Raw genomic sequence first — 57,671 nt, forward strand, 5'->3', positions numbered from 1 at the left:
CCATTGCCGCCTTGAGAGCCATTGCCGCCTTGAGAGCCATTGCCGCCTTGAGAGCCATTGCCGCCTTGAGAGCCATTACCGCCAGAACCGTTACCACCAGAACCGTTACCGCCAGAACCATTGCCACCAGAGCCATTGCCGCCAGAACCGTTACCGCCAGAACCATTACCGCCAGAACCGTTGTCACCAGAGCCACTGCCGCCAGAACCGTCGCCACCAGAACCATTGCCACCGGAACCGCTGCCGTCAGAGCCACTACCACCAGAACCGTTACCGCCAGAACCATTGCCACCAGAACCGTTACCGCCGGAACCGTTGTCACCAGAGCCACTGCCGCCAGAGCCGTTGCCACCAGAACCATTGCCACCGGAACCGCTGCCGTCAGAGCCACTACCACCAGAACCGTTACCGCCGGAACCATTGCCACCAGAGCCACTGCCACCAGAACCGTTACCGCCAGAACCATTGTCACCAGAACCGTTACCGCCGGAACCATTGCCACCAGAACCGTTACCGCCAGAACCATTGTCACCAGAACCAGCATCGTCCTGAGAACCGTTATTTCCTGGAGGTATATTATTATCCTTTGAGTTTCCTTCTGCAAAATGATCGCTATTTTGTACAATAGCGTTTGTTAATGGTTGGAAGTTTTCAGTTGCAGCATTACCGATATTTAAACCGCTAAAAAAAGATAAAGAGAGTGTTGATGCTAAAATGAAGATTTTCGTCATGGTTTTCCTCCTAAGAGATTAATGTTCCATCTAAAATACATCCCTTTGTAATATTTCTTAGGAAAAAGAGTTTTATGCAAAAAAAACTATATATAGAAAAAGGTGGTGTATTTGTCAAAGCAGAAAAGAGTTAATGTAGATTTCCTACAAATAGTAGAGGGGGAGAATTTACATTCATAACGGTAGAGGAAGTGGCAGCAGATGAAAGAGTATATAGCGTTTGATATTGGCGGTACGCAAATTAAGTATGGTATTGTTTCAGAAATAGGGAGAGTATTAAAGCGTCAAACAGTTGCAACAGAAATTCATTTAGGCGGAGAACAAATTATTCAAAAACTTATATATGTATCCAAAAAAATAATGAATGAACATACTATTACCGGAATCGGTATTAGCACTGCGGGAATTGTTGATATTAATAAAGGAATTGTGACGGGAGGTGCGGATCATATTCCGGGATATAGTACTATTCCTATTATTGATAGATTGCAAGAGATATTAAAAGTTCCAGTATCGATTGACAATGATGTGAATTGTGCAGCGTTTGGAGAAAAGTGGAATGGTAGTGGAAGAGAGAAAGATAACTTTATTATGCTCACCCTTGGAACAGGGGTTGGGGGAGCAATTTTTATAGATGGAAAATTGTACCGAGGACATTCATTTAGTGCTGGTGAATGGGGGAATATGTTAATAGAAGGAAAAACGTTTGAAGAGGTTGCTTCGATTTCAGGATTAATTCGACTTGTAAGCAAATATAAAGGCAAAGGCAAGTGGAATGGGAAAAGAATTTTCGAGTTGTATGATAAAGGAGATCGGGAAGTTGCTCAAGCAGTTGGGATTTTCTTTAAACATTTGGCAATCGGAATTAGTAATCTTGCTTATATTTTTAATCCAGAAACGATTATTATTGGTGGAGGAATTACCGATAGAGGAAATGAGTTTTTAAAAGAAGTAAAAGAAGAGGTCAGTAAATACTTAAATCAAGAGATTTATAATAATTGTGAGATTGAACTTGCGCAAAACGGTAATTGTGCAGGAATGATTGGTGCTATTTACCACTTCTTACATCATCATAAGTAAATTATATGAATGTTTTCATATAACTGAGAATTTATCCTTTTTATCGCTAGGTAAATAATGCTACAATATAAGAGAAGAATACAATATTTTCCGATTCGGAAAATGCTTTGTAGAAAGGGAGAAACTTCATGCCTATTATTTTAGAAAAAGGTCAAAAGATCGATTTAACGAAAGGACAACCAAAAGTAGCAAAACTACAGGTTGGCTTAGGCTGGGATCCAATTGGGCAATCAGGTGGATTTCTGTCTTCATTATTTGGAAGTAAACCAAATGTAGATTGTGATGCATCTGTTGTTATGTTAGAAGGAGATCGTTTTTTAAACAAAAATGATTTAGTTTACTTCGGAAATAAACTTTCTACTTGTGGTAGTATTATTCATTCAGGAGATAATTTAACAGGTGAAGGCGCTGGTGATGACGAAACAATTTTCGTAGAATTACATAAAGTTCCAAGCCGTATTAATCGTTTAGTATTCGTTGTAAATATTTATGACTGTGTAAATCGTCGTCAAGATTTCGGGATGATTCGTAATGCATATATTCGTATTCAAAACCCGCAAACTGGTGAAGAATTAGCACGCTATAATTTATCGGATAATTATGCTGGCAAAACAACTCTAATTGCAGGTGAAATGTATCGTCACGGAAGTGAATGGAAGTTTTCAGCAGTTGGAGAAGGCACGCAAGATAAAAACTTAAGTGAGATTGTATCACGTTATCAATAAAATAACCGAGGAGGAATTGTATATGGCATCAATTTCATTGAAAAAGGGACAAAAGGTAGACTTAACAAAAACGAATCCAGGTCTTTCGAAAGTTCTTGTAGGACTTGGTTGGGACACGAATCGTTATGACGGACAAAACGATTTTGACTTAGATGTTAGTATTTTCTTAGTAGGCGCGAATGGTAAAGTTTCAGGAGCTGAAGATTTCGTTTTCTATAATAATCCAAAAGGTGCGAATGGTGCTGTAGAGCATTTAGGAGATAACCGCACTGGTGAAGGTGAAGGCGATGACGAAGCGATTAAAGTAGATTTGAAAAATGTTCCTGCTCACATCGAACGTATTTGTTTCACAATTACAATTTATGATGGAGAAGGCCGTAGCCAAAACTTCGGACAAGTCTCTAATTCTTTCGTACGTATTCTTGATGAAGAAAAGAATGCAGAATTAATTCGTTACGATTTAGGAGAAGATTTCTCTATTGAAACAGCCGTAGTAGTAGGTGAATTATATCGTCATGCAGGTGATTGGAAATTCAATGCAATCGGAAGTGGATTCCAAGGTGGATTAGCGTCTCTATGTAATAACTTTGGTTTAGATGTAGAGTAATAGATTTGATTTATATATCCATCGGTGAAATGTATGTTTACTGATGGATATATTTTTAAAGATAAAAATATAGAGGTGAATATAGATGGTTATTCAATTACAAAAAGGCCAGAAAATCGATTTAGGTAAGACAAGCCCTGGTTTAACAAAAGCAGTAATTGGTCTTGGATGGGATATTAAATCTTATGACGGCGGAGCCGATTTCGATTTAGATGCATCTGCCTTTTTATTAGATGCAAACGGAAAATGTACGAAGGAAACTGATTTTATCTTCTATAATAATTTACAGTCTCCTTGTGGATCTGTTTTACATACAGGAGATAACCGTACAGGTGAAGGTGAAGGTGACGATGAGCAACTTGTTGTGGATTTGAAGAAAGTTCCAGCAGATGTGCACAGAATTGCTATTACAGTTACGATTTATGATGCAGAAGGCCGTAGTCAAAACTTTGGGCAAGTAGGAAATGCGTTTGTTCGTTTAGCGAATGAAGAAACGAGTGAAGAAGTTCTTCGTTTTGATTTAGGGGAAGATTTCTCCATCGAAACAGCAGTTGTCTTTTGTGAATTATACCGTCATAATGGACAGTGGAAGTTTAATGCAGTAGGAAGTGGATTCCAAGGTGGTTTAGGTGCGCTTGTAAGAGCGTATGGCTTGGATGCATAGAAAGGAAACGATATTCGTTTCCTTTTTTTGACCTTTCTATAAATCTAGCAAAGAATAGGGGATAAAGGTAAGATGAGTATTTTGCAAGGAATCCTTGATACGTATGCTCAGTTTTTCGACTTGGACATGTGGATTAAAGTGTTGCAGGATCCAGTATCTTGGGGATTAATTGGTACACTTGTTGTACTTGAAGGATTATTATCTGCTGATAACGCACTTGTGTTAGCGGTAATGGTAAAACATCTTCCGGAAGAAAAACGTAAAAAAGCATTATTCTATGGACTTATTGGAGCTTATGTGTTCCGCTTTATTGCGATTGGAATCGGAATGTTCTTAATTAAATTATGGTGGGTAAAACTTCTTGGTGCACTTTACCTTGCTTGGTTATCAGTAAAATACTTTATTGATAAGCGTAAAGATGCAAGTGAAGAAGACGAAGCTCACGGTATGAATCAAAATAGTATTCTCTTTAGAATGTTTGGTGTCTTCTGGGGAACAGTTGCGATGGTTGAATTAATGGATATCGCATTCTCTGTAGATAGCGTACTTGCTGCATTTGGTGTATCTAATGAAGTTTGGATTTTACTATTAGGCGGAATGCTAGGTATTTTAATGATGCGTGGTATTGCTGGTGTATTCTTAAAATTGTTAGAGCGTATTCCAGAGCTTGAAACGACAGCATACATTTTAATCTTAATTATTGCAGCAAAAATGTTACTGTCTTTAATCGAGATTGAGATTAGTCATACACTATTCTTTATTATTTTAGTTGTAGCATTTGGAGCAACATTTATACTTCACTACATGAAGAATTCTGGACAAGCTAGAGAAGAAGTTGCAGCTACTAAAGAAGACAATAAATAATTGAAATGGGTTTGCTCGTTTTGCGAGCGCCCATTTTTTATAACCAAAAATAGTTTATAATAGAAGAAGGACTTAGAAAAAACGTAAATGTTTTTGGAGGTGAACTGTTGTGTTTTCACGTTTTACACTTCAACCATATGCATTAAAAGATGAATCAGATTTAAAGCAATTTGAAACGCTTTTAGAAAAACGCCCACAATATGAGCTGACAGAGAATGAGATGAAATTTAGTTATATAGCATGTCGAATCCTTGGTGTTCCTAATGATGTAGATGAATATTTTAATGAACTGTTTGATTATAGTGAAGCGAAAGGAATCGAAGTTTTACACGAACAAAATTTAAACAAAGTGATTGATTCGGAAAAGCTTCGTCATATTCAAGAAGTGTTCGGATTACATCAAGAAGCACCAAATGGTCTGACAGTAAATAGGCTAGTTGCACACTTATCTGGGAAACAACTTTTACCGAAAGTAGACAATCCTGATTTACAGCATTACATACATACGACGTTTATTTCACTATTGAAATTATATGAGAAGCAACATAATCAGTCGTTAAAGACAGAAGGCTTCCGTCGTTTCTTAATCGACATAATTAAACTAAGCGAAAATTACGTAGCGAAGTGGTTCTCTACGATTAATTATAAGAAACAAATGCCGCGTATCATTTGGTACGGTGATGCACAGGAAAGCCGTATATATTTCTTATACTTTCTTATTATGCTCGGTTGTGATGTGCTTTATTATCACCCAGAAGGAAAAGATGGATTTGAAAATATTGATGAAGAGGGAAGAACTTTTGTTGTATCTCATTCAAGTCGCATTTCGCTTGAACCATTCCCTGATCGTCGCCGTGAGCGTGTTGCAACAGTAGCGTATCAAGCTTCGAAAGAAATTGAACAAGTACTTCACCACGATAATTCACTGCTGTACAAGCCGTGGCAATTCCGTTCCTATACACCTGTAGCACGTACGTTAAAAACGACATATGATGAACTCTTTTTAATTACGAAAGAAAAGGCATTTGTACGCCCAACATTCTTTGTTGAAAATAAACATATTTATATTCCTTCTTTATTTGCGAAAATATCAGGCGTTTCAAAGAATGATAAAGAATATTTTCAACGATTAAAGGCTGTTACATCATTTGATAACAGTTTACTAATTAATACATTCCCATTTACGAAAGAGCAAAAAGCAAACTTCCAATATCATTATCGAGATGCATTGGACCGAGCTGGAAAATTGCATCCTGATCTAATTATGAATAGCCATTGGTGGCCGCATAAGCGTTTACCGGAAGGTTTACAGCATGGGATTGCAGAGGCGATTATCCATACGTGCGAAAGTGAAATGTGCAAACCAATTGCGAAAGAGACGAAACAAGATGTAGCGCTATATGTTTTCGCACAACTTTCTCAAATACCACCGAATATTTTAGAACAGCTTGAGAAATTTGATTATTCACAAGATGTACCGAAAATTGTTATATTTAATAATGAGAAGAGCGGAGAATTAACTCGTTCTGACGCTGTTTTATTACTATTTTTGAATCAAATTGGAGTAGATGTATTCCATTTCAATCCAACGGGAAGAAACGATATTGAACCGTATATTGAAGCGGGGGCATTTGATTTACATTGGCTTGAAGAGGTTAATTTCGATCTTGAGTTTCATGGTTCATCAGCCTATAAAAATTTATCACAAACAATAAAAGGACTATTTCGTCCATTTTTATAAGGAAAGGGAGAATACCATATGAATAACCCAGTCGTACTAGATCCGAAAACAGAATTAAATGAACAAACAGCACAAGATGTTCGCTTACAACTTAGACAAGATGCGGATGTACAACGTATTTATAATGCGGTAGATATTAAAGATCAATTAGAATTAATTGAACTTGGAAAAGAACCTTCTATGGAAATTTCACGTTTTGCTGATCAAATTTTACATACAATGTCATTATCAAAGATAGAAGATTCTGGTGAATTATTAAAACAGCTTGGTAAAATTATGGACCGATTTGATAGTAAAGACTTTGCGGAAGAAAAAAGTGGTTTCTTCTCACGTATGTTCAAAAAAGCGGATAAAATGATAGAACAAATCTTTAGTAAATATCAAACGATGGGCCGCGAAATTGATAAAGTTTATGTGGAAATTACGAAGTACCAAGATGAGATGAAAAAATCAATTGGTACGTTAGATGGCTTGTATGAGCAAAACTTAAAATATTATTTAGACTTAGAGAAGTACGTAGTAGCAGGAGAAATGTTATTAGAGCGTTTAAATACAGAGTTAGTTCCGATGTATGAAGAGCGTGTACGTAATAATGATCAATTAGCAGGTATTGAATTAGAGTCGCTTAAAAACTCTGTTGAAATTTTAGAACAGCGTATTGACGATTTAGAAAAAGCACGTATGGTTGCGTTACTTACAGCACCACAAATTCGTATGATTCAACGTGGTAATAATAAATTAATTGGTAAAATCAATACAGCATTTATTACAACGATTCCTATCTTTAAAAATGGTATCATTCAAGCGGTAAATGCCAAGCGCCAAAAGCTTGTTGCAGATTCTATGGCTGAACTGGATCGCCGTACAAATGAATTACTTAAGAAAAATGCACAAAATATCGCAACGCAAAGTGTAGAAGTAGCGAGATTATCAGGTTCTTCTAGTATTAAGATGGAAACACTTGAGGAAACTTGGAACATTATTTCAAGAGGTATGCAAGAAACACAACAAATTGAAGAACAAAATAAACGTGAGCGTGAAGAAAGTCGCAAGCGTATGGCTACATTAACAGAGAATATCAAAAAAGAATTACAAGGATAAAGTGAAACTTTAATCAGTGGGGTTTTGTTCATCACCACCGATTATTAGCCTTCACCAATTGGACATTTATGGGCAGTTAATCCATCACCTAACTTCTTTGCTCAAACTGAATTTTGAGGTGGGAGTTTTAATGCACGGAAAATAGCAGGATAAATGAAAAGGCAATGAGGAATATTCCTCATTGCCTTTTAGTTTTTCTTCACTAATTTAATGATTTCATTCACAACAAGCGGAATGATACTTAATAAGAGAACAAATCCCCAATCTCGCATCGTTAATGCATGTACACCGAATATATTTGCAAGGGGCGGGATGGAGATGATACAAACTTGCATAAGAACACCGATAAGGAGGGAGAAGACTAAATATTTATTTGTAAAGATCCCAATTGAAAAAATCGATTTCGTTCTTGAACGCAAGTTAAATGAATGAACGAGCTGAGAAAAACTAAGAACGACAAATGCCATCGTTTGAGCATGTAATAGAGCATCGTCATCAATTCGCTCTGGGAAAAGAGGGAATAAATTTGTATCTCCAGTATAGAATTTTGCTCCGGCGATAAAAGCTATTAGCGTTAAAAGTCCAATGATAACTCCATTGAAAATCAGGAAAGGAACGCTGCCGCTAAATAAGCTTTCTTTTGCATGTCGTGGTTTTTCCTTCATCACATCTGGGTCTTCAGGATCAACCCCAAGTGATAATGCAGGCAGTGTATCTGTAATTAAATTCACCCACAAAATGTGAATAGGTCGTAGTGGTGTTGCCCAGCCGAGTAAAATGGCTAAAAATAAAGCGATAATTTCTCCGAAGTTACAAGAGAGTAGGAAGAGAATTGATTTTTTTATGTTGCGATAAATATTTCTACCTTCTTCAACGGCTTTCACGATAGATGAGAAATTATCATCTGTTAACACGACATCTGCTGCCCCTTTTGCAACGTCTGTTCCTGTAATGCCCATCGCTACGCCAACATCAGCTTGCTTTAAAGATGGTGCATCATTGACACCGTCACCAGTCATAGAAACGATATTTCCTTTCGCGCGTAATGCCTTTACAATTTTCACTTTATGCTCAGGAGAGACTCTAGCGAATACATTTAAATGATTAATTTTGCTAGCTAGTTCTGTATCAGAAACGTTATCTAATTCAGTTCCAATCATAATTTCCGATATTTCTTCAGCAATGCCAAGTTCTTTGGCAATTGCAAAGGCGGTATCTTTATGGTCACCAGTAATCATAACTGTGCGAATACCGGCTTTTTTACATTCTTTAATTGAATCTTTCACTTCAGTTCGTGGTGGATCAATCATACCGACAAGACCAATAAAGATAAGATTTTCTTCAAGATGATTTATATCCACATCGTTTGAATCGTATTGTTTAAATGCAAATGAAAGTACTCTTAAAGCTTCTTGAGACATTGATCCGGCAGCTTCTAATATTTGATTTTTATCAGAATCAGTTAAAATCTCGATTTTGCCGTTTTTAAAAATATGAGTACATCGAGGTAAGAGCTTATCAATAGCGCCTTTCGTCATGCTATAGTAACTTTCATTGTACATATGTACGGTTGACATCATTTTACGATCTGAATCAAAAGGTACTTCGTTAACACGTTCATGTATTTTTTCTAAATGATCTTTTTGCATGTTAAAAGTGGTTCCAGCAACGAGAAGTGCAATTTCAGTCGGGTCTCCCGTTTGTGATTCGTTATTGTAAGACGCATCATTACATAGCACCATATTTTCTAACAATAGACGTTGCGCATCATTATTTACATTTAAACTTTCTAAGCGATCGTATGTGTTATCACTATAAAAGTGAGTAACGGTCATTTTATTTTGCGTTAACGTACCTGTTTTATCTGAACAAATAATTGTGACAGAACCGAGGGCTTCAACAGCTGGTAGTTTCCGAATGATAACGTTTTGTTTAATCATACGTTGCACACCAATTGCAAGAACGATGGAAACGATAGCTGGCAAGCCTTCTGGAATAGCTGCGACAGCTAAACTAATAGCAGTCATAAACATTTCTAACGTATCCCGGCCTTGTAAAAAACCGATGAGAAACATAACGATACAAATAGCTACAGCAACAAAGCCTAAATATTTTCCGACTTGTGCTAAGCTTTTTTGAAGTGGTGTCATATCATCGTCTGCTTCATGTAAAAGGGTAGCAATCTTACCAATTTGTGAGTTCATTCCAGTTTCAACAGCAACACCGACGCCTCTTCCATATGTGACAAGAGTAGACATAAAGGCCATGTTTTTTTGATCGCCGAGTGGTACTTGCTCATCACTTCGCATAGAAGGGTGGTAGATTGCATCTTTATCAACAGGGACAGATTCACCAGTTAGAGCAGATTCTTCAACTTTTAAATTTGCGGTTTCAATAAGGCGTAAATCGCATGGGATATATCGTCCGGCGTCGAGCATAACGATATCCCCTGGAACGACGTGCTCAGATGGAATTTCTTTTAGTTCACCGTTTCTCTTGACGATAGCTTTAGGTGTTGCCATCTTTTTCAATGCCTCTAAAGCTTGTTCTGCTTTCGATTCTTGGACAACACCGATAACAGCATTTAAAACTACAACAAGCGCGATAATACTGGCATCCGCCCATTCACCTACAAAGGCAGAAATAAGGGCAGCAATAATAAGGACATATACGAGGACGTCATTAATTTGGGCGAAAATACGCTGCCATAAAGTACGTTTTTGTTTTGTAGCTAATTCATTAGAACCGTATTGCTTTAAACGTTCACTTACAATCGCATCTGTTAAACCGTGTTGTTCGTTTGTTTCTAGGTCAATCAATGTTTGATCTTTCGTCTTACTGTACCAATTGCTCATAAGTAAGCACCTCCAGTAAAAACAGTTAGCAATGGTAGTGTTGCTATTATTTGTGAGTAGTATGTATGGAGAAAAAATCTAAGGTGAGGTTCTACTTCTATTGTACAATATTTTACAGTTGGTTGAGGAAAAGAGAAGAGTTGTCATGAATTTGTTGGAAGTAAAAAAGAGCCTCATATAAGAGAGGCTTTTTTACTTTTTAATTAATGTACCTAATTCTTCTGTAATGGCTTGCATTTCACTAATGCTGAATGTTTCACGTTTCATAACATGATCATAAATGTCACGTAAATCTTCGTACATTTCTTCGTTAAAACTAGCAGCTCTCATCGCTCCAGCATTAACCATACGTAATTTTTCTTTAATAGCTTCGACCATATATTCAACGTTTTCTTCTGACTTTACGGATAAATCCACCGAAGTGTCCCCCTTTAAAATAACATAAGGCTATCTTAACATTTTTTATCATTTTCGTTAATGAATCTTTTCAATCCCATTAAATTAGTAGGGATTTCCTTTATATTTAATAATTGGTTGTTTATACTATAAGTATATATTAAGAAATGCACCAAGAAGGGAAGAAACAAAAATATGGTTCAAGTATTGTTTGTTTGTCTTGGGAACATTTGCCGTTCTCCGATGGCAGAAGCGATTTTTCGAAATCTTGTCGTAAAAGAGGGACTTGAAGAGAAAATTGTCATTGATTCTGCAGGAACTGGAGATTGGCACGTTGGCCATCCGCCACATAAAGGAACACAAAAAATTTTAAAAGAAAATGCAGTCACTTTTGAAGGAATTAAAGCAAGGCAAGTAGAAAAAGAAGACTTAACAAAGTTTGATTATATTATTGCCATGGACAACAAGAATATAGCAGATTTAAAAAGTTTAGGTAAAACTGGAGGCTATATTGGTAGGCTGTCCGACTTTGTTCCAGACGGTGGCTGGACAGACGTTCCTGACCCTTACTATACAGGGAATTTCCAAGAAGTATATGACCTTGTAACAGAAGGGTGTGCAAAGCTATTAGCTTTCATTCGAAATGAACAAGGAATATGAGGAAGCTTAGAAAGAAATACTTTCTAACATAAGAAATGAAAGGGTGAAGGAATATGGCAAAGAAAAATAATATTGCTCGAAACATTGCGATTGGTGTAGCTGCAGGTGTAGCTGTATCCATGTTAAAGAAAGAAAACCGCGAAAAAGTAAAAAATACAGCAGAAAAAGCAAAAACAAAGATGATTGAAATTGGTGAAAATGCAAAGATCAAAGAAAAAGTGCAAACTGTTACAGATAAAGGACGCGAACTTGCTGATTTCAATGTGGTAAAAGCGAAAGTAGCAGAAATTAAAAAATTAACGCCATCTGTTGTAGAGACGTTAAAAGAAACGAAAGAAATTTTTAGTAAGAAAAAAGTTGAGCCAGAAGAAAAGCCAGAAACGATTGAAATTCAAGCTGTATCTCCAAAGGTAGATGAGTTGAAAGTAGAAGAAGAGCCAATAGTTGCTGAAGATGGTGGTATGAAAGAAGCGCGTGAATTATTTATGAAAGACTCAAATGCAGTGGAAAAAAAAACTGAAGCGTACATTGAGTTAAAGCAAGATAAAGAAGAGAAGAAAAGCGTTTAAACATATATGAGAAAAATTTTAGAAAAGGTGAGAAGAAATCGTACTTATTCGTTTGGTAAAGATTTATATGACCGGACGATGCGCGATGATGTAGCGGGCTTGGCAGCACAGCTCGCTTATTTCTTCTTGCTTGCAATTTTTCCTGGGCTCGTTTTCTTAATTACGCTTCTTGGATTTATTCCCATTCAAACAGAGGATGTGCTTAGTTTATTAGAGATTTATGTACCAGATGATGCAATGAACTTAATTGAGGTAAATGTAGATAAAGTTGTAAACCAGCAAAATGGTGGTTTATTATCATTTGGTTTATTATCCATGTTATGGTTTGCCTCAAATGGTGTTAATGCGGTTATGAATGCTTTTAACCGCGCTTATGACGTGAAGGAAACACGTTCTTTTATTACAACAAGAGCGTTATCAATTGTGTTTACATTAGCTATTATTTTTATGATTGTCTTTGCGTTAATTGTTCCGGTATTCGGACAAGTTATTGGAGCAGCAGTGTTTAAAGCACTCGGTTTATCAGATAGTTTTTCTTTCGTATGGAGCATTACACGATTAGTAGCGAGTTTCTTCGTGCTATTTGCTTTGTTTAGTTTCTTATATACATTTGCACCAGATCGAAAGTTAAAAAGAAGAGAAGTTATTTCAGGGGCGTTATTTGCTACTGTAGGATGGATTGTGGTATCGTACTCATTTGCTTATTATGTAGATAAGTTTGCAAATTACGCCAATACATATGGTGGTCTTGGTGGTATCATTATTTTAATGTTATGGTTTTACTTAACTGGATGGGTAATTTTACTTGGCGGCGAAATTAATGGTTTACTCCATCATTATAGGACGGGTGACAATAATTCCCGTAATGAAAAGTGACTTCTTGTTCCATAATAATAAGGAACAGGGGGGATATTTCATGAGTAATAATAAAAAGAATCACAACAATAAAAATAACAATAAACAAAAGAGCAGTTCGCATCCAAAGCATAAAACGAGTAGCAGTGCGAACGGTCATAATAGCTATCACTAAAAAAAACGGGTCCTCTATGAGGGACCCGTTTTATTTGCTTCCTTTTAGTAATCGTAAGCCATTCAAAATGACAAGAATCGTACTTCCTTCATGGCCAATAACACCGAATGGAAGAGCTAAAAATTGCAAGAAGTTTGAACAAATTAGCATGGCAATAACGGCTAGCGAAAAGATTACGTTTTGCTTCACAATACGGTTCATTCGTTTTGATAAACGAATTGCTTGGGAAAGGCGAGATAGTTCGTTCTTCATCAGTACAACATCTGCAGTTTCTAAAGCTACATCTGTTCCTTCTCCCATTGCGACACCAATGCTAGCCGTAGCTAGGGCAGGTGCATCATTTATACCGTCTCCAACCATTGCTACTGTACCGTATTTTTCTTTTAACTTTTTAATCGTTTCAACTTTTGTTTCTGGTAAGCATGATGCGTAATATTCCTTTATATTACTTTCAGAGGCAATTGCTTTTGCCGTTTCTTCATTATCTCCAGTAATCATAATTGCTTCGACACCAATGCTTTGTAAATCACGAATAGCAGCTATTGTTTCTTGGCGAAGCGTATCTTTTAAAGCGATAAGTCCAAGAATGCCTCCCTCATCACTAATATAAACGACAGTTTTACCTTCCTTTTCAAGTGAGGCAGAAATACCATTATGAAATGTTTTTGTTTCTTCACCGATAAAATCAGCTTTACCTATTTTATAAGCGTTGTTTTCGAATATTCCTTTTATCCCAAAACCAGTTACATCTTCAACCTTTTCTGGTTTTTTTAATGTAATGTCGTACGCATGTTGTGCATATTTAACAATAGATTCAGCCAAAGGATGTGTAGAGTGACTTTCAATTGATGCTGTAATAGAAAGTACTTCTTTTTCTGTCATATTTTCTCGAACATATACATCTGTTACGGTAGGTTTACCTTCCGTTAATGTACCTGTTTTATCAAAGGCGATTGCTTTTACTGAAGCGAGACGTTCTAAATGTATGCCACCTTTAAAGAGAATCCCATTTCTTGCTCCGTTAGAAATGGCTGATAACGTCGCTGGTGTAATGGCAGCAACGAGTGCACAAGGAGATGCGACTACAAGTAAGATCATAGCGCGATAAAACGTTTCATTCCAGCTCCAGTCAAGTAAGAAATGAGGAACGAACATCATAAGCGCAACAACGAGTAGTACACCTTTTACGTATGTTCCTTCAAACTTTTCGATGAATAGTTGTGATGGTGATTTTTCACTTTGTGCACTTTGGACGAGACGGATAATCTTTTGGAATAATGTTTGATCGCTCGGCTTCGTAATTTTAACTTCGATAGCACCACGTAAATTTACAGTACCTGCAAATACTTCATCGCCATATCTTTTCTCATTTGGAATAGGTTCTCCCGTGATTGCTGCTTCGTCGATATTTGTTTCACCGTTATGAATCGTACCGTCAGCAGGAACACGTTCACCTGGTTTAATTAAAATAATGTCGTTAATTTGTAACTCTCCAACAGGAATACGTTCCTCTGTTCCGTTGGAAATGCGTAATGCTTCTTCGGGTTGTAAGTCAAGAAGAGCGGAAATTTCTTTTTGGCTCTTACTTAATGTATAAGATTCCATAGCACCGCTGAGCGCAAAGATGAAGATTAAAATAGCCCCTTCTGCCCAGTAGCCAATAATTGCAGCACCGATAGCTGCAAAGAGCATTAGCATTTCAACATTTAGCTCTTTTTCTTCAATCGTATCTTCAATGCCTTCTTTAGCTTTTGCATATCCACCAACTATATAAGCAAGGATATAGCAAGTAATACCTACATTTATTGCATCGTTCTTTGTGAATAGCCAGCCAGCTAAAATAAAAATACCAGATGCCACTGCAAATACAAGTTCATAATGTTTTTTTAATGCGTCCCATAAAGAGGGATGAGAAATTGTTTCTTTTGCGTGTAACGTTTTTACTTCTGAGTTCATTACTACTCGCTCCTTCCGAATTCTTATTGAGAAAAATAATCAAAATCGAAACCCCTATAAAACGACGAAAGCTGCCATCCATAATGGATAGCAGCATTTCTGTTGAATCTGTTTTTAATAGTTATTATGTTGTAATTATTCTATAGTATATCATATGTTTTTATGAGATGGTACGGTTTTGTTTCAAGTATAAACGGAAAACTTGTGTTTTCGCAATTCCTTTGGTATATATGAATATTGTTCATAAAAAGGTCGGAAAGGAAGACAACAAGTGAAGACAGAGAAATTTTTTACCCATCCGATTGGCGTATTTATTGCTGCAATAGTAGCAACTTTTTTATGGGGAAGCGCATTTCCTTTTATTAAGTTAAGTTATGCTGAACTTGGAATTCAACCACAAGAAGTTGGAGAACAAATATTATTTGCCGGTTATCGTTTCTTGTTATCTGGAGTCATGCTCTTATTATTCTTTAAAGTGTTAGGAAAAGATATGAGCTTCAAAAAAGGAACGGGGAAACAGTTAATACAAATTGGTTTATTCCAAACGTTTCTTCAATATATCTGTTTTTACATTGGAATGAGTTATAGTTCAGGAATTGAAGGAGCTATCATTTCAGGGACATCATCATTCTTTCAAATTTTACTCGCCCATTTTTTATATAAAGATGATGCTCTCAATATAAGAAAAATAATTGGGGTATCGATTGGTTTTTGTGGCGTCATTTTAGTAAATGTGCCGAGTGATGGTAGCTTATCATTTCATTTTGGAATCGGAAGCTTATTACTTCTTAGTGCAGCAATGCTGTATTCATATGGAAACATATTAGCAAAAGAAGGTAGTAAAACATTAGATGTTGGCTATATGACAGCATACCAAATGATGTTTGGTTCTATAGGATTATTATGTATAGGGGCTTTACAAGTTGGAGTCATGCCATTTACATTTAGTCTACATGCACTACTTATGCTGATTTATTTATCTTTCTTATCTGCAGCTGGTTTTTGCATTTGGAATACAATTATGAAGTACAACAAGGTTGGAAAAGTATCTATGTATATGTTCTTTATACCCGTATTTGGTGTGTTATTATCGAGCATGATTTTAGGTGAAGCAATTCATTCATTTGTGCTATTCGGTTTAGCATGTGTAGCCGCGGGAATTATTGTGGTAAATCGAACGCCAGCTAAGCAAAAAATGGAGCAAGAAAAACAAGTAGCATAGAGAGCAGAAAAGCGATTACAATGGAAGAACAGTACTGTTCTTCTTTTTTTCATAGAAAAAGGATAATAGACTAAGTGTAACGAAAAAAGATACAAAAAGCATTTATTGAGGAGAACATGTTATGAATCTACTTTACGTGGTGTTAATTGGGCAAATACTTCTTTTTTTAATTGGTGCAATTTATGCAATGCGGCAGACAAAAAGAACGAAAGATAATATGCCGTTACCTTTAGCAATCCGTCTTATTCTTAGTTTTTCTTTAACAGGTAGTGCAATTTGCATATGGTTACAAGATCCATCTGTAGAGTATAGTACGTGGGTTGCACTTGGTATGACTTTATCGACTGTGGGAGATTTGTTTATGGCTGGGCTGATTCCAATTGGTCACAGGTTAATTGGAGGGATGGTTACTTTCGCTCTTGCACATTGTTTTTATGTAAAAGCATTTTTGCAAACAGGAATCTCGTGGAATGGTTTTTGGATTGGCTTACTCGTATATGGGCTCTTTCTAATTGTAGGATGGTTCTTCTTTATCCGAAATGATAAACAGGATAAATTGTTTACGATAGGAGCTCTAATTTACGGATTGTGGGTTGGAGGAATGGCTTGCTTTGCATTCGCCTTATATTATGAAAATACAGGAATATGGTGGATACCAGCGTTTGGTGGTTTACTATTTGTGATTTCTGATTTTATTATTGGCGTGACAGATATCGGAGGACGTAAATTGAAGTATGAGCCACTTTGGATTTGGTTTACATATGTAGCTGCTCAAATGTGTATTGTATATGTGGGATTATAAAAAGATACTCTCAAAAATAGTGGATAGACTATTTTGAGAGTATCTTTTTTGCTTGTAAATTTGATCAGTATTTATATTTTGAAATTTCTAATATTCTAATTTTATAATTCGGAATTTTGTAGAAAATCATCAGTGGTATTATTTATAATAAAAGTAAAAGATGATGAGATGGTGAAATGATGCAAAAGAAAAAACGTTGGCGTGAATTCTTTGGAACTATTGCAATTGCATGTTTATTGGTGTTTTTGGCGAAAATTTTTGTGTTTTTTCCGACGACTGTAAAAGGAGCATCCATGAGGCCGACGTTGCAAGATGGAGATAAGGTGATTGTTAATAAGCTAGCAAAACAATTTGAAAGCTATGGGAGAGAAGATATTATTGTTATGAAAACAGATAATTTTTATGTCAAAAGAGTGATTGGATTACCTGGAGATATAATTGAGATGAGAAATGATCAATTATATGTAAATTCTGAAGTGAAAGATGAAGAGTATTTGGATAGTAATAAAAAACAAGCAGAAAAAAAACTTATGAATTTAACAGAGGACTTTGGACCGATTACAGTTCCTAAAAATAAGATTTTTGTTATGGGAGATAATCGCTTAATAAGTAAAGATAGTAGAAATGGTTTAGGTTTTATTGATAGAGAAGATGTGTTAGGTAAGTTAGCAGGCATTTATTATCCGTTTGAACATATGAAAATAATAAAGTAAAAAACCAAGCAAATTTTAGTTTGCTTGGTTTTTTTGTTAAACAGTAGGAGATTCGTTAGATACAAACATATCTTCATGTTTCTTTGTAGTACTTAAAACAAATTTATGTTGTAGCAATTGTAGTTTAAATAGCGCTAAAGGATCATGATATGTTTCTGGATTGCTTCTTAGCGTTGCTAATGTTTGCTCGTCTTCCTTTATCTCAAGTTGAGCTGCATCTACATTTTGTTTCAATATATTAAGTGGATCTTTGAAGAACATCATGATATCACGTTCTAATGCACCTTCAAATACTTCAAATTGAAGGAAGAATTGTTTTGAAATTGTGTGAGCAATTTCTGTATAGTCTTCTGTTTCAATATATTGTTTATATTTGTTGGCGAGCATAGATTGGTTTTTTTGCATATTACCAAATAATTTTCCGGCACTTTTTAAGAAAAACTGTGTCGGTGTAAAGCGTAATAAAATATTGATGTTCGTTACTGTAATTCGATTTGTCATTCGTACAACATCTCGATTCCAATCATCTAATAATTTGAAATCGCAAGGAAGTTTCATACGTTCTTCTTTATATAATTTATTAAACGTTTCACTCATTTCATCTAAATAAGCTTGAGCTTGAATAAATTCATTATGTGCTGTTTCAATCCATTCTTGAATAGACCCAGTAAATTTAGGAAGAAGTACCTGTTGTACATGCTTTTGAACTCGTTCATTCATTGCAGCATTTAATTCTTCATGAACTAATTTGAAATCACTATCTTCTTGAACAAGATCAGAGCAGCTCTGTAATAATTCAGGAATTTGAGAATGTATATCTCGTGTAATTTCTTCTTTCGTTAAAAGATAGGATTCGGTAATAGAACGAATTTTATCTTTTTCAAGAGCAGTAAGGTTATTAATAAATCCAGTAAGTTTCACTGAGATGTGTTTATTCCAGCGTACGGATTTTACTAATGTATTTTCTAATTCCACACGTTCATTTATGAGATAAGCAATTGTCTTTTGCGTAAACCATATTAGCTTTTCTATACGTTCTTTTTCTATATCGCGTTTTGCAAGATTAGAAAGAATAGATTCTGTTACATCTCCAAGTTGCTGGCTACTCTCTTGCGAAGGAGAGTATGGGAAGAATTGTGCATCTGGAAAATGTACTTTAAGTTTACTAATTAGTTTTTCATCAGTAGTCGTATTATTTGTGTGTGATACGAAGTGAATTTGTAAGTTTGGTACTTGTTCACGTAAATAAATTAACGTATCAATTTCTTGACTATGCAATGGTGAAGAAGAATTTAATACGTATACAAGGCTATCTGCTGCTTGTAAGTATTCAAAGTATGCATTGTTTTTATCCAATTGTCCTTGAATAGATGGTGTAATAAGAAATGTAAACTTATTTTTTCTTAAAAACCTACTTGGTAGCTTAATTTCTATACATTTTTTCTCAAGTTCTGACTGAGCAGATGTAGCCGTTATTTGATGGAATTCATCAAGGTTAGGGATATTTCTTATATCTAACTCGGTAAATTCTGTTATTTCAGTTTGACTAGCGTCTTTAAATAGAATAGGAGTTGTTAAAGTTTCAGTTAAGATGTTCTCTCCCAATATTGAATTAACAAATGATGTTTTATCATGGTCACTAGTTCCAGCTATTAGTATTGGTGTGACATTTAAATCACATAGTTCATGGACGAGTAGCGTAAATTGATGACTTAAATCTACATCATTTTTCTCAGCCCATACAGCGATTGTTTCGAATAAATGAGAAACTGTTTCCATATTTACATCTGCTTCAGCTGATGTATTAGAAAGTAAGGATCCAGCACTTTTTACGAGTAATGATTCTAAAGTTGTAGGTGAGACTTCATTCCATGCTAACACTGCTGCAGAGACAACTAGAGAATCTTTTGCTTTCGTTAAACTGAACCAATTTGTTAATAAATTTGGTACAAGTCCGTTTAATTCATGCATAAAATGATTTCCGGTAATTAATGCAAAGTATGTTTCTTGGTAGCGAGTAGAGATTTCATTCCAATCGTCATTATTGTCTGTTTCAATATGCAAGAATAAATGATTAATACTTTGAATCCAAGGAAGGTATAAGGATTCATGTTGATAGCTATTCCAAAGAGCAATAACAAGTTCTTTAAATTGAGCTTGATCAACAGCATATAGAGCTTTTAAAGACTCATAGAAATATTCAGGCTTAATATTTTTTGTAAATCCTTTGTTTATGTAATTTATTAACGTATCAAACCAGTGTAAAGATTGTGTTCGGATACCTTCTTGAACAGCTAGTTCGATAGCGTTGTTCCAATCTTCTTGTTTTTCATAGAAAGAACGTGCAATTGCAGTAATATTTGGGTAATCCGGTTGGAATGCAACAGCTTCACTAATCGTCTTAAAAGCGAGTCCTAAACGATCTTGTTCGATATAAAGAGAAAGAAGTTGTAAGGAAACCTCCATCGTAAGAGTCGTATCTTCCGTTTGAATAGATTGATAGATTTCTTCTGCCTTTGGTAAGAATCCTAGTTCAAAATAAGCATCTGCAATATTTTTTGTCGCCCAAAGTGCAAGAGCATTATTTACTTTTTCCCATTTAAATATAGCTGCTTCAAAATCTTTATTTTGATAATAAAATTCACCTTGAGCAAATCGAATATTAGAAATGTTGGAGAATTCATTTTTAGATTCATTTATATATGCTTCACCGAGTACTTCCGATGCAGGAGTAGAAGTTTCTTCTGTTAAAAATGTTTTATAGTAAACTTTTTGAATAAATTGATTTTCAATGGTCATGTTCGTTCCCCCCTGTATAATTTAGAAAAATGATGTTGTATGTAAAAGGGTGTATGTTCTTTTAATAGGTAGAAGTTGCATTATATAGACCAAACTATGTTTTTGCTAGATATATCATTTTTCTTGAGAGTTAAACCGTTGCGAAAAGTAACTTTCCTTTATTGTAACAAAAAAACACGCATATGAATTTTTATTTTTTATCGGGTTATTTGCGGGCAATAAGAATCTAATCTCAAAATTGGTGAATGTAAGTGAGTTATGTGGAGTCGGGATGTCTGTAAAAGCAAGATTAGCATAGGTTAATAATTAGTAGAGGATGAACAAAACTCCCACTGAGTAAAGTTTTTCTTTATCTCTGTTAAAGGAAAGAATAGAAGTAGAGTTCATTATAAAAACAATGTATAGTGAATATGTATACCATGTTTGCCTTAAAGATAGAAAGGGTACAATGTGGAATAACGACCGTGCATAGGATGTGTCTTCCGAATGGAACAACATATTGGCGAGTTAATCGCGCATTATGGCTATTTTGGAATTGTTATAGCTTTGGCTGGTGGGATTGTCGGATTACCGATACCAGACGAGTTTTTATTGACCTTTGTTGGTTATAATGTTTCAAAAGGAGTTATGTCAGGAACTGCTGCTTTTTTAAGTGGGCTGGCTGGTGCGATGTTAGGGATCACGTTAAGCTACATATTAGGTTTAAAACTTGGGCTCCCTGTTTTAAAGAAATATGGGCCGAAAATTAGAATTAAAGAACATCACATTGAAAAAACACATATTTTATTTGAAAAATATGGGCCATTTCTTTTAATGATTGGTTATTTTATACCGGGCGTACGTCATTTAACAGCATATTTTGCTGGGGTATCAAATTTGACACTTTGGCGTTTTTGTTTGTACGCTTACGGTGGTGCGCTCATTTGGATAAGTGTTTTTATTGGGCTTGGCTGGAAGTTAGGCGAGAAGTGGCGCTTCGTTGAGTATAGTTTACATCATTATGGAATATGGATTTTATTAATTTCAGCCGTTGTTACATGTGTTGTATGGTTGTACATAAAGAAAAAGAAAAACCGCTAATAGCGGTTTTTTTAGCTGAAAGCAATAAATAATACACCAGCTGTAATAAAGACTACACCAACACCGGTCATAAAGTTTAACTTTTCACCGAGGATAATCATAGCGAGAATGATAGAAAATACGACGCTTAATTTATCGACAGGAGCTACTTGTGAAACCTTTCCTGTTTTGAGGGCAAGAAAATAAAATAGCCATGACGAAGCACCTGCAACCCCACTTAATGTGATAAATAGCAGTGCTTTTTTATTTAGCAGTACGTCGCCGATATTTTGAAATTTACCTTGTATGATAATAACGCCTATCATAAATAATGCCATAATAATAGATCGAATTGTTGTTGCAACGTTTGCATCGATGCCGTCTAAACCAAACTTTCCAAAAATCGATACAAGGGCAGCAGCAATTGCTGATAATAGTGCAAATAAGAGCCACGAACTCATAGTAAAATTCCTCCAATCTTACAGTATTATACATGAAAATGATTCTCATGTATAAAGTTGAAGCAATTGAGCTTATAGGAAGCACGACTTCAACTTAACTTCTTGCTCCACCTGAATTTTAAGGTGGGAGTTTTACTGCCTGTAAATAGTGGGCTAAATAGCGAAATAATCCCCACCTTATATTTTTAATAAGGTGGGGATTATTATACTACTCTGCAATTTCCTCATATAAAAAGTACGTTACATTATAAATATGTTCTACTTCATCGTCTGTCATAAACAGTAATTCGTCACGCTCAATCCCTTTTTTCTTTTCAATAAACTCAATCATGTTTTTGCGTTCTTCTCTCTTCATCAATTTTATTTCTCCTCTCAATCTGTTTTAATACAGTTTATTTAAGTTAATGCTATTATATAACAGAATCTTTAGAAAGTTCCACCTATTTTATTGTTTTTTTCAAAAGAACTTTTCGACAAAACAAGCCCACCTAAGGGGGGCTTGTTTTATTTTATAGTCGTAAAAACTCAGGCTCCGTCGTACCGGCACCATCGATGTAATAAATTGTGTCGGGGTTGATTTTTATCAATACGTAATTAGGGTCTTCAGGGCCGAGTAACCAACGTTTTAAGCTATTATTCCAAAACTTGTTTTTTAATGTCGAGTCTTCCTCAATTGAAGCCAATCCTTCAACTTCAATATAATCTTCATCTAATTTTTTCCCTTCTCGTCCGAGTAGTACATGGACATTAGGATTTTGTTCAATATCTGTTATCTTTTTTGATTGTCGATCTGTTGCAACATACAGTACAAAATCTTCATGGAAAAACATCATAAAGGCGCTATGAGGTTTCTCATTTCGTACTGTAGATAATACACCAGTACGTTGACCTTGAATAATAGTTGCGATTTTTTCTTTTAAGTGCATAATTTTAACCCCTTTTCACAATTTATAATTCTGTCTGTTTAAACAAGATAATTTAAATATCTTTCATACTGTTTTCTTCAATCCGATTTTTTAAACGTAATTGTGATGAAATCGGACAAGTTAGGAGAAGAATAATAATAATATTGAGGAGAAATACATACGATGGAAGGATGAAAAACATGTTTAATAAAATATTTCTTATAGTAGCGCTTATAGGTGTACCACTATCTGTACTTGGAAAAACACTTCATTGGCCAGAAACAATTATGTTCGCTGTGTATTGTGTTACGATTATCGCATTAGCTGGTTTTATGGGTAGAGCAACAGAGAGTCTAGCAATTGTTTCTGGTCCTAGAATAGGCGGATTATTAAATGCTACTTTCGGTAATGCTGTTGAACTTATCATTTCAATTTTTGCACTTCAAGCAGGGTTAATTGAAGTGGTGTTAGCTTCTTTAACGGGATCTGTACTTGGAAATTTATTATTAGTAGGAGGGCTATCCTTCTTTGTTGGAGGTCTTAAATACAAAAGACAAAGTTTTAATGTATATGATGCAAGGCATAATTCAGCTTTATTAATATTTGCTGTTGTTGTGGCCTTTGTTATTCCAGAGATCTTTTCAATGAAGATGGACGCTGGCAAGACGTATCAATTAAGTATAGGTGTTTCTATTATTATGATTATCATGTACCTTGCTGCCTTACTATTTAAGTTAGTTACGCACCGTGGTGTATATCAACATAAAAGTGACGAAGTAGCGCATGAAGAAGAGCCAGAGTGGTCGAAAGGGAAGGCGCTACTTATTTTAGCGATAGCAACACTAGCGGTAGCTTATGTGTCAGAGGCACTCGTGCATACTTTTGAAACTGTTGCAAAGTCATTTGGCTGGTCAGAGTTATTTATAGGGGTTATTATCGTTGCAATTGTTGGGAATGCAGCGGAACATGCGTCTGCAATTATTATGGCTTATAAAAATAAAGTAAATATTGCAGTTGAAATTGCAATAGGCTCTACATTACAAATCGCCATGTTTGTTGCTCCTGTATTAGTGTTACTATCTATGTTCTTCGCGCAAAGGATGCCTTTAGTATTTACCATACCAGAACTTGTGTCTATGATTACAGCCGTTTTCTTAACGATTGCGATTTCCAATGATGGAGATACAAACTGGTTTGAAGGAGGCACTTTACTAGCGGCGTATGTCATTATGGGAATTGGTTTTTATTTATTATGAAAAATAGGCATAACAATTGCGCTCAGAGAAAACAATAAACGAAGTAGTATATATACCTACATAGGAAGGAGCCAGACAGGTGAAACGAGTATACAGCATATGTCTTTCAACTATGGTCTCGTTTATTTTATTATTTCCTAACATGAGTTTTGCAAAGACAACAGTAGGAACAAAAATGCCTTCATCTGTTTTAAATATTTCAAAAGACAATACATTTCCAAATGATGCGCAAGATTTGCCACGTTTACAACCAAGTAAATTTGCTCAAGAGCTATTGAAAACGGCTAATATTAAAATTGAAAATCCAGACTTAATTCGGATGTTTAATGAAACGACAATTTCAAATGCGCCACTTGCAGTAGGGTATCGGGCAAAAATTTATTTAGGTCAATGGGCCTTACATTATGAATCAGTAGACACATCGATTAATTGGGAATATAAACAAGTGAATCGAAATGTGTATGATAATCGCGGAGGAGACCGTTTATATCCACTTCGCTATAAGCAAGAAACACAAAAGACGGTTGAAGGCGATTTAACAGCAGATATGAAAGATGCTGCAGATGTGAAAAAAATGATGCTTCTCAAAGCACTTGAAAAAGTACAATTACCTCTTTCGTTTAAGACAACTATTGGTTATGGTACTGGACATGAGCGTGTGTATAATATTAGTCCGAGTCAACTTGGATATTTATACGCTTATACACCAGCAGTAAATGAAAAGGGAAAAGTAACATTTGGAGAAGTGTATCTTGTATTAAAGGGAAATCAAAAAAGACTTGTTGTGAAAAATATTACTTCTCAAGGAATTGGAGCGGCAATTCCAATTCATGATCATTTGTTTTTTAAATTTATTTCTTCTTCTCACTCGCAATAACATAAAAAACGTCAGCTTATAAGCTGACGTTTTTTATAATGTAATGTTTGCTGTTTTTGATAAGAAATCTTCTGTCGGATAGTAGCTGTTTTTTACAAGAACATTTGGTCCAAGACATTTTACTGCAGGACAGTGGCAGCTTAATGATTTTGCTGTTTTTGAAGTGCTCCATTTTTCATACGCTTCTTGTAATGTGTTTGTTTGTATGTTTCCTAGAAGTGGAACATCACCAAAGTCCGTCACAATAATATTTCCATCGAAAATATTTACATTTAAACGAGAACGGCCATCTGGATCATTACGAACAGTTACATTTTTGCTCTCTTGCAATTTTTTAAATGTAGCTATGTCTTTTTCGTCATCGCTACAAGCATAGAAAGGTAAAGTTCCAAATAGCATCCATACATTTTCATCGCGAATTTCTAGTAAATGTTCAATCGCATCACGAATTTCAGCTTTTGTTAAAATCTCTAGATTACTCGCGAAGTCACTTGGATACATTGGATGAACTTCATGACGTTTACAGCCCATCTCTTCGACGATTTGGCGGTGAATATGTTCAATATGTGGTAGAGTTCTTTTGTTTAGCATTGTTTCGGCCGATACAAGTACACCTGCATCTGATAGAGCCTTACTATTTGTAATCATTCTTTCAAATAATTTTGCACGTTGTTCGTAAGTAGGCTTACGCTCCATCATTGCAAATCCGCCTTCAACGAAGTCATCAATTGTTCCCCAGTTATGAGATATATGCAATACGTCTAAATAAGGAATAATCTGTTCGTAACGTGCTAAATCTATAGTTAAGTTAGAGTTGATTTGAGTGCGAACGCCTCGTTCATGGGCATATTTTAAGAGTGGTGTTACATAGTTGTCGACGGATTTTTTTGAAAGCATAGGTTCGCCGCCAGTAATACTTAAAGAACGTAAATGAGGAATCTCATCTAATCGTTTTAATAAAAGATCCATCGGAAGCGGATTTGGGTCTTTCGGCTGTAACGTGTAACCAACAGCGCAATGCTCACAGCGCATGTTGCATAACGTCGTCGTTGTAAATTCAACATTTGTTAATAGTAGTTTGCCGTACTCTTCAAGGTCCATATACGCTTCCCATGGATCGTAAGAAGGAGTAATCGGCTTCATTTTTTGTGATATCGTCATATGAAATACTCCTTTGACTATTGAAATAACAATTTGTCCATTCTCTATAATAGAAGAATATGTGCTTTTTATAAAGTGAAACTTTTTAGCATGGAAAGAGAGAGGGCTTACATTATAGTGGATGACTGTGACAAAATTGATGAAATTTCATGCCCATAGCAATCGTTTTTGCGGTATAATAAAAGCAACTCGAATTAAAAGGAGAGTGCCTTCATGGGAAAAGCAATTCAAGATAAAGATACACAATTAGTATATTTAAAAGAACGTTTAAATATGTTCATTGAAGTAATTGATACAATTGAACCTGAAGAAGTAGAATTAGAAGATGTAGATCGTCTTCTTGCAATGTTAGATGAATTAGAATTAAAATGTGAGCAATTTAAAAAAGACGAATAATATATTAAAAAGGCTACCAATTCCAATTTGGTAGCCTTTTTCTGTTCGGGTAATAGAAGGACGATAGAAAAAGAGGTATAATCAAGTTGTGAAAAATTTCATTTATGCTCTAATAGCGTGAAACAAATAAATAGCTAAAGAGCATAACAATTGAATTTTCAGCTCATAACGTTTTGGTAGCGTTCACAATTGAGGGGGAAGTAACAATGGAAAAGCTTCAAGAAAGCATGTATCAACTAATTGTTGAAACGTCAACGAACTTACCGAAAGATGTTCGTCGTGCGATTCAACAAGCGAAAGAGCGAGAAAATGCAGGGACTCGTTCTGCGATGGCACTTGGCACAATTACAAATAATATTAAAATGGCTGATGATAACATCTCGCCGATTTGCCAAGATACAGGGATGCCAACGTTTAAAATTTATACACCAGTTGGTGTGAATCAATTAAAGTTGAAGGAAGCTATCTATAATGCGCTTGAGCGGGCGACAAAAGATGGTAAACTTCGTCCCAATTCTGTTGATTCTCTTTTTGGAGATAATAGTGGAAATAATTTAGGACCAGGTACACCGGTGATTAAGTTTGAACAATGGGAAAAAGATTATATTGATGCACGTTTAATCCTAAAAGGTGGTGGCTGTGAGAATAAAAATATTCAATATAGCTTACCGTGTGAACTAGAAGGACTTGGACGAGCTGGCCGTGATTTAGAAGGGATTCGTAAATGCCTTCTTCATGCAGTATATCAAGCACAAGGGCAAGGATGTAGCGCTGGTGTAATTGGTGTTGGTATCGGGGGAGACCGCACATCAGGTTATGAATTAGCAAAAAATCAATTATTTCGTACATTAGATGATATCAATCCAGTACCAGAGTTACAACATCTTGAAGAGTACGTATTAGAAAATGCGAATAAGCTTGGCATTGGTACGATGGGATTTGGCGGAGAAACAACTTTACTTGGTTGTAAAATTGGCGTCTATAATCGTTTGCCAGCTAGTTTCTATGTATCTGTTGCGTATAATTGCTGGGCATATCGTCGCCTTGGTGTGAAAATCCATCCTGAAACAGGAGACATTATGGATTGGCTATATCAAGAAGGTGAAGATACACTTCAGCATGAAGTACAAGAAAAAACAGAGCAACGTGAGATTGTATTACAAGCACCAATTACAGAAGAGCAAATTCGTGAACTTCGCGTTGGTGATGTTGTAACAATTAATGGCATGATGTATACAGGTCGTGACGCAATCCATAAGCATTTAATGGATAATGATTGTCCAGTAGATTTAAATGGACAAATTATTTACCACTGTGGTCCAGTTGTTGTGAAAGATGAAAATGACAATTGGCAAATTAAAGCGGCAGGTCCAACGACAAGTATTCGTGAAGAACCGTACCAAGGCGATATTATGAAGAAATTCGGTATTCGCGCTGTCATTGGAAAAGGCGGTATGGGTGCGAAAACATTAGCGGCTTTAGAAGAACACGGCGGTGTATATTTAAACGCAATCGGTGGTGCAGCGCAATATTATGCTGAATGTATTAAAGAAGTGAAAGATGTTGATTTCTTACAATTTGGTATTCCAGAAGCAATGTGGCATTTACGTATCGACGGGTTTAAAGCAGTTGTAACGATGGACTCTCATGGTAATAGCTTACATGCAGATGTTGATAAAACATCACTTGAAAAATTAGCTAGCTTTAAAGAGCCAGTATTTAAGTAAATAAAAAATGCATCTCGAATGATTCGAGATGCATTTTTTTGGTATATATAGAAAAACATGTTCAGCATGAAAGAATGTGTAGCAACAGAAACTACAAGTACGATTATATATGGAAAGGAGACTATTTATGAAATATAAATGGTTATATATCGGTCTCATTTTTTCAATTATGATGGCACTTGTTCCAGTTTCAGCACTGGCTTATACAAATACTCCACATAACTGGGGAATCCCACGTCCTAAAAATGAAACAGTACCAGATGCAGGAAAGTTATATACAGATTTACTACAAAAAAATGGCGGGTTTTATTTAGGAGATACGAAGAAAAAAGATATTTATTTAACATTTGATAATGGATATGAGAATGGATACACAGGGAAAATATTAGATGTATTAAAAGAGAAAAAAGTACCAGCAACTTTCTTTGTAACGGGGCATTACATTAAAACACAAAAAGATTTATTGTTAAGAATGAAGAATGAAGGACACATTATTGGAAACCATTCTTGGAGTCATCCTGATTTTACAGCGGTAAATGATGAGAAACTTCGTGAAGAATTAACGAGTGTAACGGAAGAAATTAAAAAAGTAACTGGGCAAAAAGAAGTGAAATATGTACGTCCTCCGCGCGGTGTATTTAGTGAAAGAACGTTAGCTCTTACGAAAGAAATGGGCTATTATAATGTATTTTGGTCACTTGCATTTTTGGATTGGAAAGTGGATCAGCAAAGAGGATGGCAATATGCGCATAATAATGTTATGACGATGATTCATCCAGGATCTATTTTATTACTTCATGCAATATCAAAAGATAATGCAGAAGCACTTGCAAAAATCATTGATGATTTGCGCGAGAAAGGGTATCATTTTAAAAGTCTAGATGACTTAGTAAAAAGCAATCAACCGTAAGCATGTATGCTTACGGTTTTCTCATGCTATAATGATGTGTAAAAAGGATGGGGAAACGTATGTGGAGCGAACATGTTACGTTAGAGTATCCGTATCATTTTGAAGAAGTATTAAAACGTTTATCTTTTGACCCTCTTAACGTCATTCAATTAGATGAGAAAGTTATTTATATCCCGCTTTGTATAGACGAGGAACAGGTTGTTGTTCGCTTACAAGGGATTGGTACTGTTCAAAATCCACAGTTTTGGATTTCTAGTCAGACAGGAGATCCAGAGAAAGTCATGAAACGAATGAGGGCCATTTTTCATTGGAATGAATCGTTTCAAGATATACAAAATCATTTTTTAAACACATCATTACGTCCACTATTTGAAACATATGCTTATACTCCAATTATTTTAGAATTTGATTATTTTGCTTGTCTGCTTCGCTGTATCATTCACCAACAAATAAATTTGAAATTTGCTACTGTGTTAACAGAAAAATTTGTGAAACGGTATGGAACAGAGAAGAACGGTGTATTCTTTTTCCCCACTCCGGAAATAGTAGCAAATATTTCAATAGAAGAATTGAGAGAGCAGAAGTTTAGTCAGCGAAAGGCTGAATATATAGTAGGATTAGGTCGAAGTATTGCCAGCGGTACATTAAATTTAGCGAGTATAGAAAATGGGACGGAAGAAGACATTTCAGCACAATTGTTGCCAATTAGGGGAATTGGTGCATGGACAGTGCAAAACTTTTTAATGTTTGGGCTTGGACGGAAAAATATGTTCCCGAAAGCGGACATTGGGATTCAGCGTGCAGTGCAAGGTATATTTCAATTAGATGATAAACCTGATGATGCATTTTTAGAAAAAGTGAAACAAGAGTGTGAACCATACTGCAGTTATGCAGCGTTATATTTATGGAAAAGTATAGAGTAGAGGTGTAATAATGATACAAAAGCAACATGAGAGTAAGTTGGAAGTTGGTCAAACGTTTCCTGTGACAATTAAACGTCTTGGGATTAACGGAGAAGGCGTTGGTTATTTTAAGAGACAAGTTGTTTTCATTCCAGGGGCATTACCAGGAGAAGAAGTTGTTGCAGAAACAACGAAAATTCAGCGTGGCTTCGCTGAAGCGAAAGTGAAAAAAGTTCGTAAAGCTTCACCGCATCGTGTGAAAGCACCGTGTCCAGTATATGAGGAGTGTGGCGGTTGTCAGTTGCAACATTTAGATTATAAAGAACAATTGAATCAAAAGCGTGATATCGTTGTACAAGCATTTGAGAAGTACATGAAAAATAGTATGGAAGAGAAAATTCGCCCAACGCTTGGCATGGAAAATCCATGGCATTATCGTAATAAGAGTCAATTACAAGTGGGGCGTAAAGACGAAAAGGTTATTACAGGGCTATATAAACAAAACTCACATCAGTTAATTGATATCGCTCACTGTATGATTCAACATAAAGCAACGAATGAAGCGACAAAAGTTGTAAGACGTATTTTAGAAAAATTAAATGTTTCTATTTACAATGAGAAAAAACAAAAAGGTTTAGTACGCACAATTGTAACACGTACTGCAGTTCAAACAGGGGAAGTACAAGTTACACTTATTACAACAAAAGAAGAATTACCAAATAAAGAACAATTTATTGCAGAAGTACAAAAACAGATGCCAGCGGTTAAATCAATTATGCAAAATGTAAACTGGCGTAAAACATCTGTTATTTTTGGCGACAAAACATTTAAATTAGCTGGAAAAGAAGTCATTCAAGAAACACTTGGCGATTTATCATTTGAATTATCAGCACGTGCATTCTTCCAGTTGAATCCAGAGCAAACAGTTGTTTTGTATAATGAAGCGAAAAAAGCAGCTGCGTTAACAGGAAACGAGAAGATTGTGGATGCGTACTGTGGTGTTGGTACAATCGGTCTTTGGCTTGCAAATGATGCAGCGGAAGTACGTGGTATGGATGTAATTCCAGAAGCAATTGCAGATGCAAGAAAAAATGCAAAGCGTCACGGATTTACAAATACGAAATATGAAGCAGGTAAAGCTGAACAATGGTTACCGAAATGGGTAAAAGAAGGATGGCGTCCAGATGTAATTGTTGTCGACCCACCACGTACAGGTTGCGATGATAAATTACTGGAAACAATTTTAAAAGTGAAGCCGAAACAAGTTGTGTACGTGTCTTGTAATCCTTCTTCATTAGCACGTGATGTACAAGCATTAATGAAGAACTATGAAGTGGAGTATGTGCAACCAGTTGATATGTTCCCGCATACAGCTCACGTAGAAAATGTAGTGAAGCTTGTTAGAAAGTAAAGTTTATTAATATTCCCTCATGGTATGAGGGAATATTTTCTATGAAGGAGAATATTATGCATAATTATAAATTAACGATTCAGTACGACGGCGCACGTTTTAAAGGATGGCAACGTCTCGGTAATAACGATAATACAATTCAAGGAAAAATCGAAAGTGTCATATCTGAAATGGTCGGAAAAGAAATTGAAATTATCGGTTGTAGTAGAACAGACGCTGGTGTACATGCTTTGAATCAAGTTGCTAACTTTCAAAGTGATGAGAAGTTAGTGGAACATAAAGTGAAAAAATATTTAAATCAATATTTACCTAACGATATTAGCATTACGAATGTGGAAGAAGTACATGATCGCTTCCATGCTCGTTACAATTCTAAAGCAAAAACATATCTGTATAAAATTTGGAATGAAGAGCATACAAATCCATTTATGCGTAAATACAGCATGCATGTGAATAAAAAATTAAATGTGAAAAGCATGAAAGCAGCTGCAAAACATTTAGTTGGTTCACATGACTTTACTGCTTTTTCAAATGCGAAATCAAAGAAAAAATCTATGGTTCGAGAAGTATATACACTTGATGTGAGGGAAGAGGCAGGGTTTGTACAAATTAGAGTAAGTGGTAACGGCTTCCTTCATAATATGGTAAGAAAAATTGTCGGGGCATTAATTGAAGTTGGATTAGGACAATTAGATGCTGAAGCAATTCCAAACATTTTAGAGGAAAAGCAGCGCAATCAAATTAATTGTCTTGCTGAGGCAAGTGGGTTGTATTTAGAGAATGTTGAGTTTTAATGGCAAATAAAAAAATCGGGCTAAGTAGCTCGATTTTTTTAGTATTAAGAAGATTTTTCGTTTTTTATACGTAGCTTTAAATTCCAAAAAGCAGCAAGCATAATAGCTGCAAAGGAGCCAAAAATTGTTCCTAATAGCTTTGCATAAGGAGAGCTGCTTACATCGGCATTAATGAATAACATCATACAGAGCATGGCAGGGAAAAAGTATAAGTATTGTAATAACTTTAATTTTTTATCATTACTCATATATATAGCCCCTTTCTAGCATGTTATATGTTTATTGTAACATATTTTACCAAGTCATTTTTTCACTTGGAGACATGTTTATTTCATATGTGTAAATGCAGTTTTTTAATTCGATATTGTAAGTTTTGCCTACTTAATCCTAAAAATTTTGCAGCTTGTGAGATGTTGCCATGATTCTCTTTAAGAATTTGGTTAATGTAGTTCTTTTCCATTTTTTCTATTGTGTGTTTTAAAGTTTTAGGTGCATCAGTATTGTGATTAGTTAGTGCATGTTGCATATTGAATTCTGTTTTTATTCGTTCGCGAAAGCGAGTAGGAAGATGAAACGCTGTAATGATGGTTTCATCTTCTATCAAGTTCATGGAACCTTCAATTATATGTTCCAACTCCCGTACGTTTCCAGGCCAATCGTATGCATAGAAAAATTCTCTTACATTTACATCTACATCGGTTACGTTGAGCCCGAATTGAGTATTATATTTTTCAATAAAGTGCTGAACAAGAGCTGGAATATCTTCTTTTCTTTCACGTAAAGGCGGAAGACATAAAGTAACGACGCTTAATCGGTAATATAAGTCTTCTCTTAATCGATTATGTGCGATGGCTTCAAAGGGATCTTCATTGATAGTTGCTATAATGCGAACATCAATTTCTTTTTCGTGTGTACCTCCGATTCTTCGTATTGTCTTTTCTTGTATAGCTCGCAGTAACTTCGCTTGAAGTGCTGGACTTAATGAGTTGATCTCATCTAATAACAAAGTTCCTCCGTTTGCTTCTTCAAATAAACCAGCTTTATCAATCGCTCCTGTAAATGCACCTCGGTTCGTACCAAATAATAAACTTTCCATTAACGTATCAGGTATAGCGGCACAGTTTTGTGAAATAAAGGGTTTTGTTGAACGCTGACTTTCATTATGGATGCTTTGTGCAAATAGTTCTTTACCAGTGCCTGTTTCTCCTACTAGAAGTATGGAGGAAGATGTACGAATTACTCTTTTTCCTTCTGTAATGATTGATTGAATGGCTTCAGAATCACCAATTATGTGATCAAAGGTAAATTTAGTGCTTTGTTTTCGAGAAGGACCTATTTTTATCGTTTGCTTTAAGTTACTAATTTCTTTTGATATTTCAATAGCGCCTTTAATTTTTCCATTTTCTATTATAGGGAAAGTATCGTTAATCGTTGTAATTTCTTGTCCTTTATTGTTAAAATACGTTTGTTTTATATTTTTCTTTGTTTTTCCAAATTTTAATGCCTCTATAAGAGTACTATTTTTATTTTCCTCAAATGCGAATACTTCTAAAGGACTTTTATATAGCACATCTGAGCGCTCCATTGATTCAATTTCCATCATTTTGCGGTTATAGATAATCGTCTTACTTTCCTCATTAATAATATGAATTCCGATGTCGAGTTCATTGAGTAAAGTTTCATATAGCATATTCATTTCAATGATCTGTTTTAAATTAATTTCTTCTGTACGCATAGATTATCTTCTCCTCATTCCACCCTATGAAGACTGACTTTTTATAATTTTATTAAAATTCTTATAAAATCGCAAAAATTTTTTGCTATTTTCCTTTTAAAATCTCTGAAATGATAGAAAAATTTTGCGGTTATGAAGTTTTTTTTTTGAGAAACCTTCATTTTAAATAGGAATTGGAGATTGGTACGCATTTTGCATAAATAATAATTGATATATCTAAAGGAGGGATATGCAACGTTTCAGTACCAACTAATAAGAAGGAGGAGTGTATAAAGTGAAGACGGTTATAGAATGCGTGTATAGTCCTTGTTACGGGAAAGTAGAGAAGTTATTTGTTACGGAAAGTTCTTACGTATATGAGTGGGAGAAATTAGCATTAATTGAAACAATAGATAAACAGAAAGTAGAAATTAAGATAGGGATCAGTGGTTATATTGAATCATTAGAAGTAGTAGAAGGACAAGCTATTGCTGATCAAAAGTTATTAATAACAGTAAGGGATGACCTTTTAGTAACAGGCAGTGATTAATGTAAGTGACGTGTATTTTTGCTCTTTTAAATCATTATTTTTACGGTGAATAATTTTAAAAACGCTTACATTAAATGGGTTTACAAAGTGAAAAGGGGGGATTTATATGATGAATCAAAATCAAGGATTAAAAAGAGAATTGAAAAGCAGACACATATTTATGATTGCACTTGGAGGCGTTATTGGTACCGGTCTTTTTTTAGGATCTGGGTATACAATTCATGAAGCTGGGCCTGGAGGAGCGATTGTAGCATATCTTGTTGGAGGATTTGTTATGTATTTAACGATGCTCTGTCTTGGAGAGTTAGCTGTTGCAATGCCTGACGCAGGATCTTATCAAACGTATGCGACAAAGCATATTTCTCCTGCAGCAGGTTATGTAGTTGGATGGATGTCATGGTTAAACTGGTCAGCTACGATAGGGATTGAACTAATTGCAGTTAGTATTTTAATGAAACGATGGTTTCCTGATGTACCTTCATGGATTTGGTGCGTAGTGTTTGCGGTACTCCTCTTTGCTATTAATGCGTTATCTTCAAGAAGTTTTGCGGAAGTTGAATTTTGGTTTGCAAGTATTAAAGTAATTACGATTATTGCATTTATTATTTTAGGCGGGGCAGCAATGTTTGGTTTTCTAGATATGAAAGGAAATGAACCAGCGCCGATGTTCTCTAGTTTTACTGATTATGGTGGATTGTTCCCCAATGGATTATCAGCCATTTTAATTACGATGATTGCAGTTAATTTTTCTTTCCAAGGAACAGAATTAGTTGGTATTGCAGCAGGTGAGAGTGAAAATCCAGAGAAAACAATCCCGAAGGCAATTAACAATACAGTTTGGCGTATACTTGTTTTCTTTGTACTATCTATTTTTATTCTTGCTGGACTATTCCCTTGGCAACAAGCGGGAGTAATTGAAAGTCCATTTGTAGTTGTATTTGATAAAATTGGTATTCCTTATGCAGCAGATATTATAAATTTTGTTATCATTACAGCAGTGCTATCCGTTGCGAATTCAGGGTTATATGCAACTTCTCGTATGCTATGGTCTATGTCTAATCAAGGAATGATTAGTCCGATTTTTGGTAAGTTATCTAAAAACGGTGTTCCTATTTATGCATTGATTGTAAGTACAATTGTAGGTTGCCTTTCATTACTATCAGGTATTTATGCGGAAGATACAGTTTATTTATGGCTACTTTCTATTGCCGGGTTCGGGGCGATATTAGTTTGGGCATCTATTGCTCTATCTAACTTATTAGCTAGAAGGTCATACATAAAGCAGGGCGGGGATGTGAAAGAATTGAAATTTAAAACACCATTGTATCCATTTGTACCACTTCTTGCGTTAGTATTAAATTTAACAGTAATCGTTGGAATGGCCTTTATTCCAGAACAAAGAATGGCATTGTATTGTGGTATTCCATTTATGATTGTTTGTTTACTGTTTTACCGTGCGACAAGAAATAAGGCACGTAAAGTAGAACATATTGAAAAGACAAATACGACGGAAGTAGAGAGCTTATAATATGAATTAATTTGGAGACTGTAAGATTTGTAAACAGTCTCTTTTTTTGTGAAAATAAAGCTGGAAACATACTATGTATGCAAAGGGGAATTAGCGATGAATCCAGAAGTTTCGCAGTTGTTAAAACAAATAGATTCAAGGAAAGAGGAATTGTTAGAACTTACAAAAACATTAATTCGTTTTGAAACACCAGCACCACCAGCGAGAAATACAAATGAAGCGCAAGAATTTGTTGCAGATTTTTTAAGAAAACGAAATTTTAGTATTGATAAATGGGATGTATATCCGAATGATCCGAACGTTGTCGGAGTTAAAAAAGGAATAAAAAGTGACTCATATAAAAGTCTTATTATTAATGGTCATATGGATGTAGCTGAAGTGTCAGCAGATGAGGCGTGGGAAACGAATCCATTTGACCCATTTATAAAAGATGGCTGGTTAGTTGGACGTGGCGCAGCAGATATGAAAGGTGGGCTGGCTGGAGCGCTATTTGCCATTCAACTTTTACAAGAAGCTGGTATTGAATTACCTGGAGATTTAATCTTTCAATCAGTAATAGGAGAAGAAGTTGGAGAGGCAGGTACACTTCAATGCTGTAGGCGAGGTTACGATGCTGATTTTGCAGTAGTAGTGGATACGAGCGATTTACATATGCAAGGACAAGGCGGTGTCATTACTGGATGGATTACAGTGAAAAGTCCGCAAACGTTTCATGATGCAACGCGCAGACAAATGATCCATGCTGGAGGATGTTTATTTGGAGCGAGTGCGATTGAAAAAATGATGAAAATTGTGCAAAGCTTACAAGAATTAGAGCGCCACTGGGCAGTTATGAAAACATATGAAGGCTATCCATCTGGAACAACAACAATTAATCCAGCTGTTATTGAGGGTGGAAGACATGCAGCTTTTATTGCGGATGAGTGCCGGTTATGGATAACAGTGCACTTTTATCCGAATGAAACACATGAACAAATAATAAAAGAAATTGAAGAGTATATTGGAAAGGTGGCAGCTGCCGATCCATGGTTAAGTGAAAATCCGCCACAATTTAAGTGGGGCGGAGAATCAATGATTGTGGATCGTGGCGAAATTTTCCCTTCTTTAGAAATAGATAGTGAACATACAGCTGTAAAAACGCTTAGCTCAGTACATGAATCAATTCTTTCTAAAAATGCAATTTTAGATATGTCTGCAACGGTAACGGATGGTGGTTGGTTTAGTGAATTTCATATTCCAGCGATTATATATGGACCAGGTACATTAGAAGAAGCACATTCTGTAAATGAGAAAGTTGAAGTTGAACAGTTAATTGAATTTACAAAAGTGATAACAGCATTTATATATGAATGGTGCCACACGAAAAAATAGATTTGTACAGTAAAATCGTACGAGTATGTATGCTTGTACGATTTTTTATTGAACTATTTCAGTGTTGAATATAAACAACTGAAATAGTTCTTTATTTTTCTATGTCTTTCGTTTCATTTCAATTAATTTCTCTTTCGCTAATTCAACGGCAATCGCATCATCTAAATAGCCAATTGGAAAGAGATAGTCGGGAATAATATCTGTCGATAATATGAAATAAAGTAATGCGCTCCCAAGAACTGCACGTTCTTCTTTTGAAATGGTTTCATTACAAAATTGTTGATACATATCTGTTAATTGTTCAATAAAAGGACCAGCACTATCAATTTGCTCTAATTTGCTTGCAAAACTGTCATGAATACGTTTTTCGCCTTCTGTTGTCTGGGCATAGCGTTCGTAATTTTCGAGTTCTTGTTTTACGCGAGTTGTAGTGTAATCGAAATCGAATAAGTTAGAGGATTGCAGAGTTTGCTGAATGGTATCAAGAGATGTGTACATATCCGTCTTTTCTTTATTAATGTGAGGAGAATCAGGATACATTTCATCAAATAACAATTGGGGTGGAACTTGCAGACATTCTGCGAATTTTTGTAGGTGTTTTTGTTTTGGCGGTTGTTTACCATTCATAATTCTTGAGATTGTTGCGGGATCAATATTTGTAAGCATTCCGAGTTGGCGCATAGATAAGGCACGTTCTTTTAAAAGTTTTTTTATTAATCTACTAAGCCGCTCATTTGGATTTTCTTTAGGCATAGCGAAGGCACTCCTTTTTATTGTTGAAAAAATGTTGAGCATTTATTACATGTATATGAAACAGACAGGCACAGTTGCTCAACATTTTCATAAGATGCATGGAAAAGTGAGGAAAAGGGGTGGCTATTTATGAGTACGGCAGGTCTATTTTCAATTTTTTTAATCGGGATTGCTTCTAATTTAGATAATGCAGGTGTTGGGATTGCATATGGCATTCGTAAAATTAGAATTTCGTGGTTCAACAATTTTATCATCGCATTTTTTGGGTTTTTATTTACTTTATTAGCTGGATTTTTTGGGAACTGGATTGCGTTATTTATTTCAGAGTTTACAGCAAACCTGATTGGAGCAATCGTTTTAGGGATAATCGGGGTGTTTATTTTGTGCCAGCCTTTCTTGGGGCAAAGAAATACCGTAGGCTCTAAAGATGGTAATGTACTTATGGGAATTTTACGTGATCCAGAAAAAGCAGATTTTGATGGTTCTAAAACAATTAGTTTTTCAGAAGCAATTGTATTAGGGATTGCGTTGTCTATTAATAATATTGCAGGTGGATTTGATGCTGGAGTAACAAACCTGAACCTTTGGCTTACAGCAACTATTTCAGGGGTGTTTAGTTTTATTTGTATTAGTAGTTTTGCGTATGTAGGGAAACGATTTTTAGCAGAATACTTAGGAAAGTGGGCGACAGTTATCGCAGGAGTGTTATTAATTCTTATTGGGATTGATCAGTTGTTGTAAGGAGAGTAGAAAACAAGGTTCGAGTATTTCCTTGGAAATACAGCAAGAGATTGCATATATCGACGTACTTTTCTCCATACTAATACGGATTTCTTTTAAGAAAGGGGGATTTGTATGGGACGCGGGAAAGCATTTGATCATAAGAAAAAAGGGCATGATCATCAACCACCTAAAGGTGCGTTCATTCATAAAGATGTAAATGAACATACTTTGGAAGAGGAAGAGCTACCAGTAAATATTGAGGCGTATAAAAATAGTTTAAAAAAACATTAAAAGCACCTACATAGGTGCTTTTTTACCGTATATCTTCAATTAATTGTTCGGATTCTTCATGCATACTGTACTCACTTAATACTTGAATGCAAAGCCACTTTAATTCCTCAATCGTATGCTCAAGTTCTTCAGGAAGCACATGATAAATGTCTTCAAGTCCCATCCCGAAATGAATAAGTTCAAGTACTTGATCATCGATGTTCCGATCCATTAATAATTCAAGTACTTCTAAATTGAATATGTATCGGTGAGCTTCGTCGAGTGAAACAACTTTTAACTTCAAGCTTTCTACAATACTCAATATAAAAAGAAGGATTGTTTTTTCAAGAACAGGTTGTTTTCCCATTTGAAATATTAGTTTCATCTTTCACACCTCCACATATAGCGCTAGGTTGTACTATATTATTCAGGAGGGGGGAACAAATATGCATGATATAGAGAAACTTTCAGCACTGTTTTTGTAAGAGTATTGATAACTGACAAAAGTGAGGTTTTGGCGAAATAAAAAATCCTGCTAGTATAGCAGGATAACTCGCGATTAAAAAATGCTCCAACCTTCTTGAGCAGAAAGAAGTTCAAGAATTTTAAAACCGGCAATACTATTTCCGTTTGCATCTAAAGCTGGTCCGAAAATACCGATTCCCATGTCTCCTTTTACGCAGCCAAAAATACCACCGGCTACACCACTTTTTGCAGGAATACCAACACGAATTGCAAATTCACCAGATTCGTTATACATACCACATGTGACCATAAATGTTTTGCAAATTTTTGTAATATGTTTAGGGATGATTTGTTTCTTTTTATATGGATCATATCCATCCATTGCAAAAATTAAGCCGATACGTGCTAAATCGATGCAGTTTACTTCAACTGCGCATTGACGAGTATATAAATCCATAAGTTCTTCAATATCACAATCGATAATCCCGTTTTGTTTCATATAATAACAAAGTGAACGGTTTAGATAAGCTGTCTCTAATTCTGAATCGGCAACTTTAGAGGAATAATTAATAGTAGGATTATCTGTTATTTCACGTACAAAGTGAAGAATACGTTCCATTTTTTCCTCGTTATCTTTTCCTGCTAACATGCTTGTAATAGCTAATGCTCCTGCATTTATCATTGGATTAAGGGGTTTGGACGGACTTGTCGTTTCTAACTTAATAATAGAATTAAATGGGTCACCCGTTGGTTCCATTCCAACTTTAGAAAATACATATTCTTCACCACGGTCTAAAAGGGCAAGGGCAAGTGTAATTACTTTGGAAATACTTTGAAGAGTAAATAGTGTTTGTGAGTTGCCTGCATGGATATATTCTGTTTCTTTATGGAAAATGGCAATCCCTAAATCGTCTGGATTTGCATTTCCTAGTTCGGGGATATAAGTAGCAAGTTTTCCTTTTTTTGTATATGGTTTTACTTGTTCTAACAACTGTTGTAAGTTGTTTGTTTCAATGCACTGCATAGTACCAACGCTCCTATTTTGAATTAACTAAGTTTACTTTTCCCGATATGCTCGGAAATAAATAATAACATGAAAAAGTGGAATGATAAAACGAAAGTTCAATGTGCTATAATAGGTCTTTCGTTTCGAGTATTCTGTATTTTAAAAAGGAGAATTTTCCTTTTATATAACAGTTTGGAAATAGGAGATTTATCCATAAAAAGTTCAGAAATAAAAACTACACATCTATACAACTATATGTTATTATGGTTATGTAATAGAAAGCGTTTTCTAAAGCGTACTTATAATGATAACGATTTCATAAATTTAATTAGGGGGAATTAAAATGTTGCAGTTTTTACAACGTATTGGTAAAGCTTTAATGCTTCCGATCGCAGTACTACCAGCAGCAGGATTATTGCTTCGTTTAGGGCAACCAGATGTATTTGATATTCCTGTTATGGCACAGGCCGGCGCAGCAGTTTTTGATAACTTAGCACTTATTTTTGCAATTGGTATTGCAATCGGTCTTTCAGTGGATGGTAGTGGTGCAGCAGGTCTTGCAGGTGCAATTGGTTATCTTGTTATGAAAAATAGTATTGATGCACTTAGCAAAGGGTATTCAACTGCTGAATTACAAGGTAAATTAGGTAAAGTCCAAGATTTAATAGGTAATAGCGCAAATGTAGATCCATCTAAGCTTGCGGATACAATGACACAAGTATCTAAGGCTGCTGAATTATCGACTAAAGTAGATATGAAAGTTTTAGGTGGTATTATTGTTGGTGTTATAGCAGGACTTCTTTATAATAAATTCCATAAGATTAAACTTCCAGAATGGTTAGGTTTCTTTGCTGGAAAACGTTTCGTTCCAATTGTTACATCAGTTGTGATGCTGATATTAGGAATTCTATTTGCACAAATTTGGCCAACAATTCAAAATGGTATTGATGCATTAGCTCATGGAATTGTTAATTTAGGTGCAATTGGTTCAGGATTATTTGGTTTATTAAACCGTTTATTAATCCCAATTGGTTTACACCACGTAATGAACACATACTTCTGGTTTGTATTTGGGGACTTTACAAATGCAGCAGGTAATGTTGTTAATGGTGATATTGCTCGTTTCCTTGCAGGTGACAAAACAGCAGGTATGTTTATGACTGGTTTCTTCCCAGTTATGATGTTCGGTTTACCAGCAGCATGTTTCGCAATGATTGCAGCTGCTAAACCAGAAAAGCGTAAAGCAGTTACTGGTATGTTAGCTGGTCTAGCATTAACTTCATTCTTAACTGGTATTACAGAGCCTATTGAATTCTCATTCATGTTCTTATCACCAGTATTATATGGTATTCATGCTGTACTAACAGGTCTTTCTTTATTCATTACAACATCACTTGGCATTCATGATGGTTTCTCATTTAGTGCCGGTGCAATCGATTATGCTTTAAACTTCGGTATTGCAACAAAACCAGTCTTACTAGCAGGTATCGGTTTAATTTACGCAGCAATTTATTTCATAGTATTCTACTTCTTAATTAAGAAGTTCGATTTAAAAACTCCTGGTCGTGAAGATGACGATGAGTTAGTTGAAGATGGTGATGCACCAGTTGCAGGCTCAATTGGTGAAACTTACGTAGCAGCTTTAGGCGGAAAAGAAAACTTAACAGTTATTGATAACTGTGCAACACGTCTACGCTTACAAGTAAAAGATGCTGGTCAAGTAAATGAAGCAGCATTAAAACGTGCTGGTGCAAAAGGTGTTATGAAATTAAGTAATACTAGTGTACAAGTTATCGTAGGTACAAATGTTGAATCTGTTGCCGATGATATGAAAAAACACGTATAAATAATGAGATAAGAGGATGTCCAAAAAGATTGATAACATCAATTTTTTAGAGGATATCCTCTTTTTTTTGTTAATAATTTAATGGGAATCTTACTTTTGTAAATTTTCTTTTTCTTTTTTGTACATATAGGTTGGTAATATGTGCAGTGCGTGATAAAGTAGGGATGATATAGAATGGATTATCCATAATCTACTAAAACGAATCTTTAGTAGAGGAATTAAATTATTGGTGAGTAAGGGGAAAAAAGCAATTATGGATCAGGAAAAAAATAATGCGAATGGGAAAGCACATCGGCCGATTGTATACATAAAAAGAACAATCATTCTCGTCTTACTATTATCACTTGTATATTTCATGTATACAAAAATTGTTGCGCATAATAAGAAAGAAGAAACTTTAAAAGCGGCAGCAGAAATGAAGAAACAAGAAGAGTTAAAAAAGAAAGAAGAAAAAAAGAAACAAGAAGTACAGAAGCAAAAACAAAAAGAGCAGGAAGAACAAATGAAGCAAGCGCAAGCAGCGGAGAAACCTGCTGAAGGACCACCTCAAGAAATTAATGAAAACGCTCAATTGGACCAGTATTTACAAAACGCAGGATTTAGCGGGACAGCTGTTATTGTGAAGAACGGAAAAGTTCTTTTGAATAAAGGGTACGGTATGGCAAATAAAGAGCAGCAAGTACCGAATAATTCAGAGACGACTTTTTATATTGGTTCTATTTCAAAGGCGTTTGTAGCAACTGCTATTATGCAATTGAAAGATCAAAATAAATTACAAGTAGAAGATACTGTTGCGAAGTATATTCCAGATTTTCCACAAGGTAATAATATTCAGCTAAAACATCTATTAACACATACATCAGGGATTCCCGAATATGAGCAGGGAAAAGAAGATATTTCTCATGAAGAACTGATAAAGCGGATAGGAAATCAAAAGCGTATTGGTGGTCCGGGAGAGAAGTGGAAGTATTCTGATTCGAACTACTCTATACTTGCTTATATTGCAGAGAAGGTAAGTGGGCAGTCACTCGAAGAATATATTAAACAACATATTTTTGCTACTGCGGGTATGAAACATTCTGGCTTTGGCACAGCGTTAGAACAAACAAGATTCCCATCAACGGGTTATAAAATAGTAAATAATAATATGACAACACCTAATATTCCAAGCATGTCACAACTATATGGTTGTGGTGATATATACACAAGTGCGCATGATTTATATTTATTTAACGAAGCACTATTCTCTGGAAAATTAATTTCAAAAGAGAGTTACGATCAAATGTTTACGGGTGGAAAAAAGGATTACGGGTTTGGATGGTACGTAGACCCAGGAAGCTATTCGAATCATGGTGTAATGCCAGGTTGGAATTGCTTAAACGGATTTAGTAAAAATGGTAGTGTATATGTTGTTTTATTATCTAACATTCAAAATAACATTAAATCATTTGGTAAAGTGAATAATGACATTTATTCGATATTGCGGAATATTGAAGTGTAAGAAACTATCCTTTTGGATAGTTTTTTTTATGCTCTGAAACAAATATTTCTTTTAGAAAATGTATGTCTTACCTATCACAAAAATATCCATTTTGTATACATTAAGATGTATGGATGTAAAATTTTATAATCTAAAAATAATAGGAGGAGAAGTGTATGTGTCTGTTCAGAAAATATTGGCATAAATTATCAAGATTGTTTAATAGACAATTAGATTATTTTTTAGATAATAAGTTATTGCCTGCTGTGGAAAGACTTTTATTTTCACAAAACTTCGCGAGATTTATTCAAAGAAACTCTAAGCAAGCTACGGAAGAAGTTATTGAATCAAGTAGATTTCAATCTATTATTTGTAACATTTTAAAAGAATGCAATACATCACCTTTTAAAGAAATTGCAAAGCAGTATTTAGGTAAAAGCGTAGAGATTACGGTGACAGTTGGACAATTAACAGGTGTTATTGTAGCAGTTGGTGATGACTTTTTAACATTGCAAGAAGGAATAGGAACTGAAGTTTTATTACCATTTACAAGTATTATATCAATTAAAGAAGCTTAAGAAAGGAGAGTTATATATGTTATTTACTGATGAATTACGTAACCATGTTGGAGAACTAGTGCAAGTTGTGACAGCTGTAGAAATCATTGTAGGCGTTCTTTTATCTGTGACGGATGGGGCAGTAATTGTTCGTACTTCTCCTTCTTATGGACCACCAGAAGATGTAGTTGTGCGTATTCCTATTATTGCTTATGTTCGCTTGGAAGGGTAAGAGTGATACAAGTATGAGAGTGTCAGTTGTTATTCCAGTGCATAATGAAGCAAGTACTTTATCAAAAGTTTTAGTAGAGGTAAGAAAGCTCGAACCATATGAAGTTATCATAGTAGATAATGGATCTACAGATGGGACGAAGGAAATAGCATTACAGCATAATTGCCGTGTGATTTATTATAGAGATTCTCTTGGTAATGATGTGGGACGGGCAATTGGTGCTAGAGAAGCAAAAGGTGAAATTGTCTTATTTTTAGACGGTGATATCGTCATGAGAAGTGAAGAATTATATCCTTTTATTAAAGGAATACAGCAAGGACATCAAATTGTTTTGAATAACTTAACATGGTCTGTTTATTTAAAAGTACGACCGCATTATACGACGGTTGGAAAATATATGTTAAATCGTTATTTGAACAAGAAAGAGTTTGTTGTAGGATCTTTAATTGCAATACCACATGCGATAAGTCGTAAAGTGATTGAAAAACTGGGGTGGTGGAATTTAGCAGATCCAGCATTATTTCAAGCGATGGCGATGTCTAGAGGAGTAGATATTTCTGATATGGCTTCAGTTGATGTCATCTACACAAATAAAGTTCGACCTGTGCATACTGGTACATCACCTGGCTCTCCTTATCCGAAAGCGACTAGTCGTATTATGGGTGATCATTTGCGAGCTTTACAATACGTAATCGAAACATATGGTAAACGCGGTGGTTTTTCAGAGAACAATAGAGATAGAGAGTTTGTAGGAAAGTATAAACCAGTTTTATTACAAAAGAATAAAGCGAAATATAGTGCCATTATCCCAGTATCAGAAGAGAAAATAACCATAAGGTCTGTTATAAAAGAAGTGAAAGAAGCAGGTGTAGATGAAATTATAGTTGTCGCGAATGGAGCAGATGTTGAGACTGTTAAACAGGCAAAGCTAGAGAATGTTATTGTTGTTGAATTTACGAAGGCGCTTGGACATAATGTAGCACGAGCAATAGGTGCCATGCATGCTACGGCAGATATTTGTTTATTCGTTGATAGTGATCTTGTTATTCCAGCAAAAAAACTCACTCTATTTTTACATGCTGTTGAAGATGGAAATGACGTGGTGTTAAATGATTTACAATGCTTATTAGATATGTTTCATCCAGCAGATCCAATTAGTATGGGAAAATACTTTGTGAATTTGATAGCGAAACGACCAGATTTATGGAATAACTCACTAACTGCTGTACCACATGCCATTCATAAGAAGGTAATAGAGAAAATAGGATATGATTCCCTTATCATTCCGCCATTAGCACAAGTGAAAGCTATTTTAGAAGGATTCCCTATTACAACAGTAGAGTTAGTAGATGTTATAAAAACAAATCGAGTACGTCCAGAGCAACACGAATTTGTAAATGGGCGTATTTCAGCGTTTGATCGTATTTTCGGTGATCAACTTGAAGCGGTTGCGTATTTATTACAATGTACGGACGAACGTGGTGGTTTTACAGATGGAGATAGAGATAGAGATGTAATTCAACAATTGAGAAGGGAAGAAGAGAATACAAATGAATAGTAGTAAAGTAGCTATTATTGGGCTAGGGTATGTTGGCCTTCCTTTAGCAGTCCATTTTGCAGAAAGAGGGCATACAGTACTTGGATTAGATAAAGATATTAGAAAAATAGACTCAATTATAAAAGGAGAAAGTTATATTCCGGATGTTTCTTCTAAAGAGTTACAAAGTTTATTGACGAAAAAAAAATTAACAGTAAATACACCGGATCAAGGCATTGCTGATTTTCAAAATAGTGATTATGTTATTGTCACTGTCCCGACTCCAATTAATGAACAAAGAGAACCAGACTTAAGTGCCCTCATTTCAGCTTCGCATTATATACAACAAAACCTTCAAAAAGGACAAACCTTCATTTTTGAAAGCTCCACATATCCAGGCACACTTGAAGAAGTCATCCTACCTATTATTTCTCAAAATGGTAAAAAGGTAGGGGAAGATTTCTATATCGGATATTCCCCTGAGAGAATTGATCCAGCAAATAGTCAATATTCAGTTCAAGCTATTCCAAAAGTTATTAGTGGACAAACAGAAAAGTGTAAACAAAAGGTACAGGATTTATATAGTACCATTTTTGACGAAGTTGTACCTGTTAGCTCTCCGAAAGTAGCAGAGATGTGCAAGCTATTTGAAAATATTCAGCGCTTAGTTAACATTTCTTTAGTAAATGAACTAAACACACTATGTGAAAGTTTAGGCATTGATTTTTATGAGGCCATTGAAGCGGCATCTACAAAACCATTTGGGTTTACTCCGTATTGGCCAGGGCCAGGGATAGGGGGACACTGTATTCCCGTAGACCCTTTATATTTTCAATGGAGAATAAAAAAGAATGGGGCAATTAGTCAATTAATTGAGGCTGCACATATAATTAATGAAGAAATGCCAGAGAAAATGGTCCGGAAAGTAAAAAGTGTGGTGCAATTACCTGCAACGGTGTTAATTGTAGGGATTGCGTATAAAAAAGATGTAAATGATTTGAGAGAATCACCAGCGTTACCGATTATTCAATTATTAAGAAATCAAGGATACGAGATAGAATATCATGATCCTTATATTTCTTCCGCGGAAATTGGAGATAAGGTGTACCAATCTGTTTCTTTAGATGAAGAAAAAGTTAAAAAAGCGGATTGTATTTTAATTTTAACGGATCATTCTAATATTGATTGGAAGCTTTTTAAAGGAATGGATCGAGTAATAGATACACGCGGGATTGTAAAGAAGGTGAGTAAATGAGTAAGAAATGTTTAATTACAGGTGGGGCCGGATTTATTGGGTCACATTTAGCTGAAGAGTTGATGAGAAGAGGTTATGAGGTCACTGTTGTGGATAACTTTTATAAAGGTAAAAATAAGTACCATAAAGAGTTAATGAAAGAAATCCGTGTTATTCCAATAAGTGTTTTAGATAAAAATTCTATTTATGAATTAGTAGATCAGCATGATGTCGTGTTTCATTTAGCAGCAATTTTAGGTGTGAAAACAACAATGGAAAAAAGTATAGAGCTCATAGAAACGAATTTTGATGGGACGAGAAATATTTTACAAGCAGCGCTAAAAGGAAAGAAGAAAGTAGTTTTTGCTTCTACTTCAGAAGTATATGGTAAGGCCAAGCCGCCTTTCTCTGAAGAGGGAGATCGATTGTACGGGGCAACTTCTAAAATTCGTTGGAGTTATGCGGTTTGTAAAACGTTGGAAGAGACATTATGTTTAGGGTACGCATTAGAAGGTTTACCAGTAACGATTGTTCGATACTTTAATATTTATGGTCCAAGAGCGAAAGATGGTCCATATGCAGGAGTAATCCCGCGATTTATCCGCGCGGCACTGCAAGGAGAAGACATTCTCGTATATGGAGATGGAAAGCAGACACGTTGTTTTACGTATGTAAGTGATGCGGTAGAGGCAACGATTCGGGCAATGGATGAGAAGGTAAATGGTGAGATTATTAATATAGGTTCTGAGAATGAAAAGAGCATAAAAGAAGTAGCAGAAGTAATTAAAAAATTAACGAATTCTTCTTCGAAGATTGTACAAGTGCCTTTTGAAGAAGTATATCCTCATGGTTTTGAAGAAATTCCAAATAGAAGACCAGATGTAACAAAATTAAAAGAGCTTGTTCAATTTCAGGCGAAAGTAACGTGGGAAAACGGATTGAAGGAAACAATTAAGTGGTTTCGTGAACAAAACAATGGCTAAGTCATTATCTGTTATTATTCCTGCATGTAATGAGGTCGATACGATTTCAGACGTTATTCAATCGGTAAGACCATTAAATCCAGTAGAAATCATTGTAGTAGCAAACGGTTGTAATGATGGAACAGAAGATGTTGCAGATCGTTTAGGGTGTAAAGTAATCAAGCATACAGAGCTACTAGGGAACGATGTTGGACGTGCAGTAGGCGCAAAACATGCGATAGGTGATGTATTACTATTTATAGATGGTGATTTTGCTATTCCAACTTCAAAATTAAAATTATTCCTTAATCCGATTTTATACGATCAGGCAGATGTAGTTTTAAATAATTTGGATGCATTATTTTTAAAAAGGCAAAAAACCACTTCTATTACAGTATGGCGCCAAATATTAAATGCAATGTTAGAGCGTGAAGAATTAAAAATGAATTCTTTATTAGATGTACCTCATGCGCTGACGAAAGAAGTCGTTCAAAGCATCGGATATGAATGTTTTGTTAATCCTATTGTGGCTCATTTACGCCTAGTTCAAAGTAAATGGAGAATTAGTCGTCATTGTGCTATTGACGTTATTACGCCGAATAAATTTCGTCCATTCCAGCATGCTGCATATGGGACAAATCTTTCCCAATCTGAAAAAAGAATGATAGGTGATCATATAGAAGCAGTAGCAGAACGGATATTAAGCAGTGATGAGCGCGGAGGATATTATGATGGAAATAGGAAAAGGGATAGTGTCTATCATACTTTAAGTTTTGAAGAGTTTTATCAAGGGTGGGGTGTTACATCTGATTTCTATAAAGGAAAGCAACTATCGGTTGTTATTCCCGTACAAGATGAAGAGAAAACAATTGGAAACGTTATAGAAGAGCTTCGCAAAATTGAACCCTTCGAAATTATCGTTGTCGTAAATGGTTCGTCAGATAAAACGAAAAAAATTGCAAAAGACAAAGGGGCAACGACAATTGTATATAAAGAAGCACTCGGAAATGATGTGGGGCGCTCACTTGGAACGTATTTTGCAAAAGGAGAAATTGTGTTATTTATAGATGGCGATTTTGTTATTCCAGCGAGTGAGCTATATCCTTTTGCGAAAGCTATTGCAGATGGAACAGATGTTGCATTAAATGATCTAAATCATTATTTAGATTTAAGAGTACCGCTTCATCTTGTAACTGCATTTAAATATGCATTAAATTTAGCTTGTGATAGAAAAGATCTAGGCGTAGGCTCTCTTATCGCTGTACCGAATGCGTTTAGCCGTAAGTGTTTGAAAGAAATTGGGTATAGATCTTTACTGGCGCCGTGTGTAGCCCAAGTGAAAGCTATTCTTTCAGGATTTGAAGTTGCATGTGTAAGTCGTGTTGAGGTCGATAAGATGAATCGTATTCGTCCCAGTGAACATTTTGCTAAAATAGGTCATCCACCAGCTGTACTTCGAATTATAGGTGATCATATAGAAGGACTAGATCAAATAATTGCATTAACAGACAATCGTGGCGGATTCTATGATGGCAATAGAAAAAGAGATGTTTTATAGAAGTAACAAAAAAAGTGTACAACATGTGTACACTTTTTTGTTCTGTTATAAAAACTATAACAGATTAGGAGATAAGAGTATTACAGCTCTACAATGGGTATTGTTCTTATATTACAAAATAGGACTCGTATATAAGGATACCAAAAAAATACAATTAAGGAAAGGGTTAATTTTAAAGACTTTTAAATGAAGTTAACACTATATATATAGTAGTTTGCTCAACATTTCACAAACATGTCACAACTATTTCGTTCACTTTCGTAAAAAAGTAGTATTCTAAGTGTGTAAGCTGTTATATAAAAAATCTTAGTCCTGTACTAATCAAAAATGGAGGAGATTAGGATGACTCAAGTATTAGAAAATGTTAAAAACGCATGGGAAAACTTTAAAGGTGAAAAATGGAAAGCAGAGATTGATGTTCGCGATTTCATTTTAAATAATGTAAACGTTTTCGAAGGGGACGAATCTTTCTTAGCAGAAGCAACTGAAGCAACGAAACAACTTTGGGATCAAGTAATGGATTTAACAACGAAAGAACGTGAAAACGGTGGCGTTCTTGATATGGATACAAAAATTGTTTCTTCTATTACATCACATGACCCAGGATACTTAAATAAAGATATTGAAAAAGTAGTCGGTTTCCAAACTGATAAACCATTTAAACGTTCTTTACAACCATATGGTGGTATTCGTATGGCAGAACAAGCTTGTGAATCTTATGGATACGAAATGGATAAAGAACTTAGTCGTATTTTTAGAGAGTGGAGAAAAACTCATAACCAAGGTGTATTTGATGCATACACACCAGAAATGAGAAATGCACGTAAATCAGGTGTTATTACTGGTCTTCCAGATGCATACGGACGTGGACGTATTATCGGTGACTATCGCCGAGTAGCGTTATATGGTATTGATCATTTAATTGAAGCGAAAAAAGCTGATTTGAATTTAACTGGTGGTGTAATGAGCGAAGATACGATGCGTTTACGCGAAGAGTTATCTGAGCAAATGCGTGCACTTCAAGAGTTAAAAGAAATGGCTGCTTCTCATGGCTTCGATATTTCTAAGCCAGCAACAAATGCACAAGAAGCATTCCAATGGTTATACTTCGCATACCTTGCAGCGATTAAAGAACAAAACGGAGCTGCAATGAGTCTTGGACGTACTTCTACATTCTTAGATATTTACATTGAAAGAGATTTAGCAAATGGTACTTTAACAGAAGAAGAAGTACAAGAAATTGTCGATCACTTCATTATGAAATTACGTCTTGTGAAATTCGCAAGAACACCTGATTATAATGAATTATTCTCTGGTGACCCAACTTGGGTAACTGAATCTATCGGTGGTATGGCATTAGATGGTCGTCCATTAGTAACAAAGAACTCATTCCGTTTCTTGCATACATTAGATAATTTAGGACCAGCTCCAGAACCAAACTTAACTGTTCTTTGGTCTAAACAATTACCAGAGAACTTTAAAAACTACTGTGCGAAAATGTCTATTAAAACATCAGCAATTCAATATGAGAATGATGACATTATGCGTCCTGAATACGGCGATGATTACGGTATTGCATGTTGCGTATCTGCAATGAGAATCGGTAAACAAATGCAGTTCTTCGGAGCTCGTGCAAACTTAGCGAAAGCATTATTATATGCGATTAACGGTGGTAAAGATGAAAAGTCAAAAGCACAAGTTGGTCCTGAGTACGCACCAATTACTTCTGAAGTATTAAATTATGAAGAAGTTATGCATAAGTTTGATATGACAATGGAATGGTTAGCGGGTCTATATTTAAACACATTAAATGTTATCCATTACATGCATGATAAATATAGCTATGAACGTATTGAAATGGCACTTCATGATACAAACGTTCTTCGTACAATGGCAACAGGTATCGCTGGTCTATCTGTAGTAGCAGATTCATTAAGTGCAATTAAATACGCAAAAGTAAAACCAATTCGTGATGAAAATGGTATTGCAGTTGACTTCGAGATTGAAGGAGATTTCCCTAAATACGGTAACAATGATGATCGTGTAGATGAGATTGCTGTAAATCTTGTAAAAACATTTATGAATAAACTTCGTAAACATAAAACATACAGAAACTCTGTTCATACAATGTCAATCTTAACAATCACATCTAACGTTGTTTACGGTAAGAAAACTGGTAATACTCCAGATGGCCGCCGTACTGGAGAACCATTTGCACCAGGTGCGAACCCAATGCATGGACGTGATACAAAAGGTGCATTAGCTTCATTATTATCTGTGGCTAAATTACCATATGAAGATGCACAAGATGGTATTTCTAATACGTTCTCTATTATTCCGAAAGCACTTGGTAAAGAAGATGATGTACAAGTACGTAACTTAGTATCAATGCTTGATGGTTATGCAGTAAAAGAAGGGCACCACTTAAATATTAACGTATTTAACCGTGAAACATTAATGGATGCAATGGAACATCCTGAGAAGTATCCACAATTAACAATTCGTGTATCTGGTTATGCTGTAAACTTTATTAAATTAACTCGTGAACAACAAATTGATGTAATTAACCGTACAATGCATGAAAGCATGTAAATGAAAAAAGTGTCCCTTCGCTCTTAATATATAGCGAAGGGAGGCTGTTTCAATAAAGGAGGAAGTAACATGGTAAAAGGAAGAATACATTCTGTAGAGTCTTGTGGTACTGTTGATGGCCCGGGGATTCGTTATGTCATATTTACACAAGGGTGTTTATTACGTTGTCAATATTGTCATAATGCTGATACGTGGGAAATCGGTAAAGGTAAAGAAATAACAGTTGAAGAAGTGATGCAGGATGTGACATGTTACCTTCCATTTATTGAAGCTTCCGGAGGCGGTATAACAGTTAGCGGTGGAGAGCCATTATTACAGCTAGACTTTTTAATTGAGTTGTTTAAAAAGTGTAAAGCGGCTGGTATCCATACAACAATCGACTCTTCTGGTGGTTGTTATTCTGAGGAACCAGAATTCCAAAATAAGCTAGATATTTTAATGGATTATACAGATTTAGTTTTATTGGATCTGAAACATATCGATTCCAAAAAGCATCGTAAATTAACAGGGAAACCAAATGAACATATTTTACAATTTGCTCGTTATTTATCGGATAAGAATAAACCGATTTGGGTACGACACGTATTAGTTCCTGGTGTTACGGATAATGAAGAGGATCTACAAAAACTATCTAGCTTTATTCAAAGTCTGTCTAATGTTCAAAAAGTTGAAGTGTTACCATATCATAAGCTTGGTGTATATAAATGGGAGGCGCTTGGACACAAGTATCCACTCGCAAATGTAGAACCACCTACTGAGAAAAATGTAGAACATGCTAAATATATTTTACAAGCGGTCTAATCCAAATATTGGATTAGGCTTTTTGCTTTCTTTACAATAAAATCTAGAGTATATATTGATAAAAGAGTATACTGAAAGTAGAATATCCATAATTTTGTACGGAATAAATGGAGAAATTTACATAATTGTAAAGGGAAATCAAAATAGTAAAAAGAATTAAGAAGTAAAAGAGTGAGTATCATAGAATAGAGAACATTTGTAAGTTATTGCGAAAGCTCTTATAGGAAAGTATAATGTAAAGATATGAGCACAGATAGGATTAAGGGGTCAATCTTATATGCTTTGCATATCCACGACAGGTACATAGCTGAAAGGGAATTATTAGAATCTGTTTATGTAATTTTTAAGGAAAATGTTTTTCCTATTGTCGTATATGCAATATGGAGAAACAAAAAGCTAGGAGTGGATTTGTTTGATAAAAAACCCCAAGGTTTTAATATTAACTGCACATTACGGTAATGGTCATGTGCAAGTAGCAAAAACATTAGAACAAACATTTCGCCAAAAAGGAATTGAAGATGTTATTGTATGCGACTTGTTTGGAGAATCACATCCATTTATAACTGACATTACAAAATATCTATATTTAAAAAGTTATACAATAGGAAAAGAATTATATCGTTTGTTTTATTACGGGGTAGAAAAAATTTATGATAAGAAAATAGCATCTTGGTATGCGAACTTTGGAAGAAAACGTTTGAAAACACTATTACAGGTGGAGAAACCAGATATTGTAATTAATACATTTCCAATTATCGCTGTACCAGAATTGAAGAAACAAACAGGTATTTCAATTCCTGTCTATAACGTATTAACGGATTTTTGCGTGCACAAAATATGGATTCATCGAGAAGTAGATCGTTATTTTGTTGCAACGGATCATGTGAAAGAATTGATGGTTGATATCGGTGTACCTGCGGAACAAATTGTTGAAACAGGAATTCCAATTCGGAGTAGTTTTGAGTTAAAGGTAAATCCAGAAATCATATATACTAAATATCAGTTATGTAAGAATAAAAAGATTTTACTAATTGTAGCAGGTGCTCATGGGGTATTAGGAAATGTAAAAGAACTATGCCAATCATTTATGTCAGTGCCTAATTTACAAGTAGTTGTCGTTTGTGGGAAAAATGAAGCTTTAAAACAGGATTTATTAAGTTTACAGAAGCAAAATTCCGATGCATTAAAAGTGTTTGGGTATGTTGAAAATATTGATGAATTATTCCGTGTTACTTCTTGTATGATTACGAAGCCAGGCGGAATAACATTAAGTGAAGCAGCAGCGTTGCAAGTACCTGTCATTTTATATAAGCCTGTTCCAGGACAAGAAAATGAAAATGCGATGTACTTTGAAAGAAAGGGAGCAGCAGTTGTCATTCGCGATGATAGTGAGGTTTTTGCAAAAACAGAGGCATTATTACAAGATGATGTGAAGCTTCTTCAAATGAAAGAAGCAATGAAAAGCATCTATCTTCCAGAGCCAGCTGGTCATATTGTAGATGCAATTTTGGCAGAAAATCATGCAGAACCGCGTCATATACCTATTAAATCACCTGCTCTTGCACAATCTTTTACTTAATATGAAACCCTCTTTGTATATGTAAAGAGGGTTCTTTATTATTTTCAAAGAAAATTCAGCCAGTTATCCACAAAAGGATTACGCTTTCATTAAACAGTAAAGTCGGAATATTAACAACTATATCCACATTGTCCACAATTTTTAGAAAAATATCCACAATTAAAACAGCTGATATATGCTTTAATATAGAAAAATATTAAATGTTTTTGAAAATTACTAACAATTCTGTTGGTTTTGTGGATAAAGTTGTCCACAGCAAAAAAGCCCCTTATGTATAAGGGGCTTTTTTGCTTACTTCTATCAATCGAGAAAATTATGTAATGAAAATGAATAATTAGGGGGGAAACTTCTAATTATTCATTTTCACTTTAAATGCTTTTCGAGCGATATCCTGCTGCACGATCTGCTTTTTGAAATTCGCGTTGATAGAGAACTTCTTGTGTACTAGATAATGTGTTTTTTGCTTTATCACGTTTCTTTTTATCCATTACAAATCACCTCGTGTCTTAAAGTTACTATTTATCGTTTCCAAAGACATGAGGGGATATACGCATATGGAAAATGTTAATGATTGATTATCATTTCAGAAAATTTAGATTATGCTTCTTTTAATTGATGAGCATCTTGGAAGGTTGTATCTCGCATTGTAGCAAGTGTGTATTGATCTTTTGGAATTTCATATAAGTTATATACTTCTTCGTTTGCGTTAATTTCATCATATACGGCTTTTCTTGTTTCGTTTGCTAGATTCACATATTGCAGTTTTTCTGCAGCTTTAATAGAACGAATATTTATTTTACGAATACGCATGAAAATTGTTTCAATATCTAATTCATAGAAAAGTTCACTAAAAAATGAATCTTTTGCCAATTTATTATAGCCTTTTCCATGATATGGTTTGCCAAGCCATGTCCCGAGAAATCCAGCTTTTTCTTGCACATCAAATAAAGTAATTGTTCCGATAGGGTTACCCCATTCATCTAAAATTGTGCGTGAAATTAATTCACCACGCTCTTCAGCTTCAATCGTTTGTTTTGTTAAGAATAAATATTCTTCATAAGAATAAGCCTTTTGACGCACAAAAGGGAAGACAGCTGGATCCACCATTAACTCGTATAGAACGTGGCTGTCGTGTAAGTCGCGTTTTTTCAACATACTAACTCCTCCTCACACGAGGGTAGCATGACGAAAAAACACCCCACCCTCGAAATTTTTATATCAATCTTTAAAAAATTTCGGGGTGGGAATCGAACCCACTAGAACCAGTTTCTAACGCTGGTGGCGCACCATTTGCCTTCCCCATTCATCAATTTGAAAATGATAATCACGACACAAATTGATTATGGTTTCATTCAGTTTATAATCGTATAATACTTTATCTAGTCAAAAAAATAAACTAGTTTTTTTTATTTTTTTTGTAAATTATTTTTCCATCAATCATAGTTAGTACAGGCTTGGCTAAATAATGGAAAGGATGATGAGTCCATAACACGAGATCGGCATCTTTTCCAACCTCGATGCTTCCAATTCTATCCTCTAAACGCAAATTTCGCGCTGGGAATATGGTAATTCCTTCTAGTGCTGTTTTCTCGTCTAATCCTTCTCTTACTGCGACAGCGGCACAAATATTTAAATATTGAATGGGTGTATAAGGATGATCTGTTGTTATAGAAACTTCCACACCATTTTTAGATAATATATGGTAAGTATCCCATGTCTTGTTTTTTAGTTCGATTTTAGAACGACGTGTCAGAGTGGGACCAACTGAAACCTTCAAATTATGTTTCGAAAGCTCTTCAACAAGAAAGTGTCCTTCTGTACAATGTTCAATACGTAGATCGAGGTTGAATTCCGTTGCAAAGCGTAGCGCAGAACTAATATCATCTGCTCGGTGAGCGTGGATACGTACGGGTATTTCACGACGTAATGCTTTTAAAATAGGAAGCATTCGAAAATCAGCTTCGTGCCCGTAGTGTTGTGCTTCATAGAATGATTCCCGAAGTAACCCCATAATCCCCATACGTGTAATGGATTCTTTTGTTCCATTACTATGGACTTTTTTAGGATTTTCTCCAAAGGCAATCTTTAAACCAGCAGGTTCTTGAATAATCATATGATCAATACAAGTTCCAGCTGTTTTTATTACACAAGTAGTCCCCCCGATAATATTTTGACTGCCAGGCATAACGTGAACGGTTGTAATTCCGTTTTGTACAGCGTCTTGAAAGGCGATATCCAAAGGGTGGATTCCATCTAAAGAACGAATATGTGGTGTTGAAACTTCAGATGTTTCATTGGCATCATTTCCAGCCCAACCAGTGCCTTCATCATAGAGACCAAGGTGAGTATGGACATCAATAAAGCCAGGTAAGAGATGGAGTGCTCGTGCATCTATAACGGTCATATCTTGAGTAGGTTGAATAAAAGGTTTGACCTCGGTAATTCGCTCTCCTGTAACGAGTACATCGCCTTGAAACTTTTGAGATGTAATAGGGTATACAATGGCTTGTTTGAGCAATATTTTCATAGGTACCTCATT

56 protein-coding genes and 1 pseudogene are annotated in these 57,671 nt (G+C 35.3%); 40 read left to right on the top strand and 17 right to left on the bottom strand.

Translation table 11 applies throughout. The features are described 5' to 3' along the window. Positions 1-731: cell wall anchor protein (locus ACS2QP_RS22895; protein ID WP_438882893.1), on the bottom strand; the 731-nt coding region annotated here is incomplete at its 3' end. Positions 732-932: 201 nt separating this feature from the next. Between ACS2QP_RS22895 and ACS2QP_RS22900 the strand changes: the two genes are divergently transcribed. The 7 genes from ACS2QP_RS22900 (at position 933) to ACS2QP_RS22930 (ending at position 7,513) form a co-directional block, all read left to right on the top strand. Then, positions 933-1,811: an ROK family protein gene (locus ACS2QP_RS22900; RefSeq protein ID WP_332284959.1), complete on the top strand. Its 879-nt coding sequence runs from the start codon at positions 933-935 to the stop codon at positions 1,809-1,811. A 128-nt stretch (positions 1,812-1,939) separates the two neighbouring features. Then, positions 1,940-2,536, top strand: a complete 597-nt coding sequence (locus ACS2QP_RS22905; RefSeq protein ID WP_001121586.1) for a TerD family protein — start codon at positions 1,940-1,942, stop codon at positions 2,534-2,536. Between the two features lie 22 nt (positions 2,537-2,558). Beyond that, the gene (locus ACS2QP_RS22910) at positions 2,559-3,143 is read left to right on the top strand and encodes a TerD family protein (protein ID WP_000146726.1); all 585 of its coding nucleotides are present in this window, start codon (positions 2,559-2,561) and stop codon (positions 3,141-3,143) included. A gap of 85 nt (positions 3,144-3,228) precedes the next feature. Further along, positions 3,229-3,807, top strand: a complete 579-nt coding sequence (locus ACS2QP_RS22915) for a TerD family protein (RefSeq protein ID WP_000236643.1) — start codon at positions 3,229-3,231, stop codon at positions 3,805-3,807. A gap of 72 nt (positions 3,808-3,879) precedes the next feature. Continuing rightward, complete coding sequence (locus tag ACS2QP_RS22920) at positions 3,880-4,671, top strand: TerC family protein (protein WP_332284958.1); 792 nt, start codon at positions 3,880-3,882, stop codon at positions 4,669-4,671. 109 nt (positions 4,672-4,780) lie between these two features. After that, the gene (locus ACS2QP_RS22925; RefSeq protein ID WP_332284957.1) at positions 4,781-6,412 is read left to right on the top strand and encodes a YceG family protein; all 1,632 of its coding nucleotides are present in this window, start codon (positions 4,781-4,783) and stop codon (positions 6,410-6,412) included. Positions 6,413-6,430: 18 nt separating this feature from the next. Next, positions 6,431-7,513 (top strand): toxic anion resistance protein, encoded by a 1,083-nt coding sequence (locus tag ACS2QP_RS22930; RefSeq protein WP_001064409.1) that lies wholly within the window; start codon positions 6,431-6,433, stop codon positions 7,511-7,513. Positions 7,514-7,701: 188 nt separating this feature from the next. Here ACS2QP_RS22930 and ACS2QP_RS22935 read toward each other — a convergent pair whose 3' ends face one another. After that, complete coding sequence (locus ACS2QP_RS22935) at positions 7,702-10,368, bottom strand: cation-translocating P-type ATPase (protein WP_326235368.1); 2,667 nt, start codon at positions 10,366-10,368, stop codon at positions 7,702-7,704. A gap of 192 nt (positions 10,369-10,560) precedes the next feature. Continuing rightward, positions 10,561-10,785 carry a DUF1128 domain-containing protein gene (locus ACS2QP_RS22940; protein WP_000366196.1) on the bottom strand — a complete coding sequence of 75 codons (225 nt, stop codon included), beginning with the start codon at positions 10,783-10,785 and terminating at the stop codon, positions 10,561-10,563. 174 nt (positions 10,786-10,959) lie between these two features. Between ACS2QP_RS22940 and ACS2QP_RS22945 the strand changes: the two genes are divergently transcribed. Genes ACS2QP_RS22945 through ACS2QP_RS22955 form a run of 3 tightly spaced genes read left to right on the top strand, consistent with a single transcriptional unit; the run spans position 10,960 to position 12,869 of the window. Further along, a complete protein-coding gene (locus tag ACS2QP_RS22945; protein ID WP_000250916.1) occupies positions 10,960-11,424 on the top strand; it encodes a low molecular weight protein-tyrosine-phosphatase in 465 nt (154 codons plus the stop codon). Positions 11,425-11,477: 53 nt separating this feature from the next. Beyond that, complete coding sequence (locus ACS2QP_RS22950) at positions 11,478-11,993, top strand: DUF4075 domain-containing protein (RefSeq protein ID WP_001085389.1); 516 nt, start codon at positions 11,478-11,480, stop codon at positions 11,991-11,993. A gap of 6 nt (positions 11,994-11,999) precedes the next feature. Further along, entirely contained in the window at positions 12,000-12,869 is an 870-nt protein-coding gene (locus ACS2QP_RS22955; protein ID WP_326235369.1) for a YihY/virulence factor BrkB family protein, read from the top strand. Positions 12,870-13,053: 184 nt separating this feature from the next. On the opposite strand, the gene ACS2QP_RS22960 is transcribed toward ACS2QP_RS22955, so the two are convergent. Next, a complete protein-coding gene (locus ACS2QP_RS22960) occupies positions 13,054-14,979 on the bottom strand; it encodes a heavy metal translocating P-type ATPase (protein WP_332284953.1) in 1,926 nt (641 codons plus the stop codon). Between the two features lie 271 nt (positions 14,980-15,250). On the opposite strand from ACS2QP_RS22960, the gene ACS2QP_RS22965 reads away from it, so the two are divergent. From ACS2QP_RS22965 to lepB, 3 genes are all read left to right on the top strand, one after another. Then, positions 15,251-16,201, top strand: a complete 951-nt coding sequence (locus ACS2QP_RS22965) for a DMT family transporter (RefSeq protein WP_000845695.1) — start codon at positions 15,251-15,253, stop codon at positions 16,199-16,201. Positions 16,202-16,322: 121 nt separating this feature from the next. After that, entirely contained in the window at positions 16,323-17,003 is a 681-nt protein-coding gene (locus ACS2QP_RS22970; RefSeq protein ID WP_063535582.1) for a lysoplasmalogenase, read from the top strand. A 176-nt stretch (positions 17,004-17,179) separates the two neighbouring features. After that, positions 17,180-17,716: a signal peptidase I gene (gene lepB, locus ACS2QP_RS22975; protein ID WP_153581551.1), complete on the top strand. Its 537-nt coding sequence runs from the start codon at positions 17,180-17,182 to the stop codon at positions 17,714-17,716. A gap of 36 nt (positions 17,717-17,752) precedes the next feature. Here lepB and ACS2QP_RS22980 read toward each other — a convergent pair whose 3' ends face one another. Further along, positions 17,753-20,515 carry a tetratricopeptide repeat protein gene (locus tag ACS2QP_RS22980; RefSeq protein WP_224201491.1) on the bottom strand — a complete coding sequence of 921 codons (2,763 nt, stop codon included), beginning with the start codon at positions 20,513-20,515 and terminating at the stop codon, positions 17,753-17,755. 486 nt (positions 20,516-21,001) lie between these two features. On the opposite strand from ACS2QP_RS22980, the gene ACS2QP_RS22985 reads away from it, so the two are divergent. Continuing rightward, positions 21,002-21,595, top strand: a complete 594-nt coding sequence (locus ACS2QP_RS22985) for a DedA family protein (RefSeq protein ID WP_103622108.1) — start codon at positions 21,002-21,004, stop codon at positions 21,593-21,595. An 11-nt stretch (positions 21,596-21,606) separates the two neighbouring features. Here ACS2QP_RS22985 and ACS2QP_RS22990 read toward each other — a convergent pair whose 3' ends face one another. The 3 genes from ACS2QP_RS22990 to ACS2QP_RS23000 form a co-directional block, all read right to left on the bottom strand. Beyond that, complete coding sequence (locus ACS2QP_RS22990) at positions 21,607-22,035, bottom strand: EamA family transporter (protein WP_000100296.1); 429 nt, start codon at positions 22,033-22,035, stop codon at positions 21,607-21,609. A gap of 208 nt (positions 22,036-22,243) precedes the next feature. Next, positions 22,244-22,390 (bottom strand): BH0509 family protein, encoded by a 147-nt coding sequence (locus ACS2QP_RS22995; RefSeq protein WP_000817786.1) that lies wholly within the window; start codon positions 22,388-22,390, stop codon positions 22,244-22,246. 154 nt (positions 22,391-22,544) lie between these two features. Beyond that, positions 22,545-22,961: a pyridoxamine 5'-phosphate oxidase family protein gene (locus ACS2QP_RS23000; RefSeq protein ID WP_000550220.1), complete on the bottom strand. Its 417-nt coding sequence runs from the start codon at positions 22,959-22,961 to the stop codon at positions 22,545-22,547. Positions 22,962-23,140: 179 nt separating this feature from the next. Between ACS2QP_RS23000 and cax the strand changes: the two genes are divergently transcribed. Together cax and ACS2QP_RS23010 are read left to right on the top strand one after the other, a co-directional pair. After that, positions 23,141-24,196: a calcium/proton exchanger gene (cax, locus tag ACS2QP_RS23005; protein WP_000482137.1), complete on the top strand. Its 1,056-nt coding sequence runs from the start codon at positions 23,141-23,143 to the stop codon at positions 24,194-24,196. 79 nt (positions 24,197-24,275) lie between these two features. Further along, on the top strand, positions 24,276-25,073 hold the full coding sequence (locus tag ACS2QP_RS23010) for a YfkD famly protein (RefSeq protein ID WP_002083605.1): 798 nt from the start codon (positions 24,276-24,278) through the stop codon (positions 25,071-25,073). A 33-nt stretch (positions 25,074-25,106) separates the two neighbouring features. Here ACS2QP_RS23010 and yfkAB read toward each other — a convergent pair whose 3' ends face one another. Then, complete coding sequence (yfkAB, locus tag ACS2QP_RS23015; protein ID WP_000156016.1) at positions 25,107-26,234, bottom strand: radical SAM/CxCxxxxC motif protein YfkAB; 1,128 nt, start codon at positions 26,232-26,234, stop codon at positions 25,107-25,109. Positions 26,235-26,447: 213 nt separating this feature from the next. On the opposite strand from yfkAB, the gene ACS2QP_RS23020 reads away from it, so the two are divergent. The 6 genes from ACS2QP_RS23020 (at position 26,448) to truA (ending at position 32,374) form a co-directional block, all read left to right on the top strand. Then, positions 26,448-26,630, top strand: coding sequence for an SE1561 family protein (locus ACS2QP_RS23020; RefSeq protein ID WP_000513558.1), 183 nt, complete (start codon positions 26,448-26,450; stop codon positions 26,628-26,630). A gap of 206 nt (positions 26,631-26,836) precedes the next feature. Next, positions 26,837-28,357 carry a class I fumarate hydratase gene (gene fumA, locus ACS2QP_RS23025; RefSeq protein WP_153581552.1) on the top strand — a complete coding sequence of 507 codons (1,521 nt, stop codon included), beginning with the start codon at positions 26,837-26,839 and terminating at the stop codon, positions 28,355-28,357. A 127-nt stretch (positions 28,358-28,484) separates the two neighbouring features. Next, entirely contained in the window at positions 28,485-29,267 is a 783-nt protein-coding gene (gene pdaA, locus ACS2QP_RS23030; RefSeq protein ID WP_000875959.1) for a delta-lactam-biosynthetic de-N-acetylase, read from the top strand. 59 nt (positions 29,268-29,326) lie between these two features. Further along, positions 29,327-30,190: a DNA-3-methyladenine glycosylase family protein gene (locus ACS2QP_RS23035; RefSeq protein WP_438882894.1), complete on the top strand. Its 864-nt coding sequence runs from the start codon at positions 29,327-29,329 to the stop codon at positions 30,188-30,190. Positions 30,191-30,200: 10 nt separating this feature from the next. Then, on the top strand, positions 30,201-31,580 hold the full coding sequence (gene rlmD / locus ACS2QP_RS23040) for a 23S rRNA (uracil(1939)-C(5))-methyltransferase RlmD (protein ID WP_153581554.1): 1,380 nt from the start codon (positions 30,201-30,203) through the stop codon (positions 31,578-31,580). A gap of 56 nt (positions 31,581-31,636) precedes the next feature. After that, the gene (truA, locus tag ACS2QP_RS23045; RefSeq protein ID WP_153581555.1) at positions 31,637-32,374 is read left to right on the top strand and encodes a tRNA pseudouridine(38-40) synthase TruA; all 738 of its coding nucleotides are present in this window, start codon (positions 31,637-31,639) and stop codon (positions 32,372-32,374) included. A gap of 44 nt (positions 32,375-32,418) precedes the next feature. On the opposite strand, the gene ACS2QP_RS23050 is transcribed toward truA, so the two are convergent. Both ACS2QP_RS23050 and ACS2QP_RS23055 read right to left on the bottom strand, forming a co-directional pair. Next, positions 32,419-32,622 carry a hypothetical protein gene (locus ACS2QP_RS23050; protein ID WP_000063861.1) on the bottom strand — a complete coding sequence of 68 codons (204 nt, stop codon included), beginning with the start codon at positions 32,620-32,622 and terminating at the stop codon, positions 32,419-32,421. 83 nt (positions 32,623-32,705) lie between these two features. Beyond that, the gene (locus ACS2QP_RS23055; RefSeq protein ID WP_438882895.1) at positions 32,706-34,109 is read right to left on the bottom strand and encodes a sigma-54 interaction domain-containing protein; all 1,404 of its coding nucleotides are present in this window, start codon (positions 34,107-34,109) and stop codon (positions 32,706-32,708) included. A 274-nt stretch (positions 34,110-34,383) separates the two neighbouring features. Between ACS2QP_RS23055 and ACS2QP_RS23060 the strand changes: the two genes are divergently transcribed. From ACS2QP_RS23060 to ACS2QP_RS23070, 3 genes are all read left to right on the top strand, one after another. Beyond that, entirely contained in the window at positions 34,384-34,638 is a 255-nt protein-coding gene (locus ACS2QP_RS23060; RefSeq protein WP_000859480.1) for a biotin/lipoyl-containing protein, read from the top strand. Positions 34,639-34,744: 106 nt separating this feature from the next. Next, a complete protein-coding gene (locus ACS2QP_RS23065; RefSeq protein ID WP_000981865.1) occupies positions 34,745-36,166 on the top strand; it encodes an amino acid permease in 1,422 nt (473 codons plus the stop codon). Between the two features lie 96 nt (positions 36,167-36,262). After that, positions 36,263-37,537: an acetylornithine deacetylase gene (locus ACS2QP_RS23070; RefSeq protein WP_048538464.1), complete on the top strand. Its 1,275-nt coding sequence runs from the start codon at positions 36,263-36,265 to the stop codon at positions 37,535-37,537. 99 nt (positions 37,538-37,636) lie between these two features. On the opposite strand, the gene ACS2QP_RS23075 is transcribed toward ACS2QP_RS23070, so the two are convergent. Beyond that, the gene (locus tag ACS2QP_RS23075) at positions 37,637-38,290 is read right to left on the bottom strand and encodes a helix-turn-helix domain-containing protein (RefSeq protein ID WP_025687072.1); all 654 of its coding nucleotides are present in this window, start codon (positions 38,288-38,290) and stop codon (positions 37,637-37,639) included. Between the two features lie 129 nt (positions 38,291-38,419). Between ACS2QP_RS23075 and ytaF the strand changes: the two genes are divergently transcribed. Further along, complete coding sequence (gene ytaF / locus ACS2QP_RS23080) at positions 38,420-39,031, top strand: sporulation membrane protein YtaF (protein WP_000100726.1); 612 nt, start codon at positions 38,420-38,422, stop codon at positions 39,029-39,031. Positions 39,032-39,145: 114 nt separating this feature from the next. After that, positions 39,146-39,304 (top strand): hypothetical protein, encoded by a 159-nt coding sequence (locus tag ACS2QP_RS23085; RefSeq protein WP_000532409.1) that lies wholly within the window; start codon positions 39,146-39,148, stop codon positions 39,302-39,304. A gap of 22 nt (positions 39,305-39,326) precedes the next feature. Here the strand turns inward: ACS2QP_RS23085 and ACS2QP_RS23090 are convergent, their stop codons facing one another. Further along, positions 39,327-39,668: a DUF3969 family protein gene (locus ACS2QP_RS23090; protein ID WP_000766604.1), complete on the bottom strand. Its 342-nt coding sequence runs from the start codon at positions 39,666-39,668 to the stop codon at positions 39,327-39,329. A 174-nt stretch (positions 39,669-39,842) separates the two neighbouring features. Further along, on the bottom strand, positions 39,843-40,772 hold the full coding sequence (gene glsA, locus ACS2QP_RS23095) for a glutaminase A (RefSeq protein WP_001149850.1): 930 nt from the start codon (positions 40,770-40,772) through the stop codon (positions 39,843-39,845). A gap of 69 nt (positions 40,773-40,841) precedes the next feature. Here glsA and ACS2QP_RS23100 point away from each other — a divergent pair. The 13 genes and pseudogenes from ACS2QP_RS23100 (at position 40,842) to ACS2QP_RS23160 (ending at position 55,132) form a co-directional block, all read left to right on the top strand. Then, positions 40,842-40,956, top strand: a pseudogene (locus tag ACS2QP_RS23100) (transcriptional regulator). A gap of 141 nt (positions 40,957-41,097) precedes the next feature. Next, a complete protein-coding gene (gene nagE / locus ACS2QP_RS23105; protein WP_000938900.1) occupies positions 41,098-42,600 on the top strand; it encodes an N-acetylglucosamine-specific PTS transporter subunit IIBC in 1,503 nt (500 codons plus the stop codon). Between the two features lie 253 nt (positions 42,601-42,853). Further along, positions 42,854-44,101, top strand: coding sequence for a serine hydrolase domain-containing protein (locus ACS2QP_RS23110; RefSeq protein ID WP_033691709.1), 1,248 nt, complete (start codon positions 42,854-42,856; stop codon positions 44,099-44,101). Positions 44,102-44,256: 155 nt separating this feature from the next. Next, positions 44,257-44,658, top strand: coding sequence for a hypothetical protein (locus ACS2QP_RS23115; RefSeq protein ID WP_000335532.1), 402 nt, complete (start codon positions 44,257-44,259; stop codon positions 44,656-44,658). 16 nt (positions 44,659-44,674) lie between these two features. After that, complete coding sequence (locus ACS2QP_RS23120; protein ID WP_000899470.1) at positions 44,675-44,869, top strand: hypothetical protein; 195 nt, start codon at positions 44,675-44,677, stop codon at positions 44,867-44,869. A 13-nt stretch (positions 44,870-44,882) separates the two neighbouring features. Then, complete coding sequence (locus tag ACS2QP_RS23125) at positions 44,883-46,427, top strand: glycosyltransferase family 2 protein (RefSeq protein ID WP_438882898.1); 1,545 nt, start codon at positions 44,883-44,885, stop codon at positions 46,425-46,427. Beyond that, complete coding sequence (locus ACS2QP_RS23130) at positions 46,420-47,661, top strand: nucleotide sugar dehydrogenase (protein ID WP_001088925.1); 1,242 nt, start codon at positions 46,420-46,422, stop codon at positions 47,659-47,661. Before ACS2QP_RS23125 ends, ACS2QP_RS23130 begins: the two co-directional genes overlap by 8 nt. Next, the gene (locus ACS2QP_RS23135) at positions 47,658-48,623 is read left to right on the top strand and encodes an NAD-dependent epimerase/dehydratase family protein (RefSeq protein WP_000037017.1); all 966 of its coding nucleotides are present in this window, start codon (positions 47,658-47,660) and stop codon (positions 48,621-48,623) included. The genes ACS2QP_RS23130 and ACS2QP_RS23135 overlap by 4 nt, the downstream gene beginning before the upstream one ends. Beyond that, complete coding sequence (locus ACS2QP_RS23140) at positions 48,616-50,160, top strand: glycosyltransferase family 2 protein (RefSeq protein ID WP_013141734.1); 1,545 nt, start codon at positions 48,616-48,618, stop codon at positions 50,158-50,160. Before ACS2QP_RS23135 ends, ACS2QP_RS23140 begins: the two co-directional genes overlap by 8 nt. Further along, positions 50,129-50,350 (top strand): hypothetical protein, encoded by a 222-nt coding sequence (locus ACS2QP_RS23145; protein ID WP_002094217.1) that lies wholly within the window; start codon positions 50,129-50,131, stop codon positions 50,348-50,350. The genes ACS2QP_RS23140 and ACS2QP_RS23145 overlap by 32 nt, the downstream gene beginning before the upstream one ends. A 152-nt stretch (positions 50,351-50,502) precedes the next feature. Next, positions 50,503-52,752, top strand: coding sequence for a formate C-acetyltransferase (gene pflB, locus ACS2QP_RS23150; protein ID WP_000195471.1), 2,250 nt, complete (start codon positions 50,503-50,505; stop codon positions 52,750-52,752). A 69-nt stretch (positions 52,753-52,821) separates the two neighbouring features. Next, entirely contained in the window at positions 52,822-53,553 is a 732-nt protein-coding gene (gene pflA / locus ACS2QP_RS23155) for a pyruvate formate-lyase-activating protein (RefSeq protein WP_000238458.1), read from the top strand. 412 nt (positions 53,554-53,965) lie between these two features. Beyond that, complete coding sequence (locus ACS2QP_RS23160) at positions 53,966-55,132, top strand: diglucosyl diacylglycerol synthase (RefSeq protein WP_000594691.1); 1,167 nt, start codon at positions 53,966-53,968, stop codon at positions 55,130-55,132. A gap of 368 nt (positions 55,133-55,500) precedes the next feature. Here ACS2QP_RS23160 and ACS2QP_RS23165 read toward each other — a convergent pair whose 3' ends face one another. From ACS2QP_RS23165 to ACS2QP_RS23175, 3 genes are all read right to left on the bottom strand, one after another. Continuing rightward, entirely contained in the window at positions 55,501-55,620 is a 120-nt protein-coding gene (locus tag ACS2QP_RS23165) for a YfhE family protein (protein WP_000358482.1), read from the bottom strand. 109 nt (positions 55,621-55,729) lie between these two features. After that, positions 55,730-56,287 (bottom strand): GNAT family N-acetyltransferase, encoded by a 558-nt coding sequence (locus ACS2QP_RS23170; protein ID WP_000914737.1) that lies wholly within the window; start codon positions 56,285-56,287, stop codon positions 55,730-55,732. 241 nt (positions 56,288-56,528) lie between these two features. Beyond that, entirely contained in the window at positions 56,529-57,659 is a 1,131-nt protein-coding gene (locus tag ACS2QP_RS23175; RefSeq protein WP_000698319.1) for an amidohydrolase, read from the bottom strand. Between the last annotated feature and the right edge of the window lie 12 nt (positions 57,660-57,671).

The sequence above is a fragment of the Bacillus cereus group sp. Bce019 genome, from assembly GCF_051781745.1.
GTDB classification, from domain to species: Bacteria; Bacillota; Bacilli; order Bacillales; family Bacillaceae_G; genus Bacillus_A; species Bacillus_A cereus.

Excerpts from the sequence above, each read along its gene's own strand:
- ACS2QP_RS22985 (WP_103622108.1), top strand. The coding sequence starts at position 21,002 with ATGGAACAACATATTGGCGAGTTAATCGCGCATTATGGCTATTTTGGA.
- ACS2QP_RS22945 (WP_000250916.1), top strand. The coding sequence starts at position 10,960 with ATGGTTCAAGTATTGTTTGTTTGTCTTGGGAACATTTGCCGTTCTCCG.
- ACS2QP_RS23175 (WP_000698319.1), bottom strand. The coding sequence starts at position 57,659 with ATGAAAATATTGCTCAAACAAGCCATTGTATACCCTATTACATCTCAA.
- yfkAB (WP_000156016.1), bottom strand. The coding sequence starts at position 26,234 with ATGACGATATCACAAAAAATGAAGCCGATTACTCCTTCTTACGATCCA.
- ACS2QP_RS23000 (WP_000550220.1), bottom strand. The coding sequence starts at position 22,961 with ATGCACTTAAAAGAAAAAATCGCAACTATTATTCAAGGTCAACGTACT.
- pdaA (WP_000875959.1), top strand. The coding sequence starts at position 28,485 with ATGAAATATAAATGGTTATATATCGGTCTCATTTTTTCAATTATGATG.
- ACS2QP_RS22935 (WP_326235368.1), bottom strand. The coding sequence starts at position 10,368 with ATGAGCAATTGGTACAGTAAGACGAAAGATCAAACATTGATTGACCTA.
- ACS2QP_RS23120 (WP_000899470.1), top strand. The coding sequence starts at position 44,675 with ATGTTATTTACTGATGAATTACGTAACCATGTTGGAGAACTAGTGCAA.
- ACS2QP_RS22960 (WP_332284953.1), bottom strand. The coding sequence starts at position 14,979 with ATGAACTCAGAAGTAAAAACGTTACACGCAAAAGAAACAATTTCTCAT.
- ACS2QP_RS23020 (WP_000513558.1), top strand. The coding sequence starts at position 26,448 with ATGGGAAAAGCAATTCAAGATAAAGATACACAATTAGTATATTTAAAA.
- ACS2QP_RS22930 (WP_001064409.1), top strand. The coding sequence starts at position 6,431 with ATGAATAACCCAGTCGTACTAGATCCGAAAACAGAATTAAATGAACAA.
- ACS2QP_RS23130 (WP_001088925.1), top strand. The coding sequence starts at position 46,420 with ATGAATAGTAGTAAAGTAGCTATTATTGGGCTAGGGTATGTTGGCCTT.
- ACS2QP_RS22950 (WP_001085389.1), top strand. The coding sequence starts at position 11,478 with ATGGCAAAGAAAAATAATATTGCTCGAAACATTGCGATTGGTGTAGCT.
- ACS2QP_RS23165 (WP_000358482.1), bottom strand. The coding sequence starts at position 55,620 with ATGGATAAAAAGAAACGTGATAAAGCAAAAAACACATTATCTAGTACA.
- cax (WP_000482137.1), top strand. The coding sequence starts at position 23,141 with ATGTTTAATAAAATATTTCTTATAGTAGCGCTTATAGGTGTACCACTA.
- nagE (WP_000938900.1), top strand. The coding sequence starts at position 41,098 with ATGTTGCAGTTTTTACAACGTATTGGTAAAGCTTTAATGCTTCCGATC.
- ytaF (WP_000100726.1), top strand. The coding sequence starts at position 38,420 with ATGAGTACGGCAGGTCTATTTTCAATTTTTTTAATCGGGATTGCTTCT.
- ACS2QP_RS23125 (WP_438882898.1), top strand. The coding sequence starts at position 44,883 with ATGAGAGTGTCAGTTGTTATTCCAGTGCATAATGAAGCAAGTACTTTA.
- ACS2QP_RS23090 (WP_000766604.1), bottom strand. The coding sequence starts at position 39,668 with ATGAAACTAATATTTCAAATGGGAAAACAACCTGTTCTTGAAAAAACA.
- pflB (WP_000195471.1), top strand. The coding sequence starts at position 50,503 with ATGACTCAAGTATTAGAAAATGTTAAAAACGCATGGGAAAACTTTAAA.
- ACS2QP_RS23145 (WP_002094217.1), top strand. The coding sequence starts at position 50,129 with ATGATGGCAATAGAAAAAGAGATGTTTTATAGAAGTAACAAAAAAAGT.
- ACS2QP_RS22915 (WP_000236643.1), top strand. The coding sequence starts at position 3,229 with ATGGTTATTCAATTACAAAAAGGCCAGAAAATCGATTTAGGTAAGACA.
- ACS2QP_RS22905 (WP_001121586.1), top strand. The coding sequence starts at position 1,940 with ATGCCTATTATTTTAGAAAAAGGTCAAAAGATCGATTTAACGAAAGGA.
- ACS2QP_RS23075 (WP_025687072.1), bottom strand. The coding sequence starts at position 38,290 with ATGCCTAAAGAAAATCCAAATGAGCGGCTTAGTAGATTAATAAAAAAA.
- ACS2QP_RS23035 (WP_438882894.1), top strand. The coding sequence starts at position 29,327 with ATGTGGAGCGAACATGTTACGTTAGAGTATCCGTATCATTTTGAAGAA.
- ACS2QP_RS22990 (WP_000100296.1), bottom strand. The coding sequence starts at position 22,035 with ATGAGTTCGTGGCTCTTATTTGCACTATTATCAGCAATTGCTGCTGCC.
- ACS2QP_RS23135 (WP_000037017.1), top strand. The coding sequence starts at position 47,658 with ATGAGTAAGAAATGTTTAATTACAGGTGGGGCCGGATTTATTGGGTCA.
- ACS2QP_RS22920 (WP_332284958.1), top strand. The coding sequence starts at position 3,880 with ATGAGTATTTTGCAAGGAATCCTTGATACGTATGCTCAGTTTTTCGAC.
- truA (WP_153581555.1), top strand. The coding sequence starts at position 31,637 with ATGCATAATTATAAATTAACGATTCAGTACGACGGCGCACGTTTTAAA.
- ACS2QP_RS23085 (WP_000532409.1), top strand. The coding sequence starts at position 39,146 with ATGGGACGCGGGAAAGCATTTGATCATAAGAAAAAAGGGCATGATCAT.
- ACS2QP_RS23140 (WP_013141734.1), top strand. The coding sequence starts at position 48,616 with ATGGCTAAGTCATTATCTGTTATTATTCCTGCATGTAATGAGGTCGAT.
- lepB (WP_153581551.1), top strand. The coding sequence starts at position 17,180 with ATGATGCAAAAGAAAAAACGTTGGCGTGAATTCTTTGGAACTATTGCA.
- ACS2QP_RS22970 (WP_063535582.1), top strand. The coding sequence starts at position 16,323 with ATGAATCTACTTTACGTGGTGTTAATTGGGCAAATACTTCTTTTTTTA.
- pflA (WP_000238458.1), top strand. The coding sequence starts at position 52,822 with ATGGTAAAAGGAAGAATACATTCTGTAGAGTCTTGTGGTACTGTTGAT.
- glsA (WP_001149850.1), bottom strand. The coding sequence starts at position 40,772 with ATGCAGTGCATTGAAACAAACAACTTACAACAGTTGTTAGAACAAGTA.
- ACS2QP_RS22980 (WP_224201491.1), bottom strand. The coding sequence starts at position 20,515 with ATGACCATTGAAAATCAATTTATTCAAAAAGTTTACTATAAAACATTT.
- ACS2QP_RS23070 (WP_048538464.1), top strand. The coding sequence starts at position 36,263 with ATGAATCCAGAAGTTTCGCAGTTGTTAAAACAAATAGATTCAAGGAAA.
- fumA (WP_153581552.1), top strand. The coding sequence starts at position 26,837 with ATGGAAAAGCTTCAAGAAAGCATGTATCAACTAATTGTTGAAACGTCA.
- ACS2QP_RS22900 (WP_332284959.1), top strand. The coding sequence starts at position 933 with ATGAAAGAGTATATAGCGTTTGATATTGGCGGTACGCAAATTAAGTAT.
- ACS2QP_RS23110 (WP_033691709.1), top strand. The coding sequence starts at position 42,854 with ATGGATCAGGAAAAAAATAATGCGAATGGGAAAGCACATCGGCCGATT.
- ACS2QP_RS23065 (WP_000981865.1), top strand. The coding sequence starts at position 34,745 with ATGATGAATCAAAATCAAGGATTAAAAAGAGAATTGAAAAGCAGACAC.
- ACS2QP_RS22955 (WP_326235369.1), top strand. The coding sequence starts at position 12,000 with ATGAGAAAAATTTTAGAAAAGGTGAGAAGAAATCGTACTTATTCGTTT.
- ACS2QP_RS22910 (WP_000146726.1), top strand. The coding sequence starts at position 2,559 with ATGGCATCAATTTCATTGAAAAAGGGACAAAAGGTAGACTTAACAAAA.
- ACS2QP_RS23055 (WP_438882895.1), bottom strand. The coding sequence starts at position 34,109 with ATGCGTACAGAAGAAATTAATTTAAAACAGATCATTGAAATGAATATG.
- ACS2QP_RS23050 (WP_000063861.1), bottom strand. The coding sequence starts at position 32,622 with ATGAGTAATGATAAAAAATTAAAGTTATTACAATACTTATACTTTTTC.
- ACS2QP_RS22995 (WP_000817786.1), bottom strand. The coding sequence starts at position 22,390 with ATGAAGAGAGAAGAACGCAAAAACATGATTGAGTTTATTGAAAAGAAA.
- rlmD (WP_153581554.1), top strand. The coding sequence starts at position 30,201 with ATGATACAAAAGCAACATGAGAGTAAGTTGGAAGTTGGTCAAACGTTT.
- ACS2QP_RS23170 (WP_000914737.1), bottom strand. The coding sequence starts at position 56,287 with ATGTTGAAAAAACGCGACTTACACGACAGCCACGTTCTATACGAGTTA.
- ACS2QP_RS23115 (WP_000335532.1), top strand. The coding sequence starts at position 44,257 with ATGTGTCTGTTCAGAAAATATTGGCATAAATTATCAAGATTGTTTAAT.